The sequence below is a fragment of the Desulforamulus ruminis DSM 2154 genome (assembly GCF_000215085.1).
Classification (GTDB): Bacteria; Bacillota; Desulfotomaculia; order Desulfotomaculales; family Desulfotomaculaceae; genus Desulfotomaculum; species Desulfotomaculum ruminis.
The window spans coordinates 2,306,655-2,364,325 of record NC_015589.1 but is presented as its reverse complement, the minus strand read 5'-3'; the positions used below and the strand labels follow the sequence as shown (position 1 = coordinate 2,364,325).

Annotated in this window: 55 protein-coding genes (1 of these 55 only partly in view); 50 read left to right on the top strand and 5 right to left on the bottom strand. The window is 50.8% G+C overall.

Annotated features, from left to right (window positions below; all coding sequences use genetic code 11):
• The 7 genes from carB to DESRU_RS11785 form a co-directional block, all read left to right on the top strand.
• On the top strand, window positions 1-764 hold the end of the coding sequence (gene carB / locus DESRU_RS11815) for a carbamoyl-phosphate synthase large subunit (protein ID WP_013842337.1). 2,482 nt of this gene lie to the left of the window's left edge; the window shows 764 of its 3,246 coding nt (coding positions 2,483-3,246); its start codon lies beyond the left edge, outside the window; it ends in the stop codon at window positions 762-764.
• 66 nt (window positions 765-830) lie between these two features.
• On the top strand, window positions 831-1,619 hold the full coding sequence (locus tag DESRU_RS11810) for a dihydroorotate dehydrogenase electron transfer subunit (RefSeq protein WP_013842336.1): 789 nt from the start codon (window positions 831-833) through the stop codon (window positions 1,617-1,619).
• On the top strand, window positions 1,616-2,533 hold the full coding sequence (locus tag DESRU_RS11805) for a dihydroorotate dehydrogenase (RefSeq protein ID WP_013842335.1): 918 nt from the start codon (window positions 1,616-1,618) through the stop codon (window positions 2,531-2,533). The genes DESRU_RS11810 and DESRU_RS11805 overlap by 4 nt, the downstream gene beginning before the upstream one ends.
• Window positions 2,534-2,740: 207 nt before the next feature.
• Entirely contained in the window at window positions 2,741-3,478 is a 738-nt protein-coding gene (gene pyrF, locus DESRU_RS11800) for an orotidine-5'-phosphate decarboxylase (RefSeq protein WP_013842334.1), read from the top strand.
• On the top strand, window positions 3,479-3,925 hold the full coding sequence (gene lspA, locus DESRU_RS11795) for a signal peptidase II (RefSeq protein ID WP_013842333.1): 447 nt from the start codon (window positions 3,479-3,481) through the stop codon (window positions 3,923-3,925).
• 11 nt (window positions 3,926-3,936) lie between these two features.
• Window positions 3,937-4,509 (top strand): orotate phosphoribosyltransferase, encoded by a 573-nt coding sequence (pyrE, locus tag DESRU_RS11790; protein WP_013842332.1) that lies wholly within the window; start codon window positions 3,937-3,939, stop codon window positions 4,507-4,509.
• 61 nt (window positions 4,510-4,570) lie between these two features.
• The gene (locus DESRU_RS11785; protein WP_013842331.1) at window positions 4,571-6,058 is read left to right on the top strand and encodes an alkaline phosphatase family protein; all 1,488 of its coding nucleotides are present in this window, start codon (window positions 4,571-4,573) and stop codon (window positions 6,056-6,058) included.
• On the opposite strand, the gene DESRU_RS11780 is transcribed toward DESRU_RS11785, so the two are convergent.
• Window positions 6,042-7,820: an Rqc2 family fibronectin-binding protein gene (locus tag DESRU_RS11780; RefSeq protein WP_013842330.1), complete on the bottom strand. Its 1,779-nt coding sequence runs from the start codon at window positions 7,818-7,820 to the stop codon at window positions 6,042-6,044. The genes DESRU_RS11785 and DESRU_RS11780 overlap by 17 nt on opposite strands.
• Window positions 7,821-8,012: 192 nt before the next feature.
• On the opposite strand from DESRU_RS11780, the gene DESRU_RS11775 reads away from it, so the two are divergent.
• Window positions 8,013-10,769, top strand: coding sequence for a calcium-transporting P-type ATPase, PMR1-type (locus tag DESRU_RS11775; RefSeq protein ID WP_013842329.1), 2,757 nt, complete (start codon window positions 8,013-8,015; stop codon window positions 10,767-10,769).
• Window positions 10,770-10,975: 206 nt separating this feature from the next.
• Here the strand turns inward: DESRU_RS11775 and DESRU_RS11770 are convergent, their stop codons facing one another.
• Window positions 10,976-11,596: a DcrB/PsbP domain-containing protein gene (locus DESRU_RS11770; RefSeq protein ID WP_187290566.1), complete on the bottom strand. Its 621-nt coding sequence runs from the start codon at window positions 11,594-11,596 to the stop codon at window positions 10,976-10,978.
• A 443-nt stretch (window positions 11,597-12,039) separates the two neighbouring features.
• On the opposite strand from DESRU_RS11770, the gene DESRU_RS11765 reads away from it, so the two are divergent.
• The 3 genes from DESRU_RS11765 (at window position 12,040) to DESRU_RS20560 (ending at window position 15,308) form a co-directional block, all read left to right on the top strand.
• The gene (locus tag DESRU_RS11765; protein WP_013842327.1) at window positions 12,040-12,939 is read left to right on the top strand and encodes a putative RNA methyltransferase; all 900 of its coding nucleotides are present in this window, start codon (window positions 12,040-12,042) and stop codon (window positions 12,937-12,939) included.
• An 832-nt stretch (window positions 12,940-13,771) separates the two neighbouring features.
• Window positions 13,772-14,245 carry a hypothetical protein gene (locus DESRU_RS21280; protein WP_238446455.1) on the top strand — a complete coding sequence of 158 codons (474 nt, stop codon included), beginning with the start codon at window positions 13,772-13,774 and terminating at the stop codon, window positions 14,243-14,245.
• A gap of 835 nt (window positions 14,246-15,080) precedes the next feature.
• The gene (locus DESRU_RS20560; protein ID WP_187290565.1) at window positions 15,081-15,308 is read left to right on the top strand and encodes a hypothetical protein; all 228 of its coding nucleotides are present in this window, start codon (window positions 15,081-15,083) and stop codon (window positions 15,306-15,308) included.
• A gap of 79 nt (window positions 15,309-15,387) precedes the next feature.
• Here DESRU_RS20560 and DESRU_RS11740 read toward each other — a convergent pair whose 3' ends face one another.
• Window positions 15,388-16,143, bottom strand: coding sequence for a geranylgeranyl reductase family protein (locus tag DESRU_RS11740; RefSeq protein WP_238446282.1), 756 nt, complete (start codon window positions 16,141-16,143; stop codon window positions 15,388-15,390).
• Window positions 16,144-16,190: 47 nt separating this feature from the next.
• Window positions 16,191-16,472 (bottom strand): NAD(P)-binding protein, encoded by a 282-nt coding sequence (locus DESRU_RS21270; protein WP_238446281.1) that lies wholly within the window; start codon window positions 16,470-16,472, stop codon window positions 16,191-16,193.
• Window positions 16,473-16,729: 257 nt separating this feature from the next.
• On the opposite strand from DESRU_RS21270, the gene dapF reads away from it, so the two are divergent.
• The 24 genes from dapF (at window position 16,730) to DESRU_RS21645 (ending at window position 40,380) form a co-directional block, all read left to right on the top strand.
• Window positions 16,730-17,575, top strand: coding sequence for a diaminopimelate epimerase (dapF, locus tag DESRU_RS11735; RefSeq protein ID WP_013842325.1), 846 nt, complete (start codon window positions 16,730-16,732; stop codon window positions 17,573-17,575).
• A 70-nt stretch (window positions 17,576-17,645) separates the two neighbouring features.
• Window positions 17,646-18,824, top strand: a complete 1,179-nt coding sequence (locus DESRU_RS11730) for an LL-diaminopimelate aminotransferase (protein WP_013842324.1) — start codon at window positions 17,646-17,648, stop codon at window positions 18,822-18,824.
• A 53-nt stretch (window positions 18,825-18,877) separates the two neighbouring features.
• The gene (locus DESRU_RS11725; protein WP_013842323.1) at window positions 18,878-20,071 is read left to right on the top strand and encodes a pyridoxal phosphate-dependent aminotransferase; all 1,194 of its coding nucleotides are present in this window, start codon (window positions 18,878-18,880) and stop codon (window positions 20,069-20,071) included.
• A gap of 177 nt (window positions 20,072-20,248) precedes the next feature.
• Entirely contained in the window at window positions 20,249-20,974 is a 726-nt protein-coding gene (locus DESRU_RS11720) for a TraR/DksA C4-type zinc finger protein (protein WP_041275394.1), read from the top strand.
• Window positions 20,975-21,333: 359 nt separating this feature from the next.
• Window positions 21,334-22,215, top strand: a complete 882-nt coding sequence (locus tag DESRU_RS11715; protein WP_013842321.1) for a YicC/YloC family endoribonuclease — start codon at window positions 21,334-21,336, stop codon at window positions 22,213-22,215.
• A 24-nt stretch (window positions 22,216-22,239) separates the two neighbouring features.
• Complete coding sequence (gene remA / locus DESRU_RS11710) at window positions 22,240-22,512, top strand: extracellular matrix/biofilm regulator RemA (protein ID WP_013842320.1); 273 nt, start codon at window positions 22,240-22,242, stop codon at window positions 22,510-22,512.
• A gap of 12 nt (window positions 22,513-22,524) precedes the next feature.
• Window positions 22,525-23,127: a guanylate kinase gene (gene gmk / locus DESRU_RS11705; protein ID WP_013842319.1), complete on the top strand. Its 603-nt coding sequence runs from the start codon at window positions 22,525-22,527 to the stop codon at window positions 23,125-23,127.
• Between the two features lie 36 nt (window positions 23,128-23,163).
• On the top strand, window positions 23,164-23,370 hold the full coding sequence (rpoZ, locus tag DESRU_RS11700; RefSeq protein WP_013842318.1) for a DNA-directed RNA polymerase subunit omega: 207 nt from the start codon (window positions 23,164-23,166) through the stop codon (window positions 23,368-23,370).
• Window positions 23,371-23,384: 14 nt separating this feature from the next.
• Entirely contained in the window at window positions 23,385-24,593 is a 1,209-nt protein-coding gene (gene coaBC / locus DESRU_RS11695) for a bifunctional phosphopantothenoylcysteine decarboxylase/phosphopantothenate--cysteine ligase CoaBC (protein ID WP_041275746.1), read from the top strand.
• Between the two features lie 3 nt (window positions 24,594-24,596).
• Window positions 24,597-26,786, top strand: a complete 2,190-nt coding sequence (gene priA, locus DESRU_RS11690) for a replication restart helicase PriA (protein ID WP_013842316.1) — start codon at window positions 24,597-24,599, stop codon at window positions 26,784-26,786.
• Window positions 26,787-27,020: 234 nt separating this feature from the next.
• Window positions 27,021-27,479 carry a peptide deformylase gene (gene def, locus DESRU_RS11685; protein WP_013842315.1) on the top strand — a complete coding sequence of 153 codons (459 nt, stop codon included), beginning with the start codon at window positions 27,021-27,023 and terminating at the stop codon, window positions 27,477-27,479.
• Between the two features lie 17 nt (window positions 27,480-27,496).
• Entirely contained in the window at window positions 27,497-28,432 is a 936-nt protein-coding gene (gene fmt / locus DESRU_RS11680; protein ID WP_013842314.1) for a methionyl-tRNA formyltransferase, read from the top strand.
• A 17-nt stretch (window positions 28,433-28,449) separates the two neighbouring features.
• The gene (locus tag DESRU_RS11675; RefSeq protein WP_013842313.1) at window positions 28,450-29,259 is read left to right on the top strand and encodes a DUF116 domain-containing protein; all 810 of its coding nucleotides are present in this window, start codon (window positions 28,450-28,452) and stop codon (window positions 29,257-29,259) included.
• The gene (gene rsmB / locus DESRU_RS11670) at window positions 29,256-30,617 is read left to right on the top strand and encodes a 16S rRNA (cytosine(967)-C(5))-methyltransferase RsmB (RefSeq protein ID WP_013842312.1); all 1,362 of its coding nucleotides are present in this window, start codon (window positions 29,256-29,258) and stop codon (window positions 30,615-30,617) included. The genes DESRU_RS11675 and rsmB overlap by 4 nt, the downstream gene beginning before the upstream one ends.
• Window positions 30,618-30,619: 2 nt before the next feature.
• Window positions 30,620-31,702 carry a dual-specificity RNA methyltransferase RlmN gene (rlmN, locus tag DESRU_RS11665; protein ID WP_013842311.1) on the top strand — a complete coding sequence of 361 codons (1,083 nt, stop codon included), beginning with the start codon at window positions 30,620-30,622 and terminating at the stop codon, window positions 31,700-31,702.
• Window positions 31,703-31,764: 62 nt separating this feature from the next.
• A complete protein-coding gene (locus tag DESRU_RS11660) occupies window positions 31,765-32,544 on the top strand; it encodes an FhaA domain-containing protein (RefSeq protein WP_013842310.1) in 780 nt (259 codons plus the stop codon).
• Window position 32,545: 1 nt separating this feature from the next.
• A complete protein-coding gene (locus tag DESRU_RS11655; protein WP_013842309.1) occupies window positions 32,546-33,067 on the top strand; it encodes an FHA domain-containing protein in 522 nt (173 codons plus the stop codon).
• The gene (locus DESRU_RS11650) at window positions 33,018-33,737 is read left to right on the top strand and encodes a Stp1/IreP family PP2C-type Ser/Thr phosphatase (RefSeq protein WP_013842308.1); all 720 of its coding nucleotides are present in this window, start codon (window positions 33,018-33,020) and stop codon (window positions 33,735-33,737) included. The genes DESRU_RS11655 and DESRU_RS11650 overlap by 50 nt, the downstream gene beginning before the upstream one ends.
• 14 nt (window positions 33,738-33,751) lie before the next feature.
• A complete protein-coding gene (locus tag DESRU_RS11645; protein ID WP_013842307.1) occupies window positions 33,752-35,080 on the top strand; it encodes an FtsW/RodA/SpoVE family cell cycle protein in 1,329 nt (442 codons plus the stop codon).
• A complete protein-coding gene (locus DESRU_RS11640; protein ID WP_013842306.1) occupies window positions 35,064-36,488 on the top strand; it encodes a peptidoglycan D,D-transpeptidase FtsI family protein in 1,425 nt (474 codons plus the stop codon). The genes DESRU_RS11645 and DESRU_RS11640 overlap by 17 nt, the downstream gene beginning before the upstream one ends.
• Window positions 36,489-36,552: 64 nt before the next feature.
• A complete protein-coding gene (pknB, locus tag DESRU_RS11635) occupies window positions 36,553-38,424 on the top strand; it encodes a Stk1 family PASTA domain-containing Ser/Thr kinase (protein ID WP_013842305.1) in 1,872 nt (623 codons plus the stop codon).
• Window positions 38,425-38,452: 28 nt separating this feature from the next.
• Entirely contained in the window at window positions 38,453-39,331 is an 879-nt protein-coding gene (rsgA, locus tag DESRU_RS11630) for a ribosome small subunit-dependent GTPase A (protein WP_013842304.1), read from the top strand.
• A 5-nt stretch (window positions 39,332-39,336) separates the two neighbouring features.
• Window positions 39,337-39,996 carry a ribulose-phosphate 3-epimerase gene (gene rpe / locus DESRU_RS11625; protein WP_013842303.1) on the top strand — a complete coding sequence of 220 codons (660 nt, stop codon included), beginning with the start codon at window positions 39,337-39,339 and terminating at the stop codon, window positions 39,994-39,996.
• Between the two features lie 267 nt (window positions 39,997-40,263).
• Window positions 40,264-40,380, top strand: a complete 117-nt coding sequence (locus DESRU_RS21645; RefSeq protein WP_013842302.1) for an RCKP-type rubredoxin-like domain-containing protein — start codon at window positions 40,264-40,266, stop codon at window positions 40,378-40,380.
• 111 nt (window positions 40,381-40,491) lie between these two features.
• On the opposite strand, the gene DESRU_RS11620 is transcribed toward DESRU_RS21645, so the two are convergent.
• Window positions 40,492-40,731 carry a hypothetical protein gene (locus DESRU_RS11620; RefSeq protein ID WP_013842301.1) on the bottom strand — a complete coding sequence of 80 codons (240 nt, stop codon included), beginning with the start codon at window positions 40,729-40,731 and terminating at the stop codon, window positions 40,492-40,494.
• Window positions 40,732-40,929: 198 nt separating this feature from the next.
• On the opposite strand from DESRU_RS11620, the gene DESRU_RS11615 reads away from it, so the two are divergent.
• The 15 genes from DESRU_RS11615 (at window position 40,930) to DESRU_RS11540 (ending at window position 57,634) form a co-directional block, all read left to right on the top strand.
• Window positions 40,930-41,571: an adenylate kinase gene (locus DESRU_RS11615; protein ID WP_013842300.1), complete on the top strand. Its 642-nt coding sequence runs from the start codon at window positions 40,930-40,932 to the stop codon at window positions 41,569-41,571.
• A gap of 188 nt (window positions 41,572-41,759) precedes the next feature.
• Window positions 41,760-42,593 carry an MTAP family purine nucleoside phosphorylase gene (locus DESRU_RS11610; RefSeq protein WP_013842299.1) on the top strand — a complete coding sequence of 278 codons (834 nt, stop codon included), beginning with the start codon at window positions 41,760-41,762 and terminating at the stop codon, window positions 42,591-42,593.
• A 164-nt stretch (window positions 42,594-42,757) separates the two neighbouring features.
• Window positions 42,758-44,106 (top strand): IS3 family transposase gene (locus DESRU_RS20275; RefSeq protein ID WP_143758727.1). Its coding sequence is split into 2 segments (ribosomal slippage): window positions 42,758-43,211 and window positions 43,211-44,106, totalling 1,350 coding nucleotides; the frame shifts between segments, so codons are not numbered across the junction.
• A 312-nt stretch (window positions 44,107-44,418) separates the two neighbouring features.
• Window positions 44,419-45,609, top strand: a complete 1,191-nt coding sequence (locus tag DESRU_RS11595; protein ID WP_013842298.1) for an ABC transporter substrate-binding protein — start codon at window positions 44,419-44,421, stop codon at window positions 45,607-45,609.
• Between the two features lie 89 nt (window positions 45,610-45,698).
• Window positions 45,699-46,580, top strand: a complete 882-nt coding sequence (locus DESRU_RS11590) for a branched-chain amino acid ABC transporter permease (RefSeq protein ID WP_013842297.1) — start codon at window positions 45,699-45,701, stop codon at window positions 46,578-46,580.
• 3 nt (window positions 46,581-46,583) lie between these two features.
• Entirely contained in the window at window positions 46,584-47,564 is a 981-nt protein-coding gene (locus DESRU_RS11585; protein WP_013842296.1) for a branched-chain amino acid ABC transporter permease, read from the top strand.
• The gene (locus DESRU_RS11580) at window positions 47,542-48,309 is read left to right on the top strand and encodes an ABC transporter ATP-binding protein (RefSeq protein ID WP_013842295.1); all 768 of its coding nucleotides are present in this window, start codon (window positions 47,542-47,544) and stop codon (window positions 48,307-48,309) included. The genes DESRU_RS11585 and DESRU_RS11580 overlap by 23 nt, the downstream gene beginning before the upstream one ends.
• On the top strand, window positions 48,309-49,013 hold the full coding sequence (locus DESRU_RS11575) for an ABC transporter ATP-binding protein (protein WP_013842294.1): 705 nt from the start codon (window positions 48,309-48,311) through the stop codon (window positions 49,011-49,013). Before DESRU_RS11580 ends, DESRU_RS11575 begins: the two co-directional genes overlap by 1 nt.
• Before the next feature lie 228 nt (window positions 49,014-49,241).
• Window positions 49,242-50,990 (top strand): sigma-54-dependent Fis family transcriptional regulator, encoded by a 1,749-nt coding sequence (locus DESRU_RS11570; protein WP_013842293.1) that lies wholly within the window; start codon window positions 49,242-49,244, stop codon window positions 50,988-50,990.
• Window positions 50,991-51,080: 90 nt separating this feature from the next.
• A complete protein-coding gene (locus DESRU_RS11565) occupies window positions 51,081-52,277 on the top strand; it encodes an ABC transporter substrate-binding protein (RefSeq protein WP_013842292.1) in 1,197 nt (398 codons plus the stop codon).
• A gap of 96 nt (window positions 52,278-52,373) precedes the next feature.
• Window positions 52,374-53,246, top strand: coding sequence for a branched-chain amino acid ABC transporter permease (locus DESRU_RS11560; protein ID WP_013842291.1), 873 nt, complete (start codon window positions 52,374-52,376; stop codon window positions 53,244-53,246).
• 10 nt (window positions 53,247-53,256) lie between these two features.
• Window positions 53,257-54,165, top strand: a complete 909-nt coding sequence (locus DESRU_RS11555) for a branched-chain amino acid ABC transporter permease (RefSeq protein ID WP_049786798.1) — start codon at window positions 53,257-53,259, stop codon at window positions 54,163-54,165.
• A 4-nt stretch (window positions 54,166-54,169) separates the two neighbouring features.
• Complete coding sequence (locus DESRU_RS11550) at window positions 54,170-54,940, top strand: ABC transporter ATP-binding protein (protein ID WP_013842289.1); 771 nt, start codon at window positions 54,170-54,172, stop codon at window positions 54,938-54,940.
• A 3-nt stretch (window positions 54,941-54,943) separates the two neighbouring features.
• Window positions 54,944-55,651, top strand: a complete 708-nt coding sequence (locus DESRU_RS11545; protein WP_013842288.1) for an ABC transporter ATP-binding protein — start codon at window positions 54,944-54,946, stop codon at window positions 55,649-55,651.
• 255 nt (window positions 55,652-55,906) lie between these two features.
• Window positions 55,907-57,634: a sigma-54-dependent Fis family transcriptional regulator gene (locus tag DESRU_RS11540; RefSeq protein WP_041275393.1), complete on the top strand. Its 1,728-nt coding sequence runs from the start codon at window positions 55,907-55,909 to the stop codon at window positions 57,632-57,634.
• Window positions 57,635-57,671: the final 37 nt, after the last annotated feature.

Below are 57,671 nucleotides of genomic sequence, written 5' to 3'. Positions count from 1 at the left end.
ACGAAGGTCAGGTCTATGTCATCGAAGTAAACCCCCGGTCCAGCCGGACCGTGCCTTATTTGAGCAAAGTGACCGGCATTCCCATGGTCAACCTGGCCACCAAATGCATTCTGGGTAAAACCCTGGAGCAGATGGGCTACCGGGGCGGTCTTTATCCGGAAACCGGTTTGGTGGCGGTCAAGGCGCCGGTGTTCTCCTTCGGCAAACTGCTGGACGTGGATGTTTCCCTGGGACCGGAAATGAAATCCACCGGAGAAGTGCTGGGCGTAGATAAGGATCTGCCGGTGGCCCTGTTTAAGGCCCTGCTGGCCAGCGGCACGGAGTTTCCCAAACAGGGAACGGTATTGGCCACCATCGCCGACCGGGATAAAGAAGAGGCTTTGCCGGTGATTCAGGGCTTGGTGGAACTGGGCTACAAGGTTTGCGCCACCCGAGGCACCGCCGGATTTTTGCAGAGCCGGGGCATTGCAGTGGAAACAGTCAACAAGGTTAACGAGGGTGGAGAAACCATTGTGGACCTGATTAAAGCCAACCGGATAAACTTGGTCATCAATACCATCAGCCGGGGTAAAGATCCCTGGCGGGACGGTTTTAAAATCCGCCGTTCCGCCGTCGAGCACGGTATTCCCTGCCTGACTTCCATGGATACTGCCTGGGTCATGCTGGAGGTACTATACGGAATCCAGGAAGGGGAAGTGCCGGATTTAATTCCGCTGCAAAACTACCTGGACAACCGCCGGAAGAACTTGCCAAGGAGAGAATAAAAAAGGTAAACTAAGAAAACGGAAATTTACCCCAAGCCGAAAAAACCTCTGAACGGAGGAGAGATCATGTCAAAAGTAATGGACGCCAGGGTGCTGGCGGTTTACCCGGTGGCGCCGGAGACCTTTTATATGGAGCTGGAAGCTCCGGATATTGCCCGGCTGGCAGTGCCGGGCCAATTTGTGCATATCCGCTGCAGTGACAGCAAAGATCCTCTTTTACGGAGGCCCCTTTCCATTCACATGGTGAGCCGGCCCAAAGGAGTGCTGGCGCTGCTGTTCCGGGTGGCGGGCGCAGGTACCGCACTGTTGGCCCAAAAACAGCCCGGAGAAAGGGTCAATCTGATGGGCCCCCTGGGGCGCGGTTTTTCCATGCCATTGCCGGGTTCCCGGGTAGCGGTGGCCGCCGGGGGCATCGGAGCGGCTCCCCTGGTATTTTTAGTGCAGGAACTGGCGCATATGAAGTGCCAGGTAACCCTTTACCTGGGAGCCCGGGATAAAAAAAGCCTGCTTTGCGACGGGCAGTTTGAACAGATGGAAGCGGAAGTGGTGGTGGCCACCGACGACGGCTCCTTTGGCTTTAAGGGCACTGTGCCGGAGCTGATGCAAAAACATCCGGACTGGCGGCGCACCGCCATGACCTACATGTGCGGACCCAAAGGCATGATGAAAGAAATTGCCGCCCTGCTGCAGGAGGCCGACGTGCCCGGAGAAGCTTCCCTGGAGGAACATATGGGCTGTGGTGTGGGCGCCTGTCTTTCCTGTGCCGTGAAAATTTCCCACCATGGGGAAACAACCCATAAAAGGGTTTGTGCCGACGGTCCGGTCTTTCCCTCCTGGCAGGTGGTGTGGGAATGAAGCCCTGTTTAGCGGTGAATATTGGCGGCATTCAAATGAAAAATCCGGTGACCACCGCCTCGGGGACCTTTGGCTTCGGACCGGAATACTCCCCTTATGTGGACATCAACCGGCTGGGGGCCATAGTGGTAAAAGGCACCACCTTAGAGCCGCGGCAGGGCAACCCTACGCCCAGAATGGCCGAAACCCCGGCGGGAATTTTAAATTCCATCGGCCTGCAGAATCCCGGGGCGGATCAATTAATTCAAAAGACCGCCCCTTACTTTGCCGGCCTGGAAATCCCGGTCATTGTAAATATTGCCGGTAATACCGTGGAAGAATACGCCCAACTGGCGGGCAAATTGGACGGGGTGGCGGGCATTGCCGGCCTGGAGGTAAACATCTCCTGCCCCAATGTAAAAAAAGGGGGCATGGCCTTTGGGGGCGACCCCTTTACGGCGGCGGAAGTAACCCGGGCGGTCAAAGCGGCCACCCAACTGCCGGTGATGGTCAAGCTGTCCCCCAATGTGACCGATATTGGGGCTATCGCCAGGGCGGTGGAAGAAGCCGGGGCGGACGCCCTGTCCTTAATCAACACCCTGCTGGGGATGGCCATTGACGTGCGCAAAAGAAAGCCGGTTTTAGCCAATGTTATGGGCGGACTTTCGGGGCCGGCGGTAAAGCCGGTGGCCGTCAGGGCGGTGTGGCAGGTTTACCGGGCGGTTCAGCTCCCCATCATCGGCATGGGCGGGATCTGTTCTTGGGAAGACGCCCTGGAGTTTATCCTGGCCGGGGCCAGCGCCGTGGCGGTAGGCACCGCCAACTTCATCAATCCCCGGGCCACCCTGGATGTGCTGGAAGGGATCGAGCGATATTTGCTGGAGCAGCAGATCGAAGATATTAACGAACTGATCGGAGCGGCTCATTCGGCCTAGCTCGTGGGTATTTCTTGGGGGTCGGTTATTAGCCTTTGGGGTAGTCTTTTAGGGTCTAGTTGTTAGACTTTAAGGGTTAATGCTTGTGGGTCCAGTAGAGACGAAAACAGGTGCCATAAGAGACACAACAAGACCCCAAAGTAGTGCTAATAAGGCTAGCAACAGGACCTCAGAGAAAAACAGGATGAGTCTAAAACAGGAGGAATTATGACCGCTAAAGCAGAAGAAGCGAGGAAAAGACTGATTGTCGCCCTGGATGTGGATACGGCGGAACAGGCGGAGAGCCTGGCGCGGCAGTTGTCTCCCTGGGCGGGCATGTTTAAAGTGGGCATGCAGTTATTTTACAGTGCGGGGCCGGATGTGGTAAAGCGCCTCAAGGACCAGGGCCTGAAAGTCTTTTTAGACCTTAAACTGCATGATATTCCCAATACAGTGGCCCAGGCGGCCCGGGCTCTGACCGGCCTGGGGGCGGATATTCTGAATGTCCATGCCGCCGGAGGGCTGTCCATGATGAGGGCGGCCGGCCAGGCGGTGGCGGAGCGGGCGGCCCAATTGCGGATACCGGCGCCCATGGTCATTGCCGTAACGGTGTTGACCAGCATTGATCAGACGGTTTTTAACCGGGAAATGGGTCAGCCCGGAGAGGTCCAGGAAAGAGTAATGGCCTGGGCCCGGCTGACCCAAGAAGCGGGTTTAGCCGGAGTGGTGGCCTCTCCCCGGGAAACCGGGCTGATCCGGGAAGCCTGCGGCCCCGACTTTGCGGTGGTGACACCGGGCATCCGACCGGCCTGGTCGCTCTCCGGAGACCAGCGGAGGGTCTTAAGTCCGGCGGAAGCCCTTGCTTTGGGCTCCAGCTATCTGGTGGTGGGGCGCCCCATTACCGCGGCGGCGAATCCGGAGGAGGCCGCCCGGAAAGTACTAGCTGAAATGACCGGGGGATGTTAAATGATTCGATTTATACTGGTAATGCTGTTTACCCTGGCCCTGGACAGGTACTCCAAATTCATTATTATGAATAAAATGACTGAGGGCCAGTCCATTCCTGTCTGGAACAAGGTATTTCATCTTACCTACATTCAAAATCCCGGGGCGGCCTTTGGCTTACTGGCAGGGAAAACCTGGTTTTTTATTATGATTACCACCTTGGTTTTGCTGGCCATGGTGCTGGGCTGGCGCTGGATCCAAAAGGCGGGGCCTTTATACCACTGGGCCCTGGGGTTGGTAGCCGGGGGGGCCCTGGGTAATCTCATTGACCGGCTGCTTTATACCCGGGTGATTGATTTCCTGGATTTCCGGATTTGGCCGGTGTTTAACCTGGCGGATACCGCCATCTGTATCGGGGTGGGCTTGATCCTGCTGGATGCCTTTAAGGATTTGAGAAGAGTCAGATAGGAGTGGACGAGGTGACCAGAGAAGAAATTACCGATATCTTTATTAAAACCGGAGCCATGCTGACCGGACATTTCCGGCTGACCTCCGGCAAGCACAGCAACCGTTATTTTCAATGCGCCCAGGTGCTGCAGCATCCCCACTACACCGGGATGCTCTGCGCCGAACTGGCCCGAAGATTTGCGGGAAAGGGCGTGGAGACCGTCGTTGGCCCGGCCATGGGAGGGATTTTAGTTTCCTACGAAGTGGCCCGGGCTTTGGGAGTGCGCAGCCTGTTTGCCGAGCGGGAACAGGGTAAAATGGCCCTGCGGAGAAATTTTAACATCACCCCGGGCGAAAAGGTGCTGGTGGTGGAGGATGTAATTACCACCGGGGGATCGGTGGCCGAAGTCATTGAAGTAGTACGCAGCCTCGGCGGCGAAGTGGTGGGAGTAGGCGTCCTGGTTGACCGGAGCAACGGCCAGGCCGACCTGGGTGTGCCCGCCGAAGCGCTTTTGACCGTAACGGTGGAAACCTTTGAGGCGGAAAACTGTCCCCTCTGCGCGGCCGGCACGCCGGCCGTTAAACCGGGCAGCCGTCAGACCTAGAAAATAATTCTTCCCTTGTTGGCGCAAGCTAACAGGGGATTTTTTATTGATGGAGGATACAATGGCGCAGCTACCTAAAAAAGTCATCTATATTATGATCGACTCCTTTCATCCCCGGGCTTTAAAAAGCTGCCTGGCCCAAGGCAAGCTTCCGGCCCTGTCCTTTTTAGTGGAGCGGGGCTGTCTGGAGGAGTGCGTATCGGCTTTTCCCACCGTAACACCGGTCTGCATGGCCACCCTGGCCACCGGAGCCTCCCCGGCGCAGCACGGTATTCCGGGTTTTGTCTGGTATCACCGGGGAGAAAGAAGAATCATTGATTACGGAACCAGTTGGCTCAATATCTTAAAAAACCGGGTGCTGCCTACGGCCCGGGATCTTTTGTTTCATTTGAACCAAAAACAGTTGAACTGGGAAGTTCGGACCCTCTATGAGGAACTGGAAAGCAAGGGACTGTATACTGCTGCGGTAAACCCCTATATTTACCGGGGCAATGAAGAATACCAGGCCCACATTCCTTTTACCGTTAAACTGCTCACGCTTTTTCAATTGACCGGCGGCCGGATCTACGGACCCAGGGGTTTTTGTCTGGGGCAAATTTACCAACCACCGGGAGAATTAAGAGAAACCATTAAAAAAATCGGATTCTGGTCCAAGTTTGGCGTCAATGACCGCCTTTCTGTTGCCGGCGTCCGGTGGTTTCTGGAAAAGAAACGGCGTCCGGATTTTTTAGCGGTTTATTTCCCGGATACCGACAGCAAGGCCCATGCCAAGGATCCGGACTGTTGTGTGCCCTGCTTAACCGGGGTGGACCAAAAAATCAAAAGTATTCTGGATTGCTTTTTAACCTGGGAGAAAGCCCTGGAGGAATACTGCTTTGTCCTGGTGGGAGACCACGCCCAGTCCACCGTAGAAAAGGGGGGGAAGACCCTGGTTAAACTGCCGCATTTGCTGAGGGAATATTCCCGGGCCAAAACCGGCGGGGAAGAACCGGTGGAGGACAGAGACATCGCCATCTGTTCCAATGAACGTTCGGCCTATATTTATATTTTGCGCTACCGGCCGGGCATGCGGCAGGCCATGGCCGGCCGGATATTGAAGGACCGGGGCGTGGATCAGGTAATGTGGAAAGACGGCGCCGGGTACCGGGTGAAAGGAAATCAAGGAGGGACTTTGTTCTTCCGGCGAGGAGGCCCATACCGGGACCCCTACGGAAATCAGTGGAATCTGGAAGGGGATGCGGCCGTACTGGACCTGCATCTGGAAGAGTCCTGGATTCATTACGGCGCTTATCCCAATGCCCTGGAACGCATTGCGGATTGCTTGGACAATCCCAATGCCGGAGAACTGGTGGTGACAGCCCGGCCGGGTTACCTGCTGGGCGGGGAGGGAGCGCCGTCCACCAGGATCAAGGGCAGCCACGGCTCGTTATACCGGGAGGAAAGCCTGGTACCCCTGATTATCAGCGGGACTCCCGCCCGTATACGGGAGCCCCGCTTGACCGACGTAGTGCCTTTTTTACGGTCTTTGGCCATCAATCCGCAGGCATGAGCCTTTCTACCAATTCCTCATTGGGGGCCGCCATTAAAGTTCGCTGGTTATCGTAGATGACCATGCCGGGCTTCGCCCCTTTGGGTTTACGAACATGCCGCCGCCGGGTATAATCCACCGGCACTTTACCGCTCTGCCGGGCTTTGCTGAACCAGGCCGCCAAGGAGGCCGCCTCCAACAGGGTTTGTTCAGGAACCTCCGGATGCCGGTCCAGCCGGATAATGACATGGGAACCGGGAATGTCTTTAGTATGCAGCCAGATATCTTCGTCACCGGCCAGTTTTAAAGTAAGGTAATCGTTTTGTTTATTATTTTTGCCCACCAGAATGGTCAGCCCCTCAGAAGAGACAAAGGAAAGGGGGGTGGAGCGGCCCTGCTCTTTTTTCGATTTTTTTTGTCCCTGCTGGGTCCGTGCTTTTAAGTAGGCCTGTTCCTCCAACTCCGTCCGTATCTCCTGGAGGTCTTCCGGGTCCAGGGCCTGGCTGACGGCAATTTCCACCGCCTCCAGGTAAGAGACTTCCGCCTGAGCCAGTTCCAGATGGGCCAGCACGGCCTCCCGGGTATTTTTGGCTTTAAGATATTTTTTAAAGTAAGCCTGGGCATTTTCCCCGGGGGTCAAGGTTGGGTCCAGGGGCACCAGAAGCTCCTGATTTTCCGGATGGTAAAAATTTTCCACCCTGGCTTCGCTGCCCTGCTCCAGGCGATATAGATTGGCGGTTAGAAGTTCTCCAAAAAGGCGATAATCGTCTCCTTTTTCCGCTGCAGCCAAACTTTTTTGATACAGGGCCAGTTTTTTCTTAAACCGGGCGATCTCCCGCCGGGTAATCTGCAGCAAGGATTGGCGCCGGGACTCCATCACCCGGCGCTGTTTTAAGTTCCCATAATACCGGTCCAAAAGCCGGTTCATCTCTCCGGACTCCCGCCGAAAGGCCGGCAGATGGGATAAATCCAGGGCGGCAAAATCAAGGGGCTGTCCTCTGCGGTCCAGCAGCAGAGTTGGCGCAAAGGTTCCCTGCTCGAGGGTTTGCCGCAGTTTTTGCAATTGCGCCCAAAGCTGGTTTAATTCGTACTCTCCACAGTATTCCAGTTGATAATCCTGAGGCAGACCGGCCCGGACCACCAATTCCCGGCAGGTTTGAGGGCCGATGCCGGCAATGTTTTGCAGTAAAACCTCCGTTAAGGTGGAGCCCAGATCGCTGTTCAAAATGACCGAGCGGAACTGTTCTTCGGACAATTGCCTGGGGTCCTTTTTTCCCTGTTCCGGAGGAGGCAGGTAGGGGCGGTTGGGCAGCACTTCCCGGTAACGGGACACCGAGTGGGAATAGCGGTGGATGCCGTCCACAATGGTGTTGCTGCCGGGATCTACCAGCAGGACGTTGCTGTGTTTGCCCATCACTTCGCAGAATAGAAGCTTGCTGCCCGGCCGGCCCAGTTCGTCCCTGGAATCAAAAGATAGTTTTAAAACCCGCTCCAAGCCCACTTGCTCCACCGAGCGAATGCGGCCGCCTTCCAAATGCTTGCGTAAAACCATGCAAAAAACCGGTGGGGCCAGGGGATTGACATAGGCGCCATCGGTAAGGTGAACCCGGGCGTCCCGGGCCTCGGCAGATATCAAAAGCCTTTGCTTGCCCCAATCCCTGGTATGGATCACCAGTACCAGTTCACTGGGTCCAGGCTGGTGGATCTTTTCCAACCGGCCGCCAACAATTTTACCGGCCAGTTCACTGGCTACGGCAGCCATAACCAGTCCATCAAAAGCCATATCATCTTCTCCTCTCTTACATCCCTTTATTTTATCGAAAAAAACAAACGCCGCCAATGGCTTTACAGGATAAAAATAGGGCCAGGCCAAAACGGATCAAGACAAGCCCAACAAAGTGGGTCTTTTTTTGGGACAGGCTGAATAAAATCTTTAATAAATCCTTTTGGACAATCCTTTTGGAGGGGTGACACCATGACCACACGTTGGTTTGAAATGAGCAGGCAGGAAGTCTTGGACAAACTTGGCACCAGTGCCGAAAAGGGGCTGCAGGAACATCAGGCCAAGGAAAGACTGGAGCAATTTGGCTTGAATAAGTTGTGCGACAGCAAGCGGATTCAGCCCTGGAAGATGCTGCTGGACCAGTTCAAGGATTTAATGGTTTTAATTCTGCTGGCCGCCACGGTTGTTTCCGGGCTGCTGGGTGAGTGGGCGGACGCCGTCACCATTATTGTCATTGTCCTGGTCAATGCTGCTCTTGGTTTTATGCAGGAATTCCGGGCGGAAAAGTCTCTGGAGGCTTTAAAGGCTTTAACCGCTCCGGAGGCCAAGGTCATCCGGAACGGCTTGGAAAGAAAAATTCCTGCTGCCGAACTGGTACCGGGAGATATTGTTCTGTTGGATACCGGGGACCGGGTACCCTCGGACCTCCGTCTGCTTTCGGTGGCTAATCTGGAAGTGGAGGAATCGGCCCTTACCGGAGAATCAAACCCTGTAAAAAAACGGGTTGCCAATATGGCCGGAGTGGAAGAAGTTTCTTTGGGAGACACCCGGAACATGGCCTACATGGGCACCGTGGTGGTCCGGGGCCGGGGCCGGGGGGTGGTAACCGCCACCGGCATGCAGACCGAGATGGGCCATATCACCAAAATGATCCAGGAGGCGGAAGAGGACCAGACGCCTTTACAAAGACGCCTGGAACAACTGGGGAAGACCCTGGTGTTATTTTGCCTGGTGGTCTGCGGCTTGGTGGTTGTGTTGGGAGTACTCCGAGGCGAAGCTCTTTACCATATGTTTTTAGCAGGAGTAAGCTTGGCCGTGGCGGCCATCCCCGAAGGACTGCCGGCCATCGTAACCATTGCCCTGGCTGTGGGAGTTCAGCGGATGATCCGCCGCAATGCCATTATTCGGCGGCTGCCCGCCGTAGAGACCCTGGGTTGTGCAACCGTTATCTGCAGTGATAAAACCGGTACTTTAACGGAAAACCAGATGACCGTCCGCCAGATGTTCACCGGCGGCAGGATGGTGCGGGTCACCGGGGAGGGGTATGACCCCAAAGGATCCTTTTCCTTCGAGGGAAATGAAAATGAGACCCGGGAATTCGGGCTGCTGTTGAAATGTGCCGCCCTTTGCAATAACGCCCAGTTGACCAAAGGGGAAGTGACGGTCGGAGAGATTTTCCGCAACCTAAAGGGAAGAAAAGGGACCCGGACCTGGGGCATCAGCGGGGACCCCACCGAAGGCGCCCTGATGGTGATGGCTGCCAAGAAAAATATCTGGCGCAATCAGTTGGAGAAAACAGAGGAACGGGTAACGGAGTTGTCCTTTGACAGCGAACGGAAAAGAATGTCCGTGGTTTGCCGCAGCCGGGAGGGCCGGCTTACCGCCTATGTTAAGGGCGCGCCGGACGGAATTCTGGAATTGTGTACCCAGATAATGAAGAACGGCAGGGTCATTCCCCTGACAGAACAAGCCAAACAGGAAATTCTAAAAGTAAATTCGGAAATGGCGGACCAAGCCCTACGGGTATTGGCGCTGGCTTACCGGGAACTGCCCGACCATCCATCCGGGGAAGGGCTGGATGAGGAGATTGTGGAACAGCGTCTGACCTTCCTGGGACTGGCGGGCATGATTGATCCTCCGCGGCAGTCGGCCATTCAGGCCATTCAAAGCTGCCGGAGGGCCGGTATCCGAACGGTGATGATTACCGGCGATCACCAGTTTACGGCCCGGGCGGTGGGTAAGGAACTGGGATTGCTGACCGGACAAAGCAAAGTGCTTACCGGAGCCCAAATTGATAAAATGTCCGACGACGAGCTTCAGGAGGAAGCCGAAGGAGCGGCGGTTTATGCCCGGGTTACGCCAAAACATAAACTGCGCATTGTCCGGGCTTTAAAACGAAACGGCCATGTGGTGGCCATGACCGGTGACGGTGTCAACGACGCGCCGGCGGTTAAAGAGGCGGACATCGGCATTGCCATGGGCAAGGCGGGAACCGATGTGACCAAAGAAGCCTCCGCCATGGTGCTGGCCGACGATAACTTCACCACCATTACGGCAGCCATCGAAGAGGGAAGAGCGATCTATGAAAATATTCGTAAATTTATCCGCTATCTGCTTTCCTGCAATGTGGGGGAAGTATTAACCATGTTTTTGGCGGTGCTGATGGGGATGCCGCTGCCCCTGCTGCCCATTCAGATTTTGTGGATGAATCTGGTGACCGACGGACTGCCGGCCATGGCCCTGGGGGTTGATCCCACCGAAAGGGATATTATGTACCGGCGTCCGCGCAATCCCCAGGAAAGCGTCTTTTCCGGCGGACTGGGCTGGCGGATTGCCGGTACCGGAACCCTCTTTGCCTTTGGCACCCTGCTGGCCTTTGCCATTGGTTTGGTGATGGGTCCGGTGGAACTGGCCAGAACCATGGCCTTCAACACCCTGGTTTTTTTCCAATTGTTCTTTGTTTTCTCCTGCCGTTCGGAACGGCATTCCATTGCGGAAATCGGTTTCTTCGGCAATCCCCATTTAATTTTGGCCGTGTCGGTATCCGCCCTGCTGCAGTTGTCCGTGAATTACATTGGCTTCTTGCAGCCCATTTTCCACACCCAGCCCCTGGAGCTTAAGCACTGGGCCGTGGTGCTGGCTATTGCCGTGGTGCCTCAGATGATGGGAACCCTGTGGAAAGCCGTTAAAGACCGGGCCATGGAAAGAATTATGTATATCCGGGTGTAGTTTGCCTAAAAGGATGTTCAATTAAAATACAAGGACCCACCGGCCTGCCGGTTGGGTCCTTTGCATCTGTATGGTCTTTCCGAACAATGTAAAATATTGTGCGTTGTCAAATCATAGCATATTATTCATTACGGCAGTTACAATTACATCATTTTAAACAGTGACTAAATGTTATACTTTTGTGGCCGCTAACAGTATCTTAATGTTTATTCGGTAAATTCAAAAGACTTTATCGCTTCTTCAATGTCTGGAAGATTTGTATCGTATTGGTCTGGAATGGCCATGTACAAAACAACATAAGCTTTTTTATTCTTTATTGTGTTGATGATCATGCATTTCATATCCTCATCTTCCATTTTTCCAGTAAAGACGAACTTACTAGCCGGAGCTTTGCCAAGTTCTATTTTATCTTCTTTTACTTGTGTAAACCCAGGCATTGATTTATAGCCTTCTACAAGTGCTGCGGTAGAATCCTCCAAAGTCAGGCCATCCGGCGCTTCGGCGGCTGTAATGGCTAGGCTGAATGATGACGGATCGCCAAAGGCTACGCCATTCGTTCCATTTTCGTGATTCTCTTCTTTTTGCCAATCTTCCGGAATACTGATTTTAAATTGAAGATCTTTGTTTTCATAGGGAACATATTTTTTTTCCGTAGAGCAACCCGTTAGAACAACTGCAGATAAACAGACTAATGCAAAAATGGTTACTAGGATTTTATTTGCTTTCATTTCTTCTTCTCGTGCCTCCTGAAAATAATTTTTACAATTCATTACAAAAGATCTATTGATAAGATTAACTAGTCCATTAAATAACTTGTTAGCGGCCACAAAAGATAAACACTTAGCCACTCCCTGAAACGTCACTTAGGTAATTTCAGGCCTCAGGAAACATCAGGCTAATCTTTTAAAAGATTCGTTGTCTATGCTTAAATCTGCTACAGGTGTCAGGTGTTTAGATGAGTTCACCTCCGTTGAGACATCCTTTGCTAATGCCTTCTGTGGAATGGGATAAAGACGTAACTTCTCCAACCTTCCGAAGTAAATGTGGATACCGGTAATTAAAAAGAGATCCTTGTTCTGTAGCTTCAGATGATATTTGTGTTATACTATTCGGAAGATAAGGTCTATTTCTTTAATGAGGAGAAGCTGTAATTATGAGCACCCATTTTATGCGTTTACGGTAATGTGAGGTACAGATCAATAGGCTCGGCCGTTTGTTGATGAGGCCGGGTTTATTTGCTGTACCTTTTTTCATTACGTAAAACGAATGAATGGGGTGCTTTTTTATGTCCAAAAATAAGAGAGAAAGAGGCCATGCCAGCCTCCTTGGGAAAAATGAAGATGTTTTCAGGTGTCCACTTTGTTTTAGTCCAATGAAGTTGGTTCATGTAAAGAGTTTGATCTGTAAAAATCATCATTGCTACGATCTGTCCAGACAGGGTTATGTAAACATGCTGCCCCATGGCCTGCAGACAAAATATCACCGGCGGATGTTTGAAGCCCGAAGAATGATTAGCAGAAAGGGTTTTTTTGAACCTTTAATGGCAAAAATCAGTGAATTAATCCTAGATCAAAGCAAATTCCAAGAAGGAAGGATAAAAATATTAGATGCCGGCTGCGGCGAAGGTTCCCTGTTATCAGGGATACAAAAGAAAATAACTCAAAACTCGGCCCTCGACCCTTTGGGCGTAGGTCTGGATATTTCTAAAGAGGGTATTTATATGGCGGCCAAGGAATACACCAGCTCCCTTTGGTGCGTTGGGGATCTGGCCAAGGCTCCCTTGGCCAGTGAACAATTCCATTTTATTCTCAACGTTTTAACCCCGGCCAATTATGCGGAGTTTGGCAGAATGCTTGTTCCCCATGGCAGAGTGGTTAAGGTGCTTCCCGAAAAGAACCATTTATGGGAATTAAGGGATATTTTTTATGAACAGGCACATAAACAAAGGGATTCCAACCGCAATACCATGGATATTTTTAAAAATAAGTTTAAGCTTTTGGACCTGGAACGGTTACGCTACAGAGTCACTTCGGACGAACCATGGATGGAATCCCTAATCCAGATGACTCCTTTGTCCTGGGGAACAACGGAAGAACGCCGGTTCAAAGCTCTAGAAATGGATTTAAGAGAGGTTACCATTGATTTAACCATCCTGGTAGGAGGAAATTAGCATAAAAACACAGAGGAGAAGAAAAATCGGCATAGCATAATGCATGCTGATTTTTTTACATCAAAGCCTCTTGTTGACGGAGTAATACTTTTTATGCAGCAGTACATATTTTTCATTCGATCCTTAATGTCACGATACACTGTATGTCAAGATAATATGCTGGAATCCGAAAATTTTCCTATTGCCGTTTTTGTGGGTAAAGATGTGGAGGAACCATTGCTCCGTGCTTAATAAGTGTTTTGGCAAAGAACCGTCTTTTTAAGTCAATGCGGAATGACTAGTCGTTTAAGGTGCAGGCGCAAGCAGCTTAGCACTAAGCGATGCGTTTGTTCATCTGCCAGGGCTACCGCTGCTTGGTGGCTATAAAGAAAGTCAGTTATGGCAAAGCAATATCTCTATAAATCCAATTGATCCACAATGCGACCCTCGACGCGTTACTGGAGGCAAAAACGCTATATTCACACAATGACCATAGTAGCGTATCCGGATTTCTTTGGCGGAGCCATGACTTCTGGAAATCGTTTGATTGGGTGTATATATACTGATCAGCAAAATAATTTCCTGTAAGCAAATAGTTATTCGCTATTTGCCCCTCGGCAATGGCGTCATAGTAAGTGAAGCGTCTCAAATCCATCAAAACTGTCGTACCGGAAGTAGCCGGGTGAATTGTTAGCTGTAAAGTCACAGGATTATAATACGAGAATACGAAAGTGATGCTGCCAACATCTACGCTGTAGGTACTGCCAGGAGCAGAAAGATTAAAGTTATATACTTCTACTGGTGTACCTGCTGGTCCGGTTGGCCCCTGCGGGCCAGGTTCTCCCTGAATCCCTTGCGCACCAGCCGGACCCTGCAGCCCAGGCTCGCCCTGTATACCCTGTGGTCCTTGCTGGCCGGGTTCACCCTGAACGCCCTGTGGCCCTGTTGGCCCTTGTATGCCGGCTTCACCCTGAACACCTTGTGGTCCGGCCGGTCCCTGCGGACCAGGTACGCCCTGTATGCCCTGAATGCCTTGCACGCCAGGTTCGCCTTGTATCCCTTGCGGCCCTGTCGGTCCTTGAATACCGGGCTCACCCTGAATTCCTTGAGGCCCCTGCTGGCCCTGTGGGCCAGCTTCTCCTTGCATGCCCTGAGGTCCTTGCTGGCCGGGTTCCCCTTGTATGCCCTGTGGTCCAGCGATTACCCCTACATTAATCCATTGGCCGCTTTCCTGGTCCCACACGTAGAGATAAGGATTAATGAAATAGAAGTCTCCCGGGGACCCGACAGGATAGGCTGCCTCAAGTTCTTCCAATGTGTTGAATGAGCCTTTGATTGTTCCTACCGTACCGGCCACACCTTGGATTCCCTGGGGTCCCTGTGGGCCGGGTTCGCCCTGTATGCCCTGCAGTCCTTGCGGGCCAGGTTCGCCCTGAATACCTTGCGGCCCGATCTCACCCTGAATGCCCTGTAGCCCTTGCGGACCGGGCTCACCCTGAATGCCCTGCGGGCCTGACTCACCTTGAACCCCCTGTGGGCCAGTAGCTCCCTGAGGACCGGGTTCGCCCTGAACACCCTGCAGCCCTGTTGGCCCTTGTGGACCAACTGGCCCAGTGGGCCCGGTAGCACCGTCAGTTCCGGTGGGTCCGGTGGCACCGGTAGATCCAACGGCTCCGACAGGTCCGGTAGCACCAGTAACGCCTATAGCGCCGGTGGCCCCGGTAGGTCCAACAGCTCCGGTAGCTCCAGTGGGTCCAGTAGGCCCGGTGGGGCCGGTAGGTCTAGGACAGCAAAGGCGAGTATTCGCTACCAGCCTGGTTTTGATAGACAATCTAATCACCTTCAATAAAATGAATTTTATAAAATACTTTCTCTTTATATAGATCAAGCTTAAGACGAAAAGAAAGCCAGTTCTATACCCTATATTTATGAAAAATTTTGTTTAATGGCTACAAGAATATATTTAGGCTTTTTAATTTTTTGATATCGTTGGCATAGTAATTCTTCATTGCAACAAAAAGTTCGGAGGGCAAGAAGGGAGAATCACTGTACCATTTTTAAAATTAAGAAGGGTTTTTAAAAAGGAGTTGAGAGGGAAAAGAGACAAAGAAAAGCACCGGAATTATTAAGGGATATTTTTTTGTGAATAGACTCACAAACAGATGGATTCCCACCGCAATACCTTCGATATTTTTAAAAGTAAGTTTAAACTCTCGAACCTGGAACGGTTACGCTACAGAGTCACTTTGGAAGAACCATGGATGGAATCCCTGATCCAGATGACTCCTTTGTCCTGGGGAACAACGGAAGAACGCCTGTTAAAGGCTCTGGAAATGGATTTAAGAGAGGTCACTACCGATTTAACCATCCTGGTAGGGGAATTAGCATAAACAGCGAAGAGAAAAAATGTTATGCATATCGCTTTAGGGTGACTTTGTGACAAAAAAGAATGGTTGTTATTGAAATGACCTAATCGACAACCCGTTTTAATGCACTGCCCAGGATGTCCATAAAACTAACCGGTGAGTTATACAAAGGGAATTTAATCAAAGGGTTGCTGCTTAGCTTAACCATTTTGTCTAAGCCCTCGTTATTCAGTTTTTCATATATTTTTCTGAAGGATGAAATGTTTTCAATATGTTCTTGTAGAGGTTTGACCAAATCGGCATAGGATTTTTCTTTAATCATCGCTTCCGCTGCCAGAAACCCGCTGGATAATGCGGCGACGCACCCTGTTCCGGTGAGTCTTTCGGTTAATCCTGCCGCTCTGCCAACCAAAAAGATATTGTCCACTTGAAATTTTTTAATTTTACCCGTTGAGAAGGGCGGCAAAATCATTCTAAAGGTCATTTGTAAATCGGATAAGCCCTCAGTTTCAAGAAACTGTTGAAATTTTTTGTCCATTTCCCATGGATCCATTCCTATACCGTAAAGGTCTACCACCGCTTGATAGTTACTAATGGGTGTTAATCTCCCATACCCTTGTTTGGCATAGGCTGTATTAAAATAAACACTTTGGGTACGGATATCAAATTCCCCGGCAGCTAAGCCGCTGTGAATATAGACAGTCCCATACTCTTGCCAAACCCCTAGGTTTTTGGCCACTGCTTCATTGCCGGTGGCTACCACCACATAATCATATTTTTTTGACAGTTCCCGATAGTCTGCCGGCCGATTTAAATGGATTGCCGTGGTTTTTAATAAGCGTCGCAATTGGTTTTCCAAAGAATTTTCATGCTTTCCTCGGGGATAGAAATAACCGAGGTTCCCCTTTATGACGGCTTTCTCATGGGGGACTTAAGAATTAATTTATCAATGTTGGAGAGAGGTTGCAGATCCAGTTTAAAATTATCTCTTAAATAATCCCGGATGTCTCCCCCCATGGGTACTTCAAAAACATTTAACAGGAGGATCACCGAGGGCCAATTCCAACCAACACCGCTATCACTGTCAAAAAGGTCCGTAATAACGCCAAGTTTTTCACACTGCAGAGCACAGGCCAAACCTGCCGGACCGGCCCCGATAATAGCGATCTTCATATATTTTTTGTCCATAGGAATACCCCCTGCTGCATTTAAGTTAAGTAAATTCTCTCATTTCTACACCATGAATTTATGGCAGACGGGTGCTGCCATTCTAACAGGAAGCTGTGGGATATTTGCCTTGGACGGTTAAAGATATACAATGTACAATGCCCGGCAGTGCAGGAAAACAAGAGGATTCGTAGAAATTTACCGGGCAGGGGACATACTACAGTTAAATGTTTCAAAGCATAGGATGATTACCAACAGGATTTCAAGGGGGGCTCATTTTGTTCTTTACCAAAGTACATGGCTTGGGTAATGACTTTATTGTGGTCAATGCCGGCACCGGGGAAGGCTTTCCCGATGATTACGCCTCACTGGCAGTAGAAATGTGCGACCGGAAGTTTGGCATCGGAGCCGATGGTTTGGTTTTGTTGTTGGATTCCGGTGTGGCCGATGTCCGCATGAGAATTATTAATTCCGACGGCAGTGAAGCGGAAATGTGCGGCAATGCCATTCGCTGTGTGGCCAAGTATCTTTACGAGCATAATATTGTTCGGAAAGAGGAGATAAAGGTAGAAACCCTGGCGGGAATTATTGCCCCGCAGGTTCTGCACCAGGACGGTAAAGTACAGGCCGTTAAAGTGGATATGGGTTATCCCAGGCTGGAGCGGACGGAAATTCCCATGCTGGGTCCCGCCGGACAGGTGGTGGGAGAAAATTTGGAAGTAGACGGGGAGAATTACCGGATTACCACCGTTTCCATGGGCAATCCCCATTGCATTATTTTTGTTCCGGATGTTGCTGCGGTCGCCCTTACGGAAATTGGACCCCGGATTGAAACACACCCGGCCTTTCCACGGAAAACCAACGTGGAATTTGTCCAAATGCTCAGCCCCCGGGAAGTGAAAATGATTGTCTGGGAGCGCGGAGCCGGTCCCACCCTGGCCTGCGGCACCGGAGCCTGCGCGGTGGCTGTGGCCGGAGTGCTGAACGGCCTGACGGAAAGAAAGGTTACCGTTCACCTGCCCGGCGGCCCGCTGGAGATTGAGTGGGCGGAAAACGGCAAACTGTATATGACAGGTCCGGCAACGGAAGTGTTCCACGGGGAATATACAGTATACAAACCCTGAGCCTGTTGATCTTTCTTTCAGTAAATTGTTATACTTTGCACGACTGTAATGCATAAAGGAGGAGAAAAATTTGCGCTTTGAAGAAGCCCAGCGGATTAAAAATCTGCCCCCTTACCTTTTTGCCCGTATTGAAAAGGTCATTGCCGAGAAAAAGGAGGCAGGAATTGACGTCATTAGCCTCGGTATCGGGGATCCCGATATACCCACACCGCAGCACATCATCACGGAGCTGCAAAAACAGGCGCTGGTTCCGGAGAATCACCAGTATCCTTCTTCTGTGGGCATGCTGTCCTATCGTCAGGCGGTGGCCGATTTTTACAACCGGCGTTTTCAGGTTCAACTGGACCCCAAAAGCGAAGTGGTGGCTTTAATTGGCTCCAAAGAAGGCATTGCCCATATTTCCTGGTGCTATCTAAATCCCGGCGACCTTGTGCTGGTGCCGGATCCGGGCTATCCCGTTTACAGCGGCGGCGCCATTTTAGCCGGAGCCGAACCTTACTATATGCCCTTAACGGCTGCCCGGGGCTTTCTGCCGGATTTTTCGGCCATTCCTGAAGACGCGGCCCGCAAGGCGAAAATGATGTTCCTGAATTACCCCAACAATCCCACCGGGGCGGTGGCAGACGAGAAATTTTATCGGGAGGCCATTGCCTTTGCCCAAAAATACGAAATTTTAATTTGTCACGATAATGCTTATTCCGAGGTTTCTTTTGACGGCTACAGCCCCCTTTCCTTTATGCAAATACCCGGAGCCAAAGAAGTGGGCATTGAATTTAGCTCGGTTTCCAAAGCCTACAATATGACCGGCTGGCGCATTGGATGGGCGGTGGGAAATGCCGAGGTCATTGAAGCCCTGGGACGTTTTAAGAGCAATATTGACTCGGGTCAGTTCCAGGCCGTTCAATATGCCGCTATGGCCGGACTGTCCGGGCCCCAGGATGCGGTAACCGCCAATAATGAAATTTACCGGGAGCGCCGGGATATTGTGGTTGACGGGTTGAACGCCATGGGCTGGAACCTGGAAAAACCCAAGGCCACCTTTTATATTTGGGCGCCGGTGCCCAAAGGTTTTACCTCGGCTTCCTTTGCCGAATTTGTCATCGACAAGGCCGGCGTGGTCATTACTCCGGGCAACGGTTATGGCGAACAGGGAGAGGGGTATTTCCGCATCTCCATTACCATGCCCAAGGAACGGATTGTTGAAGCCCTGGAGAGAATGAAGAAGAATATCGGCCAAGTTGAATTTTAGTTGCACACCAGAGAAATGATCCCTGGAATTTACCGATGTGAGGAGATATAACCGTGAGATTAGCAGAACGGGCTATGGGAATCAGCCCTTCACCGACCCTTTCCATTGATGCCAAAGCCAAACAATTAAAGGCTTCCGGTGTTAAAGTCATTAGTTTCGGAGTGGGGGAGCCGGATTTTGACACTCCCGAGCATATTAAAGAAGCGGCCATTGCGGCCATTAAGGCCGGGGATACCCGCTATACACCGGTGGGAGGCACCTTAAAGCTAAAAGAGGCCATTATCGACAAACTGCGCCGGGAAAACGGCCTGGAATATCAACCCAATCAAATTGTGGTTTCCACAGGCGCCAAGCAGTCCCTGTACAACGCCTTTCAGGTTCTCTGCCAGCCCGGTGACCAGGTGATTCTGCCGGCCCCTTACTGGGTCACTCATCTGGAGCAGATTAAACTGGCCGGGGCTGAACCGGTGATTGTGCAAACCCGCCAGGAAAACGGTTTTAAATTAACGGCGGAGGAATTGCAGGCGGCCATCACGCCCAAAACCCGGGTGTTTCTGTTAAACAGTCCCAGCAACCCTACCGGCGGGGTTTATCAAAAGGATGAATTGGCAGCTCTGGGCCGGGTGCTGCTGGAGAACAATATTGCCGTTATTTCCGATGAGATCTATGAAAAATTAATGTATGACGGACTGGAGCATGTCAGCATTGCTTCCATCAGCCCGGAACTCAAAGAAAACACCGTAGTCATCAACGGGGTTTCCAAAGCTTATGCCATGACCGGCTGGCGCATTGGCTATGCCGCCGCACCGGCGCCGGTGGCCAAGGCCATGACCGACCTGCAGTCTCATGCCACCTCCAACCCCACCTCCATTTCCCAGGCTGCCAGCGTGGCCGCCCTGAACGGTCCCCAGGAACCGGTGCAGGCCATGGTGCTGGAATTCCTCAAGCGCCGGGATTATATGCTGGAGCGGCTCAACGCCATTCCCGGGGTTGTCTGCCCCAGACCTAACGGAGCTTTCTACCTGTATCCCAATGTAAGCAGTTATTTTGGCAAAACCCACCGGGGCCAGGCTGTGAACAACGCCACGGATATGGCCAACCTGCTGCTGGAGATAGCCGAAGTGGCTGTGGTGCCGGGCATTGCCTTTGGCGGAGACGATTTTATCCGCCTTTCTTACGCCACTTCCCTGGAAAATATCAAGGAAGGCCTGGACCGCATTGAGAAATTTCTGGCCGAGTTAAGCTAAATAGAGCCGGACAGCGGCAAAATGGCCATAAAGAATCCCTAAGATAAATAGTCATAATCAAAGGACGCCTGGGCACATTATAGGTAATGCTGCCCGGGTGTTTTTATTTAAAGGGCAGCGGCATTCGCCCGCACCCCAAGATTGCGAAACCGGTGCTGGCATCTTGGTGAAGGAGGTATGATTTTGTTAAGCAAAGAGCAGCAAGAGGATTTTAAGCGGCAGCTTTTAGCCATGAGAGGCCATATGCTGGATCGCATCGAAGGAATGAATGAGGGGGGACTGGGGGAATCCATGACCGATTCCTTTGGCGAGCTTTCCACCTACGATAACCACCCCGGAGATGTGGGAACCGAGATGTTTGAACGAGGCAAGGATTTTGCTCTTCGAGAAGAAGCCATGACCACCCTGGGGGCCATTGATGACGCCCTGGATAAGATGGAAAAGGGGCGGTATGGTCAATGCGAAGTGTGCGGCAGGGAAATTGCCGTGGACCGGCTGGAAGCGGTGCCCTATACAACGCAGTGTGTGGATTGTAAAGCCAAGGATGAACATTTGCTCCAACCGGACCAGAGAACAGCGGAGGAAGATATGCTGGAGACTCCCTTTGCCCGCTCCTGGAAAGATCACGAAAATTACGTCGGTTTTGACGGTGAGGACACCTGGGAGACGCTGGCTGTCTGGAACGAGCATGCGGCCAGCTCCCGGGCCGGTTCCTATTATGGTGATGAGGAAATGATGGAAGAGAAAGGCCGGGACCCTTACCGCAATGTCGATAACATTCCCTACGAAGTGGGCGATGACGGTGATTTTTATCAAGACTTCCGGGGAACCGATGACGAACGAGCGCCCTATGAAAAAATTGACCTGGGTTACCGGCATCAAGAACCCGGCGAGAAGCAATAGCAAAGTGGAAAACGGCAATACAAAATGATCGTGGGCCAAACAAAGGAAAAAGAAAAACAGCAGAACGCGGATTTGCGCGGATTTAACAGATTTACACGGATTTTTTTGCTTCTTTTATATAATGACCTCGTTCGTCCATTCCATTTTATATTTAAAAAATCCGTGTAAATCCGGATAATCCGTTAAACGGTTTTGATTTAAATTCTATTTTGAGGCCAGGACGGGCATAACTATGAAATAAAGAGTTATGCAGCGGTGCTGGCCTTTAACTTTTAAATTTCGTTATTTTTAGGACAATTATAAAAGGAATATCTAAATTTAGGTAGAAGTCATAAGAAAAACATTCAGGTGGTGAGCATTTGATTAAAAGCATGACCGGCTTTGGCCGAGGCGAAGCCTGCGCCGAGGGACGCAGGTTTACCGTGGAACTGAAATCCGTGAACAATCGCTACTGCGAGGTGATTTTACGGCAGCCCAGGTCTTTATCCCAAGTGGAAGATAAAATAAAAAGACAAATTCAGGACCGTGTGGCCAGAGGGCGGGTGGACGGCTATATTTCCATTGAGGAGACCGGCGAGGTAACGCCGGCGGTAAAAGTTGACAAAGCATTGGCTGTGGCGTATCATAAGTCAATGGAAGAGCTTAAGGAATCTCTTTCAATTCCTGGCGATATCTCCCTAAAGGACCTTATTTCTTTACCTAACGTCATTTCCCTGGAGCAACCGGAAGAAAATGTGGAGCAATGGTTTCCAGCCATTGAACAAGCCTGCACTGAGGCCCTGACAGGGCTGATAAACATGCGCCAGAATGAAGGAGCCCGCTTAAAGGCGGATATTTTACAGCATGCCGCCCAGATTAAGGAGCTTATATTAGAACAAGTGGCGGAAAGAGCTCCCCTGGTAGTTCAGGAGCACCGGGCCAAGCTGACTCAGAAGCTGGCCGAATGGTTGGAAGAGGGGGCCCTGGATGAAAACAGGCTGGCGGCGGAGGTAGCCATTTTTACCGACCGGGCGGATATTTCCGAGGAGATTGTCCGGTTAAACAGTCATGTGAAGCAACTGGAGCAAATCCTCTCCGAGGGTGGAGCGGTGGGAAGAAAGTTAGATTTTTTAGTCCAGGAAATGAATCGTGAAATTAATACCATCGGTTCCAAGGCAAATGATTTAATGATTACCAACGCAGTGGTAAATGCTAAAAGTGAACTTGAAAAAATAAGGGAACAGGTTCAAAATATTGAATAATGACAATGGAGGGAACTGAAGTATATGGATATTAAGCTTATCAACATTGGTTTTGGAAACATTGTCTCAGCGAACCGGATTATTGCCATTGTTAGCCCGGAATCCGCTCCCATCAAAAGAATTATAACTGAAGCCCGTGACCGGGGAATGCTGATTGACGCCACCTATGGCCGTCGGACCCGTGCAGTGATCATCACCGACAGCGACCATGTGATCCTTTCAGCCGTGCAGCCAGAGACCGTGGCTAACCGTCTGGTCAGCAAAGAAGCGGCCCAGGTTGACGACCCCACAGACTAGGTGACCCGCATAATGTCGAAACAAGGACTTCTCATTGTCGTATCCGGTCCCTCCGGCGCCGGTAAGGGTACTCTATGCCAGGAACTGCTGAAAAGGAATGAAAATCTTTGTTTATCGGTTTCCTGCACCACCCGTGCACCCAGACCCGGTGAGCAGCATAAGGTAAATTATTTTTTTGTAGATAAGGAGGCATTCCGGCAGATGATAGAGGATGATCAACTGCTGGAATACGCCCAGGTTTATGACCATTTTTACGGCACGCCCAGAAATTATGTCATGGATAAGCTGGAACAAGGGCAGGATGTAATCCTGGAGATTGACATTCAAGGTGCCATGCAAATCAAACAAAAACATCCTCGTGGAATTTTAATCTTTGTGGTACCTCCCTGCCTGTCCGTTTTAAAAGACAGGCTGTTTAAGCGAGGAACCGATTCTGCGGAAACCATTGAAAAGCGTTTAAGGTGTGTTTGCGATGAACTGTCGAAAACCGGAAATTATGATTACCTGGTTGTCAATGATACGGTAGAGCATGTGGTGGAACAGGTGGATGCCATTATTAAAGCGGAAAAATGCCGTCCCCTGTGTTTTGACATGCAAAAATTTCTGGATTGCTAATGACAGACTAAAAAATTCGGTGGGGGTTCCTTTGCCATGATGAATAAACCTTCTTTAGATGAATTAATGAACAAGGTGGATAGCCGGTACACCCTGGTGGTGGCTGCCGCCAAGCGGGCCCGTTTACTTACAGAGGATGAAATGAAAACCAACCAGCCTTTACGCATAAAACCCGTAACCCTGGCCTTGGAAGAAATTTCAGACGGATATGTTAGCTACCGTCGAATTAAAACAGGGAGGTAACGGAGGTGCTGGGGGTGCTTGCGGGAAAAACCATTACCCTGGGGATTACCGGGGGAATCGCGGCCTATAAGGCGGCTGAGCTTGCCAGTTCCCTGGTTAAATCCGGAGCCGATGTGCATGTGGCTATGACTTCCTCGGCCTGTGAATTTATAACCCCGTTGACTTTTGAGACCTTGACCGGAAATCCTGTACACAAGGGGCTTTTCCAGGCCGGACCCGAGGGAGGGGTTTTACACATTGATCTGGCTCAGCGGGCCGATCTTTTGGTGATTGCCCCGGCAACCGCCAATATTATCGGTAAGACAGCCAACGGGATCGCCGATGATCTGGTGTCCACTTTGGCTGTAGCCGCCTCCTGCCCGGTGCTTTTCTGCCCAGCCATGAATGTGGTGATGTATGAAAACCCGCTGGTGCAAAGAAACATTGCCACTTTAATGGAAAATGGCTATCATTTTGTTGAGCCTGCCGAAGGCCGTTTGGCCTGTGGAGCGGTTGGCAAGGGCAGGTTAGCCGAGCTTGATGTGATATTGCATAGCATTACCAAACAGTTAACCCCCCAGGATCTGGCGGGGTTAATGGTTCTTGTGACAGCGGGACCTACCCGGGAGCCTCTGGATCCGGTTCGCTATTTAACCAACCGCAGTTCCGGTAAAATGGGTTACGCCCTAGCCAGGGCCGCGGCCCAGAGGGGCGCCAGGGTGGTTTTGGTCAGCGGGCCTACAGGCCTCACGCCGCCCCCGGAAGTACAACTTGTGCCGGTGGAAACCGCCCAAGAGATGTATGAACAGGTGCTTCAATATGGTTCCGGTGCGGCGGTGGTGATTAAAGCGGCGGCCGTGGCTGATTACCGTCCGCTTCAGCTCAGTGATCAAAAAATAAAGAAAAAAGATACGCAGCTAACAGTACAGTTGACCCAAAATCCCGATATTCTGGCAGAACTGGGACGCCGTAAAGCCCAGGGGCAAATCCTGGTGGGGTTTGCCGCGGAGACCTGTAACCTGCAGAAAAATGCCCTGGACAAACTTCACCGGAAAAACCTGGATCTGCTGGTAGCCAATGACGTAACCCTTCCCGGGGCCGGTTTCGATGGCGATACCAACCAGGTGCGCATTTTTGGAAGCCAAGGCCAAGAAGAATCCTTGCCCTTGATGAATAAGCATAAGGTAGCCCATGGTATCCTGGACCGAGTAAGCAGGCTTTATCACAGCCGGGTAGGAGGCTAATTTATGGCCTATGCAGAAGTGGCGGTGTCTCTTCCGGTGGGACTGGAGCAAACCTTTCATTACCGGGTACCGGAATCCCTAACCGGGGAGGCTGTCCAGTACAGCCGGGTGGAGGTGCCTTTTTCCGGAAGAACGGTTCAGGGATTTATTCTGGGATTTAGTACTCCTCCCCAATTAAAGCATTTGAAAGAAATAAAAAGAGTACTGGAAAAAGAACCTTTTTTAAATCATCATTTGTATGAACTGGCCCAGTGGATGGTGCAAAGATACCTTTGCAGTCTGGGAGATGCCCTGCAGTGTATTGCAGGATCACCGGTGGGACAGCAGAAGGCCGAAAGGAGCCGGGGACTGGTGGCTGCGGAGGAGGGATCCTGGGTGGGTTTGGCCAGAGCTCCCAAACAGAAACAAGCTCTGGAGGTGGCTCTGGCGAGGCCCGGACTCCGGAAATCCCAACTGGCCAAAACGGCCGGAGTATCCGTCGCGGTGATTGAGGCTTTGCTGGCCAAGGGCTTACTCCGGGAGGGACAAAGACCGGAGCCCGTTGCTTGGGAGCGGTTGGACCGGGAGTCATGGCCGGAACTTACCGCTGAACAGTCTTTGGCAGTGCATGAACTGACGGAAGCTTTACAAAATCCCGTACCTTCGGCCTGGTTGTTACATGGAGTTACCGGCAGCGGCAAAACCGAGGTTTATCTAAGAGCCATTGCTGAAACCCTTTCCATGGGGCGACAGGCCATTGTTCTGGTCCCGGAAATTTCTCTGACCCCCCAGATGGTGGAACGCTTCCAGTCCCGCTTCGGCAGTGCGGTGGCTGTGCTACATAGCGCCCTGTCCCAAGGGGAAAAATATGCTGAAAAGGCACGGATAAGAAATGGTCAGGCCACGGTGGTTTTAGGGGCCCGTTCGGCTGTTTTTGCCCCGGTGGCCAATTTGGGATTAATTATCATTGATGAAGAGCATGAATCTTCTTATAAACAGGAGGAAACGCCCAAGTATCATACCCGGGAAGTGGCTCTGCAGAGAGTGGCCCTAGCCAAAGGGGTTGTGCTTCTGGGAAGCGCCACCCCGGCCCTGGAAAGCTACTGCCGGGCCCGGCCCGGAGGCCCCTACCGGTTGCTGACCCTCAGCCGCAGGGTCGACCGGAAAACTCTTCCCCAGGTACAAATTATCGATTTAAAAAAGGAAATGGCCGAGGGAAACTTCAGCATTTTCAGCAGGCCGCTGGTAAGGGCCTTGGCCCGGCGTTTGGAACGGAATGAGAAAAGTATTCTTTTTCTAAACCGGCGGGGATTTGCCACTTTTGTGGTTTGCCGTCATTGCGGCCAGGTGATGCGCTGTCCCCACTGTGAAATTTCCCTGACCCTGCACAGTAACGGCCGGCTGCGCTGCCACTACTGCGGTTTTGGGGTTCGTTCCCCGGGTGTCTGCCCGGCATGCGGCAGCAAGACCATCCGGAGTTTCGGCGTAGGAACCCAGCGGGTGGAAGAGGAACTGCAGAAACTCTTTCCCGGCTGTGAGAGCATTCGTATGGATGCCGATACCACCTCCCGCAAGGGGTCGCACAAGAAACTGCTGGATCAATTCAGACAGGGTGGGGCTAAGGTACTGATCGGTACCCAGATGATTGCCAAAGGATTGGATATTCCCCAGGTAACCCTGGTGGGGGTGGTCAGTGCCGATTTATCCCTGCATATGCCGGATTTTCGTTCTGCTGAACGGACCTTTCAACTGTTAACGCAGGTGGCCGGACGTGCCGGAAGGGGAGAGATCGCCGGGGAAGTGATGATCCAAACCTACGACCCGGAGCATTACAGTATTACCACGGCGCAAAACCACGATTTTTTGACCTTTTATGCCAAGGAGATGACGGTTCGTCAAGCCCTGCGTTATCCTCCTTACAGTCATTTAATTCGCATTTTGTTTACCGGCCTGAATGAGGCCGATGTCATCGGCGCCGGCCAGTGGTGGCGGGACCGGCTGGTGAATGAAAATGGTGCGGCCAATTATCAGGGCATTGAAATACTGGGTCCTGCTCCGGCAGGCATTCCTAAAATAAAGGATCGCTACCGGTGGCAATTGATGATTAAAGGATCTGTCAGCAAAGAAATCCGTCAGATTACCCGGAGCGTTTTGGAACAGGCGGGCATACGATTTAAACAGGTGTCCGTAAGCATCGACGTAGACCCGGTCTAGTATAGATTGCATTCCTTTTTTAGCCTTATCCTGCATTTCTTTAGGGTCCTGTTGCTAGACTTATCCGGTCTTTCTCTCAGGTCCTGTATATCTTCTACAGGACCCACAAGTAATACCCATAAGTCTAACAACAAGACCCAGAAGGAATGCGTTTAAGGCTGGACCCCAAACAATGCTTGTAAGTCTAGCAACGAGACCTAAAAAAACTACCCCAAAGCTAGGAGGATTTTTCCATTGGCTGTTTATCAAGTTGTGGCGATTGGCGATGAGGTGCTAAGAGAGAAAGCGAAACCCGTTAAGGAGATAACGCCCAATATTCTGAAACTGCTGGATAATATGGCGGACACCCTGTATGCCGCCAAAGGGGTTGGCCTGGCCGCGCCCCAAATCGGGGTTTCCAAAAGGGTGATTGTGGTGGACATCGGCGAGGGCTTGATTGAATTGATCAATCCTCAAATCCTAGAGGCTGCCGGAAAAGCGGTGGATACCGAGGGCTGCCTCTCGGTACCCGGTATGGTGGGTGAAGTGGCCAGGGCCGAGCGGATTGTCCTGAAGGGGTTAAACCGTAAAGGGAAAGAGGTTACTTACCGCGTCCGGGGTTTACTGGCCAGGGTATTCCAGCATGAGCTGGATCACCTGGAAGGGATCGTTTTTGTTGATAAGGCTCAAAATTTACGTAAAGTGGAACAATAGGGTAAGGTGATCCAATCATGCGCATTGTATATATGGGAACCCCGGATTTTGCGGTGCCCTGCCTGAAGGCCATTGTCCAAGCCGGTCATCAGGTGGTGGGGGTTATTACCCAGCCGGACAAACCCAGGGGCAGGGGCAAACAGGTTCAGCCAACCCCTGTAAAGGCTGCCGCCCAAAGGATGAATTTGCCTCTTTGGCAGCCTCCCAGCATAAAAACAGAAGACTTTTTGCAAAAGATGCAGGAATTGGCCCCCCAGTGTATTGTGGTGGTGGCTTACGGTAAAATTTTGCCTCCTTCCTTGCTAAAATTACCCCCTCTTGGCTGCATCAATGTTCATGCTTCCTTATTGCCCCGTTATCGGGGGGCGGCCCCCATCCACTGGTCGGTGATCAACGGGGAAGTGGAAACCGGTGTGACCACCATGTTTATGGATGAGGGAATGGACACCGGCGACATGATTTTAAAGCGCAGGATCGCCATCGCCCCCGAAGACACCGTGGGTCTGATCCATGATCAACTGGCTCAAACGGGCGCCGCATTGCTGGTGGAGACCCTGGAGCAACTGGAACGAAACCAGGCGCCGAGAGTATCCCAGGACCCTGCTTTGGCTACCTACGCTCCCATGCTGCACAAGGAGCATGAGTTCATCCATTGGAACCGGACCGCCCGGGAAGTTCATAATCACGTCCGGGGCATGAACCCCTGGCCGGGGGCCTATACCACCTGGGAAGGCCGGGTATTAAAAATTTGGCGCACAGTGGTGGCGGAAGCGGCGGGAAAGAAGGAAAGTCCCGGCACGGTGTTAGCTTCCGGGTCCGAGGGAATACTGGTACAAACCGGGGACGGAGTGGTACTGATCAAAGAGCTGCAGCTTCAGGGAAGCAAGAAAATGGAGGCCCAGGCCTTTTTAAGAGGGAAACCCATTTTACCGGGTACTGTTTTTGGAAGTTAAGAAGGGATTGAAGGTCGTTGATTTCTCCGACACAAGCACAAACTCCCCAGGTTCGTAAAAGATTGTTTCTGGGTTTACTGGCAGCCAGTCTGGTTATTGTAGGGCTGCTGGTCTTTACGGTATGGTATCTGATCTACCACCCCATCACCCTGTTTCATCAGGTGGTGCTCATCGGTGTGGTTTCCTTGATTATCCTGGCCATCCTGCTGGTGGGCTTTGGCCTGGGCGGCATTGTGCTAACCATCTGGTTGGCCCAAACCATCAAACCCCTGCAGCCTCTGATGAGGGTGGCCATCGCCACCCTGTTTCCCTTTGCCATCGGTCTGGGCAGGATTTTTAAGATTGATGTGGATAAAATTAAATACTCCTTTATTGAAGTCAATAACGAACTGGTTCGCACCAGTCCCATTCATCTTCGACCGGAGCAGATTTTATTATTGGCTCCCCACTGCCTTCAGGAAACCAGTTGTTCTCATAAAGTGACCCATGATATTAATAACTGCCGGCGCTGCGGAAAATGTGCCATTAGCAGCCTGCTGGAACTCCGGGACCGCTATGGCGTCCGGGTGGGAGTAGCCACCGGCGGGACCCTGGCCCGGAAGCATGTCAAAGAGTACCGCCCCAAAGCCATTGTGGCCATTGCCTGTGAGCGAGATTTGGCCAGCGGCATCCAGGATTGCAGCCCCATTCCGGTCCTGGGAGTGTTAAATGAACGTCCTTTCGGCCCTTGTTTTAATACCCGGGTATCGGCGGATGGGGTGGGCAAAGCCATTGAGTTTTTTCTCCAGGGTAAAAGTGACGGGAAAGGAGAAGGGGAGTCAAGTTGAAAAATATTACCGCCAGGGAATTGGCCTTACAAATATTAAAAGCCGTTGAAGAAGAAGGGGCTTATGCCAATCTGGCTCTGAACAAATGGATGGAGCGGTATCAGCCCGGCAAATTGGATCGTGCTTTTGCTACGGAAATAACCTATGGCGTGCTGCGTAATTTAAACACCATTGACTGGGTCTTGGCTCATTTTTTAAAGCAGCCCCTGGCGGCCCAGACCGCCTGGATACGTAACATTTTAAGGATGGGCACCTACCAGATCCTGTTTATGCCCAGGGTCCCGGACTCCGCTGCCTGCAATGAATCCGTAGAACTGGCCAAGAAATACGGTCATGCCGGTGCGGCCAAATTTGTTAACGGGGTATTGCGCAATATCGCCCGGCAGCAGAACGATTTAGACTACCCGGACCCCGAGACCGACCCGGTGAATTATATCGCCCTGAAGCATTCTCACCCTACTTGGCTGGTGGAAAGATGGCTAAAGGAATTCGGCTTTGAACAAACCGTAGCCCTTTGTCAGGCCAATAACCGGCCGGCCTTGAATACCATACGGACCAACACGTTGAAAATAACCCGGCCGGATCTGATCCGCCGCCTGGCAGAGGAAGGGGTGGAGGCCCGGGAATCGCAATATGTGCCCGAGGGTTTGCATATCAACGGATTTTTATCCTATCGTTCTTTAGATTCCTTTAAGGAAGGGCTGTTTCAGGTTCAGGACGAGAGTTCCATGCTGGTGGCCCACGCCTTAAATCCCGCTTCCGGGGCCAAGGTGCTGGATGTGGCCTCCGCTCCCGGGGGGAAAACCACCCATGTGGCTCAACTCATGGGCGACTCCGGAGAAATTATCGCGGTGGACATTCATTCCCACAAGCTGGAACTGATTAAAGAAAACTGCGTCCGGCTGGGGATTACCTCCATTCATGGCCTGGTGGCGGATGCCAGAGATTTGCCGCAAAAATATTCCGGTTGGGCCGATTACGTACTGGTGGATGCCCCCTGCTCCGGCCTGGGAGTGCTGCGCCGCAGGCCGGATTCCCGCTGGCGAAGGGACCCCTGCCAATTGCCCGGGGTGGTCCGGCTGCAGAAGGATATTCTGCAGGCAGCGGGCAGGTGCCTGCGGCCCGGCGGGGTGTTGATTTACAGCACTTGCACCATCACCCGGGAAGAGAACCTGGGGGTGGTGGAGGACTTCCTGGCCGGCAACCCTGAATTTATTATGGGTGACCTGCGACAGGTGCTGCCCCCCGGGCTGGACCAAGAACCAACGGCGGAGAAGGGTTACCTGCAACTGCTGCCGCATATTCATGGGACGGACGGGTTTTTTATCGCTCGCCTGCGAAAAAAAGGATTTGAGTAAAAATGTGTAGAAGTAGCAACCTTAAAATAAACCTGAGAGACCTAACGCTGGCAGAGATGAAGGAATTGCTGCAGGGATTGGGGGAAAAGCCTTTTCGGGCGGAGCAGGTGTGCCGGTGGGTTTTGGCCGGTGGAGCCCGTTCCTTTGCTGAAATGACCAACCTTTCCAAGGAACTGCGGGCCAAACTGGCCGAAGTGGCGGTCATCAGCGGGACAACCGGCCTAGCCCGTCAGGTCTCTCGCCGGGGAGATACCGTTAAATATCTATTCGGCCTGGAAGACGGTCATGCGGTGGAAAGCGTGTTAATGAAACACTCCTATGGGCATTCAGCCTGTGTTTCCACCCAGGTGGGTTGCCGGATGGGCTGTCAGTTTTGTGCTTCCACCCTGGAGGGATTGGTACGGAACCTTTCCCCGGGTGAGATCTACGATCAGGTTTTGGGCATTCAACAGGACTCCGGGGAACGGGTCAGCCATATTGTGATCATGGGGGCCGGGGAGCCTTTGGATAACTTTGCCGCGGTGCTGAAATTTTTGGAGAACGTCCATGCTCCTTACGGTTTAAATATCGGTTATCGCCATATTACCCTGTCCACCTGCGGACTGGTGCCGCAGTTAAGGGAACTGGCCCGGAAAAAATTGCCCATCACCCTGGCGATATCCCTCCATGCCCCTACGGATGAACTTCGCAACCGTCTGGTGCCCATGAACCGCCGCTATCCCATCCAAGAATTGCTGACGGCCTGCCGGGAGTATATCGGCATGACCGGCAGACGGATTACCTTTGAATACGCCTTGCTGGCCGGCGTAAACGACGGGCCGGAACAGGCGCGGCAACTGTTGAAGCTGCTGCAGGGAATGTTGTGCCATGTGAATGTGATTCCTGCCAATCCCGTAGAAGGCCGGGGATTTACAAGAACACCGGCGGAAAAGGTGGAGGCCTTTCGCTCTATTTTGGAACGGGGTGGACTGAATGTGACGGTTCGCCGGGAATTAGGAGCCGATATTGATGCCGCCTGCGGACAACTGAGACGCAGATTTGAGAGTCGAGAAGTGAGACGTGAGAGGTTGGAAGAAAAAAGTTAATTTTACCCCTTCATCCTACCTCTAACTTCTCACCTCTCCCAGTCCATGTGGAGGTGATTTCCGTGCGATTATTTTCCGGCTTGGAAGACAGCTTAGAAAAGTACATTGAGGGTTTTTTCAAGGACAAGGTTAGTTCCGATGCCAAAGTGCAGCCTACGGACATTGCGAAAAAACTGGCACGGGCTATGCGGGACAAACGCAGGGTAAGTGTTTCCAACATCTATGTGCCAAACCGGTACACCGTTTCCCTGCATCCCTCGGACTATAAAATCATTGTTCCCATGGCTCCCTTGTTAGCCAGTGAAATGTCCGACTATCTGGTGCAAAAAGCGGAGGAAAAGAAGTTCACCCCGGTTGGACGGCCGCAAATTCATTTTGCCGAGGGGGAAGGCCTGGAACCGGGGGATATCTCCATTGAAAGTGACTTCAGCGTATCGGAAATGGAAGAAATGGGAATACCACAGGGGACAGAGGCAGAGGATGATTTTCAGGATACCAAAAATTATCAACCTCTGCGGGACACCGCGCCCATTCCCAAGCTAACCGCCGGTACTTCCGCTTCTCTTTATGTGGAGGAAGGGAATGACACAGGTGTGGAATTTCCCCTGGGCGACTTCCGCAATATTCTGGGGCGCAGGGATACCTGTGACATCGTATTATCCGACAACAGTATTTCCCGGCGCCACGCCCAGATTGAAAAAAACGCGGGACGTTATTGGATCAGCGATTTGAACAGCACCAACGGCACTTTTGTTAACGGATTGCCCATTGAGAAGCATGAACTTACCTCCGGGGATGCGATAACCATGGGCAATACCGTATTGATCTTTAAGGAGTTTTGATGTGTTAGCCCTGGGCATTACCATTTTAAGATATCTTTTTTTAATATTACTTTACCTGTTTATATTCCGGCTGACCGCCAGTATGATTCAAGAACTGAGGCAGGGGGCCTTGCGGGAACCCCAGAGGCCGTCCGTCCTGCCGCCTTCGCCGCCTGTTTTAAGCGGGGGTGACGGGGCTCAGTTAAAGGTGGTGGCTTCCGGAGAGGAAATGATCCGGACCGGTGAAGCCTTTCCCCTGGGTAATGTGACCCGGCTGGGACGGGGGCCGGGAAATCATATTGTTTTTACGGGAAGCTATGCCTCCCAGGACCATGCCCATATTCTTTTCCGGCAGGGACAATATTGGCTGGAAGATTTGGGAAGTTTAAACGATACCTGGCTGAATGAAGTTCAGGTAAAGCGTCCAACAGTGCTGGCCAATGGAGACAGAATTCGTATTGGCGATGTAATCTTTCGGTTTGTGAGGTGGGCCTATGAAATGGAGTCAGATGACGGATGTGGGACGAGTAAGGGCTACCAATGAGGATAGTCTGTGCGCCTGCCCGGAAATTGGTCTTTTTGCCGTTGCCGATGGCATGGGAGGCCACCAGGCCGGGGAGGTTGCCAGCATCACCGCGCTGAATTACTTTCAGGAAATTTTAAAAGAAAACCTTCATCAATGGAACGATGTGGCCGAGGGCTTGTTAAGAAGTCTGGCAGAAGTAAATTTAAGAGTATACCGTTTAGCTTTGGAAAACGAAGCGTATAAGGGAATGGGGACAACTCTGACCGCAGGTTTGTTTTTCGATCACGAAATGATCGTTGCCCATATTGGCGATTCCCGAGCTTACCTGATTCGCAATCAGGTTATGGAACAAATTACCGACGATCACTCCCTGGTGGGTGAAATGCTCCGGCGGGGGGGAATTACCCGGGACCAGGCCCAAAATCACCCCCAGCGCAATATTTTGACCCGGGCCCTGGGCACGGCGCCCCTGGCGGAATTTGACCTGTACCGGGTAAAGCTGCTGCCGGGAGATCTGATTCTTTTTTGTACAGACGGCCTGAGCAACCACTTGACGCCCGATGAAATAAAAGACCTCATTCTGGGGCAGCGGGACCTGGATCAGGCTCTGAACCGTCTGATGCAGGAAGCCCTGGGGCGCGGAGGCTTGGACAATATATCCATGGTGCTGGTCCGGGTGGACGATTAACGGAGGTGCTGCGGTTGAACGCAAACTTGCGCAAGGAAGAGCGAAAGCTGCTGTACTATGTTGCGGCCTATCTGGCTGTTGGGGTGCTGGCCCTTTACCTGGGCGATCCGGAACTGAACAGCGGCACCTATGAACTGGCTTTGAACAGCGGAGCCTCCTTGCCCTTCTGGTGGTTTGTGATTTTACTGAGCCTGGGCACCATGGTGGCTTTTTGGTTGATCAGCCTTTTCTGGCGTCTGGCAGGCTTTCAATGCGATCCTTTCCTGATGCCCATCACTGCGGCTTTGACCGCTTCCGGACTGGTCTTTTTGTTCCGGTTGCGGCCGCAATATGCCGAGCGGCAATTTGCCTGGCTGTTAATCGGATTGTTGGCGCTGCTGCTGGTCACCACCGTATTCAGGAAATTAGACGAGTTGGCTGACTACAAATATATTTATGTGGCCGCCGGCGTGGTTTTACTGATCCTACCCATTTTTTTCGGCAACGAACAGTACGGGGCCAGAAGCTGGTTAGACCTGGGGGCCTTTCAAATGCAGCCCTCGGAATTTGTTAAAGTACTGCTGGTACTTTTTTTGGCCAGTTTCCTGGCAGAAAACCGAAGAATGCTCACCACCGGCAGCCATCAACTGCTGGGGATTAATCTTCCGGGTATTCGCGAATTGGGACCTTTGGTGGCCATGTGGGGGGTTTCCCTGCTGATTCTGGTCTTTCAGAAGGATTTGGGCACCGCGCTGATTTATTTTTGCACCTTTCTGGCCATGATTTATGCGGCCACCGCAAGAATATTTTATGTACTGGTGGGTTTACTGCTGTTCTTTCTGGGAGGAACGGCGGCCTATCATATTTTTGATCACGTGCAGGCCCGGGTGGATATCTGGCTGAATCCCTGGCCCCTGATGGGCGGCAAGGGCTACCAAATTGTACAATCCTTATTTGCCTTAGGTTCCGGGGGGATTTTTGGCAGCGGTCTGGGGCAGGGGCTGCCCCAGTTGATTCCCGCCGTACACACGGATTTTATTTTTTCCGCCATTGGGGAGGAATTGGGGCTGCTGGGAGCCTGCGGGATTGTGATCCTTTACATGTGCCTGGTGTTCCGGGGTTTAATGATTGCCCTCTGGGCCGGCAATGATTTTTCCGCGCTGCTGGCTGCCGGATTTACCGCTTTAATGGGACTGCAAACCTTTATTATTATTGCCGGGGTAATTAAATTACTGCCCATGACCGGAGTAACCCTGCCCTTTATCAGCTACGGTGGAAGTTCTCTGGTGGCCAATCTGGTGGTGCTGGGGTTGCTGCTGAACATTTCCCACGAGGTAAACCAAGGAAATGAAAAACAATATTAAACAATTGGGATATTTTTTAGTATCCATCTTTGTGATCTTAATTTTATATTTATCCTATGTGGTGGTACAGCAGGGAGAAGCCTTGGCCACGCATCCCCAAAACCGCCGTTTGGCCGCGCGGGAGGCAGCCATCATCCGGGGAACCATTTTTGACCGGCAGGGAACCGTTCTGGCGGAAACCCAGTGGGACGGTCATCAGGGCAAGCGGGTATATCGCATGGAAGGAACGGTTTCCCCCTTTGCCCAGGTGATTGGCTATGTTTCAGACCGCTACGGGTCTGCCGGCCTGGAGGCCAGCTATGGCAAGGAATTGCTGGGTCTTACCGATGCCGATGCCATTGAAAATTTATTGGATAAAATTCTGAACCGCACCCCCCGGGGGAATGATCTGGTGTTAACCCTGGACGCCACCCTGCAAAAGGTGGCCCTGGAAGCCTTAAAGGGAAGAAAAGGGGCGGTGGTGGCTCTGGACCCCAGAGACGGGTCCATTCTGGCCATGGTCAGTTCCCCTGCTTATAATACCAACGCCATTGGCGACGCCAAGGTCTGGGATCAGCTAAACGGGGACGAACTTAACGCTCCTTTGTTAAACCGGGCCGCCCAGGGGGCTTATGCGCCGGGGTCGGTGATTAAGCTGGTGACCGGAGCGGGTTTGCTGGAGCAGCAGAAGATACAGCCCCAGGATACCATCCAGTGCCCCGGCTATACCATTGTGGATGGTTATAAAATGGTGGATAACCGGGCCCACGGTACGGTGGATTTTAATAAAGCCCTGGCCCTTTCCTGCAACACCTATTTTGCTCAGGGAGGAATGAAACTGGGGTGGAAGGGTTTTCTGGAACAGGCGGACCGCTTTGGGCTTACTGCTGCGCCGGAGATTGGCCTTCCGGTGCGGGCGGGAACGCTGGCGGCTGCAAAGCGGCAGACGCAAAGTCAGTTGGCGGAGACCTCCTTCGGGCAGGGCGATACCCTGATCAGCCCCCTGCACATGGCCATGGTGGGTTCAGCCATTGCCCATCAGGGGATGATCATGAAGCCCTATCTGGTCCAAGCGGTTCGAAAACCCGATGGAACGCCGGTCCGGTCTATGGAACCGGCCCAGTGGTTAAGGGCCACCACGCCGGAAGTGGCCGCACAGATTACCCAGGGTATGATTTCCTCTGTGGAGTGGGGTACCGCTACGGCTGCCGCTATCCCGGGAGTTAAAGTGGCAGGGAAGACCGGTACGGCGGAGACCAAATCCGAGAAGGATCCCAACAGCCTGCCCCATGCCTGGTTTGTTGGTTTTGCTCCCGCAGACCAGCCAAGCATTGCCCTGGCCGTGGTGGTTGAAAAAGCAGGTTCCGGTGCTGTGGTGGCGGCTCCTATTGCCAGGGAAGTCATGGCCGCGGCCCTGAAGTCAAGATAGTATATCCCATAATCGTTGAAACCTGAGAGGCTTTTAAGGCAGTAGTAAGAGGAGTGAGACAGAGATGATTGGCAAACTACTGGGCAACCGTTATGAAATACTGGAACAATTGGGTGGCGGAGGGATGGCCCTGGTTTGGAAGGGGAAGGATACCTTTCTGAACAGGCTGGTCACCATTAAGGTATTGAGGCCCGAATATGCCAGTGACGAGGACTTTGTTCGCCGGTTTCGCCGAGAAGCCCAGGCGGTGGCCAGCTTGTCCCACCCCAATATCGTCAGCATATACGATGTCGGACAAGAAAACGGCGCCCATTACCTGGTAATGGAGTATGTGGATGGGGAGAGCTTAAAGGACCTGATCCGGCGGGAAGCCCCCTTGTCGCCCGCCAGGGCGGCGCAACTGGGGCGTCAGATTGCCGAAGCCCTGGAACATGCCCATGAGAACAGCATTATTCACCGGGATGTAAAGCCTCATAATATATTGATCACCCGGAGCGGCCGGGCCAAACTGACCGATTTCGGCATTGCCCAGGCCAGCGCGGCCACGGTCACCCATACGGATGCCATTGTCGGTTCTGTCCATTACATCTCACCGGAACAGGCCAAGGGAGAGCCGGCCGGCCCTAAATCGGATATTTACTCCCTGGGAGTGGCCCTTTTCGAGATGCTTACCGGCCAAGTGCCCTATCAGGGAGACGGCGCCATTGGCGTGGCCATGAAGCATATCCAGGAGCAGCCTCCTTCTCTGCGGGAGATTAATCCCGAAATTCCGGAAGATTTAGAGAAGGTTGTTCTGCGGGCCATGGATAAAATTCCCGAAAGACGGCATAAAAGTGCCAGGGCCCTGGGAGACGACTTAATCTCCATCAGCGAGGAAACCAGATCTCTGAAACCTTTTTTTCAAGCAGAAGACGAAATGACCAGGATATTACCCCTTCCCACTGCCATAAAAGAGGAGAAACCTGCACGGCCTGCGGAAGCCGCCGCAGGGAGCCGACGAAAGATGACGCCCGCAGCCAAAGGGCTGCTGGCCCTGCTGGTGCTGGTCCTGATCCTGGGTTTGGCCTTTGCTTTTAATTCCTATTTAAATGTAGGAGAGGTTAAGGTTCCTCCGGTAGCGGGCATGGACGTTGACGATGCCCAGGAAACCTTGAAGCAGGCCGGTTTGACCAACATTGTGGTGACCAAGCAGGCCCACAATACCGTTGAAAAAGATATGGTTATCTCCCAGGACCCCGGCGCCAACCAGATTGTCAAGAAGAGCCGCCAGGTGTCGCTGTTGGTCAGCACCGGTCCGGAATTGACGGTGGTTCCGGATGTTCTCGGCTTTCCCTTAGATCAGGCCAAGATCACCTTGGAAAATGAACAGTTTGAAGTGGTTGAGCTGGAAGCAGTTTACAGTGAGACGGTGGAAGCGGGGAATGTCGCTGTTCAGGAACCCAAGGGCAAAAGCAAGGCAGGACGCGGCAGCACCGTGGAGCTGCGTCTCAGTAAAGGGCCTAAGCCCGAAGTGAAAAAAGTACCTGATTTGACCGGCCTGACCCAGGAAGCGGCCAGGGCGAAGCTGGCCGAACAGGGATTGGAGCTGCATGAAGAGATTGGTCAGGTCCCAAGCAATGATTACCTGACCGGTCATGTTGTTTCCCAGGATCCCGTCCCGGAAGCCGAGGTGGAGCAGGGCAGCAAGGTCAAAGTGACTTTAAGTGCCGGTCCGGGGCCGGCCGCCAGGGATGTTGACATAGAGGTGAAGGTGCCTGATGACGGCCGCAGCCATCAGGTTAAAATTCAAATTGAAGACGCTCAGGGCGTCAACGATGTGTATGTTAAAACCCATTCGCCCGGGGACTATGTGTCCGAGAAATTTCGCTATTATGGCAAGGGCTATGTAAGAGTATATATTGACGGCACCCTTGTGAAAAACCAAGCCATTCAATAAAGTTCCGTCCGTCCGAGGAGAGGATAATGTGTTTGAAGGGGTCTTGATCAAGGCCTACGGAGGATTTTACTATGTGAAAAAAGGCGAGGAAATCTGGGAATGTTCCCTGAGGGGCAAGTTTCGCCTGGGAAAAAACGCGGCAGCCCTGGTGGGAGACCGGGTCAAAGTAACTCCTGTACGGGAAAAAACCGGACGTATTGATGAAGTTCTGCCCAGAGCCACCGAGCTGTTTCGTCCGGCGGTGGCCAATGTGGAGCAGGCGGTCCTGGTTTTTGCGGTGCAGAATCCCGAGCCCAACCTTACTCTGTTGGACCGTTTCCTGGTGCTGGCCGAAAGCGCCGGCATCCAACCGCTGATTTGTTTAAACAAGATCGACTTGCTCAGCGGGCGGAGGGAACACCACTGGTTAAAGCTGTACCGCAGGATTGGCTATCCCACCGTAACCGCCAGCAGCAAAACCGGGGAAGGCGTTGAAGCCCTGCGTCAACTGCTCACGGGCAGCACTTCGGTTTTTGCCGGTCCTTCGGGAGTGGGCAAATCCAGCCTGCTGAATGCGGTGCAGCCGGGATGGCAGTTAAAAACCGGGGAGATTAGCCATAAGTTAAAAAGAGGCAAGCATACAACCCGGCATGTGGAGCTGCTGGTTCTGCCCTCAGGGGGTTACGTGGTAGACAGCCCGGGTTTTTCCAGTCTTGATCTGCCTGAAATGGAACGGGAGGAGCTCAGCCGCTATTTTCCCGAGATGGAGAATTTTACGGAGGATTGTAAATTTAAAGGATGTTTGCATAACCAGGAGCCCCAGTGCGGGGTAAAAAAGGCGGTGGAACAGGGAGCAATCCATAAAGAACGGTACCAAAATTACCTATCCTTCTTACAAGAGGTTATGCAGCAAGAGAGGAGATACTAAATTTTATGGTTAAAATTGCCCCATCAATTCTTTCAGCAGATTTTGCCAATTTGGCACGGTCGGTGGCAATGGTGGAACGGGCCGGTGCGGACTATCTGCATATTGATGTGATGGACGGACATTTTGTACCCAATATTACCATCGGGCCATTGGTTGTCCGGGCCCTGCGCCCCCATAGCAAAATGTTTTTTGACGTGCATCTAATGATTGAAAATCCGGATCGTTACCTTGCGGATTTTGTTCAGGCCGGTGCGGATCTGATTTGCGTACATGCCGAGGCCTGTACCCACCTGCACCGCTGCGTAAGTCAGATAAAGGAAATGGGAATCAAGGCGGGGGTTTCTTTAAATCCCCATACCCCCTTAGAAGCTTTAGAATATGTTTTACCTATGCTGGACCTGGTTCTAATCATGACGGTGAATCCCGGATTTGGCGGACAAAAGTTTATTCCGGAAGTGGTTCCCAAGATTGAAAGCCTGTCCCGGATGATTCAAGAACGGGGCTTGTCTGTGGAAATCGAGGTGGACGGCGGCATCAATAAGGAAACCGCCGGACAGGTAGCCCGGGCCGGAGCCGGCGTTCTGGTAGCGGGGTCCGCCATCTTCAGAGCGGATGATCCGGCTCAAGCGATGGAGGATATTCGCAGGGCGGCGGAGCGGGGCTAGGCTTGGGGGATTCCTTGGGGGTCTAGCCTTTGGGGTATTCCTCGAGGGTCCCGTTGTTCGCCTCAAGGGTGTTTCTTAAGGGTCCCGTCGTTCGTATCGGGGCACTGCTCCAAAGCACAACCCACAAAGATTGCGGAGTACTGCGTGAAAACAAATAACGGGACCCCGGGGAATGCCTTTAAGGCGAACAACAGGACCTCAAAGGAATACCCGATAGGCGAAAGAGCCCCAAAGAATATCGTCATAGGTTAAAAGGAGGTGACCGAGATGGCCCTTTGGAAATGCCAAAAATGCGGTTCAACCAAAGAGGGACGCTGTCGTCCGCAGAAATGTGCCTGTGGGGCGACCAAAGAAGATTTTGTGAAGGACGAAGCAAAGGCTTAAGGTTATTTGGTGAAGTCCGGCTGTCAGTCATCGGCTTTGGGTTTTAAGGGATTGACAGTATTTTTGTATTAAAAAATCCGATAGCCGATGAACCGACAGCCAATAGCAAACCTAATGACTTTCTTCCGCAGCTTTATTCAGCATATCGGCGGTTAGGCGCAGGGTGGCTACAGTGTTTGTGATCAATATTTCATAAAGCATGATGGGCAGCACGTCCTGAAGGGTGGCGCCCACTTCACCGGATCGTACTTTTTGGGCTACAATATCGCCGGCCCGGTTTAAGCTGTGGTTTACCAGCGTCATGATTTCATCCTGATGCTCCTGAATAAATTTGTCCACGTCAACGGTCATCTGTAACACGTCCTTTCGTCTTGCTTTCTAACTGTTAAAGGATAAATCTTGATAAAGTTTTCTTTATTATAACCCCTGGCTGAAAGTTATTCCAGGAGAAACATTTTTTAGATTTGCTTATACACCGTCTGAAAAGTTTGTGATATAATATACAATTATTAAGGGACGAGCCCACTATAAAATGCAGGAGGGATAGTTGTGAATCTACTAATTATGGGACCCCCTGGTGCAGGTAAAGGGACCCAGGCTGAAGTTCTGGTAAAGGAATTAAGCATTACCCATATTTCCACCGGCGATATGTTCCGTGCCGCCATTAAAGAAGGCACCGAAATGGGCAAAAAAGCAAAAGAATACATGGACAAGGGCGCTCTGGTTCCCGATGAAGTGGTCATCGGTATGGTGAAAGATCGTTTGTCCCAGCCCGACTGTCAGAAAGGTTTTCTGCTGGATGGTTTTCCCCGTACTGTAGAGCAGGCTGCCGCTTTGGATGCAACCCTGCAGGACATGGGTATCAAGCTGGATAGCGTCATTAATATTGAAGTTCCCCTGGACAAGCTGATGGCCCGTTTAACCGGCCGCCGGGTTTGCAAAGCCTGTGGCGCTTCCTACCACGTGCTGTTTAATCCCCCTCAGGCAGAAGGCAAGTGTAACTCCTGCCCGGGCGAATTATACCAGCGTACCGACGACAACGAGGAATCCGTTGGCACCCGTCTGAACGCCTACATTGAAAAGACCCAGCCCCTGATTGATTACTATGCCGCGAAAGGGATTCTAAAGAGCATCGACGGCGATCAGGAGATCAATAAAGTACTGGCTGATATTATGGCGGCTGTAAAATAAATCCTAAAGGGCTGATGCAAAAAGAACCCCAAAAGGTTCGGGATGCGCAGCCCTTTACTTTCTAAAAAATAATAGAACACCGATTGAACGGATGACACGGATTTACGCGGATTTTATTTAAAGATTTAAAAATCCGTGTTTTATTCTTTTACAGGATTAATTTTAAACATGAAAGCAGAGAGGAAAATATGACTGATAAAACCATACCCTATGCGGATTATGCCATTATTGGCGGATCGTCCACCTTTTCCATTTCCTTTCCCGAGGATTTAAGCCACCCGGATGTGGAGGTTCTGGGACAGGAGTTGGTCTTTGCCACCCCTTACGGACCCAGTCCCGCATTTAAACTGTTTTTGCTGGGTGAAAAAAGAGTATTGACTCTGAAGATGCACGGATGGCGTGAAGGATTCAGCCGTGCGGATGCTTCCAGACAGATTTTTTGGGTTTTTCGGGAAGCCGGGGTAAAAAAAATCATGGCCGAGGGCGGGGTTGGCTCCATCAATCATCTGCTAAAACCCAGAGACCTGCTGGTGCCCAGCGACTATTTGGATTTTTCCTTACGTAAGGATGTTTCCCTGGGCAGTCCTTATCTCTTGACCATGCGTCGCCCGGTATGCCCGGACATGGTCTCGGAATTGGTCACCGCAGCGGAAGAAACGGCCTTGGGCCGGGTTTTTGACCGGGGGATTTATGCGGTTACAGACGGGCGTCACTTTGAAAGCCCGGCGGAAGTCGCCATGCTGTCCAGGGCAGGGGCGGATATTGTAGGACAGAGCATGTGTCCAGAGGTGTATCTGTCCAGGGAGATTGGGGCCTGCTATGCCCGCATCGATATGGTGGTCAATTATGCCGAGGGAGTGGTAAAAGATTGGGAACACCGGGAACTGGCCGAGATTTTTTATGGTGAATCCCAGAGAATCGGCAATATCCTTTTGAGCGCTCTGGCCAGGATCGGCATCCGGGAGGAGTGTCCCTGTGCCCAGCTCCGGAAACCAACCCTGCTAAAACAGAAAGAGGATTAGTGTGTAAAATATTGACAGGACCGCCTTTGTAATCCTGAAACGAGACAAGGATGGCTTAATTTGTTGGGTTAAAGCAAGAAGCGAATCAATAAAAAAACCCCAAGACCTGAAGTGCACCCCAAATGTTGGAGAAAAAAACTAACACTTGGAGGTGCACTTTTCTAATGACAAAATACAGCGATGAGTTTCAGCTTAGGCTTGTAATGGAAGTCGAATCAGGACAATCCATAACTGTTGTAGCAAGAGCACATGGTATTCCCAAAAAGAACTTACAGCGATGGGTTTCAATTTATGAACATGGTGGTATTGAACAACTGTTATTAAAAAAACAGCATTACTCACAAGAATTTAAGATCTCCGCTATTGAATATCGCTGGCAGCATCACTTATCCTATAGACAAGCAGCTGCCGAATTAGAAATTCCTAACGAAGGTACTCTGTATCAATGGGAAAAGCGATATTTAGAAATGGGTTCGGCAGGTCTGCAAGCCACCAAGAAAGGCAGGCCCCCTAAAATGCCAAAGAAATCTGAGAAACTTAAGCGGAATCTGACTAGAGAGCAAGAGCTGGAAGCTGAAAATGCTCAGTTACGCATGGAGAATGCTTACCTAAAAAAATTAAATGCCTTAGTTCAGGAAAGAATCGCCCGCGAAAGTGGGAAAAAGCGGCTGCCATCAACGAACTAAGGCAGGAATTTAACCTGATGGCATTACTCAAGTTTGCCAGCCTGCCCCGGAGTACCTTCTACTACTATCTAAAAGCTATGGACAGGCCTGATAAATACGAAGAAATCAAAGCTGTAATCCAAGAAATATACCACGCTCATAAAGGCAGATACGGCTACCGGAGAATCACCCTTGAACTGCATAATAGAGGGTACCGTATTAACCATAAGACGGTCTTAAAGCTGATGGGGCAATGCAACATCAAGTGCCAGGTGCGAATACGCAAGTATCGCGCCTATAAAAAAAAGTTGGGTAAAGTAGCCCCCAATATTCTGCAACGTGATTTCAAGGCAGATAAACCGAATCAGAAATGGGTTACTGACATTACTGAGTTCTCCCTATTTGGAACAAAGCTGTACCTCTCTCCGATCCTTGATTTATTTAACGGAGAAATCATCAGCTACAACATATCAGACAGGCCGACCTTCCATCAGATAATAGATATGCTGGATAAGGCATTCTCAAAGATTCCTGACAACACAAACCTTATCTTCCATTCAGATCAGGGCTGGCAGTACCAGATGAGAAACTATCAAAATAGGCTTAACAAAAAAGGAATTATCCAGAGCATGTCACGCAAGGGTAACTGCTTAGATAATTCAGTAATGGAGAACTTTTTTGGTCTTTTAAAATCAGAATTACTCTATCTTCAAGACTTCGATTCAGTAGAACATTTCCGAAAGGAGCTCGAAGATTACATAGATTACTATAATAATCAAAGGATTAAGTGCAAACTGAAAGGACTGAGTCCTGTTCAATACAGGATCCAGTCCTCCAGAGTTGCTTAATTATCTGTCCAACATTTCGGGTTCAGTTCAACCTTTAGAAATGGGTCTTGGGGTTTTTTATTTGCGGACAAAAGTTCGCATGCAGAGAACATTGTCAATAAATTGAACAATGAAATGAAAAATAAATTATTATAAAAAACTAACATTTTATTTTGGCAGGGAAGGATTTTTCGGCGGATTGTGGAATATGTTGTTTCGTAGAAATTTTTAATCAACTTTACATTAAACAATCGTTGGGAGGTGGTCAAAGGACTGACAGGTGGGAAGGAAGGGAACTATTATTTTTTTCATGAGAAAATGAGGAGGATGACAATGAAAAAGAACGTCCGTCTTGTTGCCTTGCTGGCAGCGCTGGTTCTGTTGGTTGGCCTGGTCTCCGGTTGTGGCGGTAGCGGAGGCGGGGAAGAAAACAAAGCCGCGAACGCCAATGAGATTGTTGTTGGCGGTAATTTTGAATTAAGCGGTAACGTGGCCACCTTTGGTACGGCTGCTGTTAACGGCGCCAAACTGTATTTTGATGAAGTAAACGCCGCCGGCGGCGTATTGAACAAGCAGATCAAATTTGTTGACTATGATAATAAATCCGATGCCACCGAGGCTGCCAACGTGGCTACCCGTATGATCACCCAGGACAAAGTCGTGGCCATCCTTGGCGCCACCACTTCCGGCAATACTTTGGGCTACATCCAAGTGGCTACCGACAATAAAATCCCTGTAATAAGCAGTTCCGCCACCAACCCGGATGTTACGGTAGACCCTAATACCCAAAAGGTTCGCGATTATATATTCCGCGCCTGCTTTATCGACCCTTTCCAGGGTACGGTTATGGCAAACTTTTCCATTAAAGACCTGCAAGCTAAAAAAGCAGTTATTTATGTAGATAATAATTCCCCTTATTCCAAGGGTCTGGCTGCCTTCTTTAAAGAGTCCTTCACCAAACAAGGCGGGCAAATCGTTGGGGAAGAAGCTTATGTTCCTGAAGATCAAGATTTTAAAGCCACTTTGACCAAGATTAAAGGGATGAATCCCGATGTGATTTATCTGCCCGGTTACTACGAGCAGGTTGGTAAAATCGTTAAGCAGGGCCGTGAGTTAGGTATCACCGTACCCTTCCTGGGCGGCGACGGCTGGGATTCCCCCAAACTGGCTGAAATTGCCGGCGGCGAAGCCCTGAACGGCACCTATTTCAGCAACCACTACTCTTCCGAACAGGACGATCCCAATGTGAAAGCTTTTGTAGAAAAATATAAGAGCAAATATAATCAAGTTCCCGATTCCATGGCCGCTCTTGGCTACGACGCCGCTGTTCTGCTGGTAGACGCCATTAAGCGTTCCGAAGACGGTACTCCTGAGAAAATCAAGGAAGCTCTGGCTGCCTCCAAGGATGTTCAGACCGTAACCGGCAAACTGACCCTGGATGCATCCCACAACCCGGTGAAGGGTGCTGCCATCCTGGAAATGAAAGATGGCAAGCAAGTCTACAAAACCTATGTGAATCCCTAATAGATCGTTTTATAACCAACGGGTACTGCATGAGGGTGAAGGATCTCCCTCATGCAGTATTTCACAACAACTGATTGGGGTGGCATTCTTTGGAAGTTTTTCTACAACAATTAATTAACGGCATTTCCCTGGGCAGCATTTATGCTTTGATCGCCCTGGGTTATACCATGGTTTACGGGATTGTTAAATTAATCAACTTTGCCCATGGCGACGTATACATGGTGGGCGCTTATCTGGGCTTCTTTGCCACGTCCATCCTGGGCTGGGGATTTCTGCCGGCGCTGATTATGTCCATGCTGGTTTGCGCCATCCTGGGCGTAGTCATTGAAAAACTGGCTTACAAACCCCTGCGTGGCGCGCCTAGAATTGCGGCGCTGATTACGGCCATTGGCGTGTCTTTATTTTTAGAATATGGAACCATGATTATCGTTTCACCTCAGGTCCGTACTTTTCCCCAGGTTTTAACCGAGGTGCACTGGAAATTATTCGGCAATCTTACCATTACCAACCGCCAGGTCATCATTTTGGCTGTAACCATTATTTTAATGCTGCTGCTGCAGTATATTGTCCATAAAACCATGACCGGAAAGGCCATGCGGGCGGTGTCCCACGACCAACAGGCAGCCCGGTTGATGGGAATTAATGTGGATACAACCATTTCAGCAACCTTTGCCATTGGTTCGGCACTGGCTGCCGCTGCCGGCGTGCTGGTCGGCATTTATTACAACGCCATTAACCCGTTGATGGGTCTCATGCCCGGTCTTAAAGCTTTTGTTGCTGCGGTTCTGGGCGGTATTGGCATCATCCCCGGCGCTATGACTGGTGGATTTTTGCTGGGCATCGTGGAAGCAATGGTCAGTGGATATGGTAAATCATTGTACCGCGATCCGGTAGCTTTTATAATCCTGATTATTATCCTCATCGTCAAGCCGGCCGGGCTGTTTGGTAAAAACGTCCGGGAGAAAGTGTAGGTGATGTCAATGTTTGCGCGCAATTTTAAAAAAGACTTTGCTATTTTGCTGGTTTTGGTCGCTGTCTGGGGTCTGGTTCAGTTCTTACTTACAGCCGGTTTTCTAAATCCCTTTTATGAACTGAACTTAATATTGATTGGCATCAATATTATACTGGCCGTCAGCTTAAACCTGATTAACGGATTTAACGGGCAGTTTTCCATCGGCCACGCCGGGTTTATGGCGGTGGGTGCTTATGGCGCGGCCATGATAACGATTAAATCCGGACTGCCTTTTCCTGTGGCTCTGCTGTTTGGCGCCCTGCTGGCGGGTATTTGCGGAATTCTGGTGGGCCTTCCCACCCTGCGCCTGAGGGGGGATTATCTGGCCATTGCAACCCTTGGTTTTGGTGAGATCATTCGTGGCTTAATTGTGAACATCGACTATATCGGAGGTGCCTATGGCCTTTCCGGCATTCCCAAATTGGCCAACTGGACATGGATTTTTTGGTTAACTGTCTTGACAGTAATCATTATTACAAATTTTGTTAATTCAACCCACGGCAGGGCAACCGTATCCATCAGAGAAAATGAAATTGCCGCCGAGGCCATGGGCATTAATACCACCAAGTATAAAGTAATGGCCTTTACCATCGGTTCTCTTTTTGCCGGTCTGGCAGGTGGCCTGCATGCCCATTATTTTTACACCATCCAGCCCAATACCTTTAACTTTTTAAAGTCCTTTGATATCCTGGTCATGGTGGTGCTGGGCGGACAGGGAAGTATTACCGGATCCATTATTGCGGCCATTGGCCTGACCATTATCTCAGCCTTGCTGCAGAAATTGGCAGCCCTGCGCCTGGTTATTTATGCGTTAATCTTAATCATTGTCATGATTTTTAGACCTCAAGGACTGATGGGAACTAAGGAGTTTAGCTTAAAGATTTTCAGCAAGAAATCGAAAGATAAGGAGGGTAAACCACATGGCACTGCTGTCGGTCAATAATTTATCCATATCTTTCGGTGGTCTGAAGGCGGTTTCAGATATGAACCTGGAACTCAACAAAAACGATCTGGGCGGCTTAATTGGTCCTAACGGAGCCGGTAAAACAACGGCTTTTAATATGCTCACCGGGGTCTATCTGCCTACTTCCGGGGATATTACCCTGGAGGGCAAAAGTTTGGTTGGATTAAAGCCCTATCAAATCAACCACCAGGGTGTGGCCAGAACCTTCCAAAACATTCGTTTGTTTGGAGATTTAACAGTGATTGATAACCTGAAAATTGCCTATCACAGCCATGCCAAATACGGTTTGCTGAGCGCCATCTGCCGTCTGCCGGTTTTTTTTGCCGGCGAAAGGGAAATGTATGAAAAATCCATGGACCTGCTGAAAATTTTTAATCTGGATAGCAAACACGATGAACTGGCTAAAAACCTTCCTTATGGTGAGCAGCGCCGTTTGGAGATTGCCCGGGCCATGGCCACGCAGCCCCGTCTGCTGCTGCTGGATGAACCGGCTGCCGGCATGAACCCCCAGGAAACCCATGAACTGATGGAGTTGATTCGCTGGATTCGTAATGAGTTTGACTTAACCATTTTGCTGATCGAACATGATATGTCCCTGGTAATGGGAGTCTGCGAAAAAATTCATGTGCTGGATTATGGTCAAATCATTGCGGTGGGAACTCCCGATGAGATTAAAAATAACCGGCGGGTGATTGAAGCCTATCTGGGAGAGGAGGCCTCCTAATGCTAAAAGTAGAAGACATACAGGTTTATTATGGTGCAATTCATGCCCTGAAAGGCATTTCCCTGGAGGTGCCTCAAGGCCAAATCGTCACCCTGATTGGCGCCAACGGAGCGGGAAAAACCAGTACGCTGAATACCATTTGCGGGTTAATTAAGCCGAAAAGCGGCAAAGTCATTTTCGAGGGCAAAGACATTACCGCAGTGGCTACCCAAGAGATCGTAAAAAGAGGCCTGACCCAGGTACCGGAAGGACGTAGGATTTTTGCCAATATGCCCATCTATGAGAATTTGGAGCTGGGGGCTTTTTTGAATAAAAACAAAAAAGAAGTGGCGGAATCCATGGAAAAGGTTTATGCCCGGTTCCCCAGACTGCTGGAGAGAAAAAATCAATTGGCAGGCAGTCTTTCCGGCGGCGAGCAGCAAATGCTGGCCATGGGACGCGCCCTGATGTCTAAGCCCAGGCTGCTTTTGCTGGATGAGCCCTCCATGGGCCTGTCCCCGATTTTGGTAAAGGAAATTTTCTCTATTATTAAAGAACTGAACGAACAAGGAACCACCATTTTGCTGGTTGAGCAAAATGCCAAAATGGCCTTGTCCATTGCCCACAAGGGCTATGTGGTTGAAACCGGGCGTATTGTTTTGGCCGGGGATGCGAAGGAACTTTTGGAATCACCGGAAGTGAAAAAAGCATATCTCGGGGGCTAATCAAAAAGACCGGCCTATGGTAAAATTAAATGGTTCATTGTCCTCCCGATACAAACATATAGGTTTTTGGGAGGCATTTTTTTAACTACCCCATCAGACGTGGTCTGTCAAAAAATTAAACATTTTAAGGCTTTTACTTTTTAAAACATTCAAAAATAAAGGAATTTTGGGGTTAAATGTTGAAATAAACCGAAGAATGAATAAATATTAACTGGGAAGTGATCAGGTATGGGCGGGTTTCACCGGTTCTACCCGAATGCCTGTGATTTGCGCAGCCTGCCTGTTCAAGAAGTTGACGAGTCGGTTTCTGTTCAGGAAGGACAAAGACTGCTGCAATCGGGGCTGCTGGGCGGAATCTTATTACGCGTAGACGATGTATACCAGGTTATTTTGTCTTCTGATTTAGCCGGTGAAGAGGGAAATCAGCCTCTTAAAACCAAGGCCTGGAGACCGGCTTTGTTTATTCATGCCAGGATGCCGGTAGCTGAACTTTTAGAGCAGTGGATGAAGACGCCCGATGCCGTACCTGTGGTAGCCGACGAGCACGGGGTGCCCCAGGGTGTCATTGATCCCTTGACCTCCGCCGGTGTGCTGCATCATGAATTTACCCGCATTCGCTCTTACCTGGATAGCATTCTGGCCCAGGTCAATGAATGTATCTGTGGCATTGATGACCGCCACAAGGTGGTTATCTGGAATTCCAAGGCGGAAGAGCTTTATGGATATAAGGCCGAAGAGGTCCTGTCTAAACGAATTGAAAACTTTTTTTCCAATCTGCGCATTACCAACTGCATGCATGAAAACAAGGAATTAAAAGGCCACTACCATCAACCCACCGAGGGAACCCACGTTTTAATTAGTGCCGCTCCGGTCACCCATGGGTCTGCGGTGATCGGCGGAATCTCTGTGGAAAAAGACATAACCGAAGTGGTTCAACTGAACCAGGAATTGACCCGGGCCAGTTCCCAGGTAAAACTATTGGAACAGGAAATTAAAAAGATGTCCGGACAAGAGTGCGCCTTTCGCCATTTAACCGGACGCAGTGCAGTGATGCAAGAGCTGATCCGTTTCGGCAAAAAGGTTAGTACAACCGATGCCACCGTTCTGCTGCGGGGAGAAAGCGGCACCGGCAAAGAATTATTTGCCCGAGCCATCCATCAGAACAGCAACCGCTACATGCATCCTTTCATTGTAGTCAACTGCGGAGCCATTCCCAACAACTTATTTGAGAGCGAATTATTTGGTTATGAAGGCGGGGCATTTACCGGTGCCGACAGGAAAGGAAAACCGGGAATGTTTGAACTGGCTAACGAGGGAACGCTTTTTCTGGATGAAGTGGGAGAAATGCCGGTGGAAATGCAGGTCAAGCTGCTCCGGGTTCTTCAGGAGGGAAGTTTCTACCGGGTAGGCGGTTCGGAGCCGGTGCAGGTCAATGTAAGAGTGCTGGCCGCCACGCACCGGGATCTGGAGGCCATGATCAGCCGTCGCCAGTTTCGGGAGGACCTGTATTACCGGCTGAATGTGGTGTCTCTGGAAATTGCCCCTTTGCGGGAGCGGCGGGAAGACATTCCGGAACTGGTTCACCTGTTCGTACAGGAGTTCTGCCAGAAATACGGCAAATCCATTACCAAGATTGAGCCTGCTGTAATGACCTCTTTTCTGGACTACTCCTGGCCGGGCAATGTGAGGGAACTAAAAAATGCCGTGGAAAGACTGGTGGTCTTAACCGAAGGAGAGACCATCACGGAGCAGTCCCTGCCTGAAAATCTCCGCAGAAATACCTATATTTCTCTGGTAACTACGCCCGCTGCCCAGGGAAACCTCATGAATGTGGCGGTGGAGGCGGAGAAACAATTAATTTTAAAAACCCTGCAGCAGGTGAAAGGAAATCGGTCCGAAGCTGCCAGGGTACTGGGAATTCCTCGCAGCACTTTATACTACAAACTTCGTCAACTGGGAATTCCGGCCAAAGGATAATGAATATTTATTTAATTTAGGGAGGTGAGAGGGACTTTTTAGTCGAATACTAATTAAATATATAATTGTATAGGAGGAAGAGAGAAACATATGAAAAAAGGGAAGCTTTGGTTATTAGTAACCCTATTGGCTCTGGCTGCCATGCTGGTAACCGGCTGTGGCGGTGGCGGAGAAGAAAACAAGGCGGCAGATGGCGACAAGGCTGCTGCTGGTGGAGACACCATTAAAATTGGTTTCCTTGGGGCTAAGACCGGCGGCCACGCTGCCTATGGTGTTGAAACCTTAAAAGGGATGAAAATGGCTGCCGAAGATATTAACAAAGCCGGCGGCATTAACGGTAAAAAGATTGAAATTGTTGAAGAAGATCACGGAAGCAAGTCCTCCGAAGGAGCCACTGTTACTCAAAAGCTGATTACCCGTGAACACGTGGTTGCTATCGTGGGCGACCCCACTACCGGCATCACTAAGCTGGCCGCTCCCATTGCCCAGCAAAATAAAGTGGTATTGCTTTCCGCCGGGGCGGTGGGTACCGGTGTGGTTGAAATCGGTGACTACATCTTCCGGGATACCCTGCTGGATGCGGTTGCCGCACCTTCGGTAACCAAATATCTGAAAGAAACCCTTGGCTGGAAAAAAGTAGCGGTTATCACCTCCATGAATAACGATTATAGTGTTGGTTTGACCAAACTCTTTGAAGAAGCCATTGCTGCCAACGGTATTGAAGTAGTGGCCAAACAAAGCATTCAAGACGGTGACCAGAATTTCAGCGCTCAAGTAACCGCCATCAAGGATAAGAATCCCGACGGGATTGTCTTTACCGGATACTATACCGAGGGCGGACTGTTTATGAAAGAAGCCCGCAAGCAGGGTATGACAGCCCTGATGGTAGGTGGCGACGGCCTGCTGTCGGATGTATTGATGGAAATGGGCGGCGAAGCGGTTGAAGGAGCCATGGTTTATTGTGGTTTTGCTGCGGATGAAAACAAAGCTGTGGATAAAACCAAGGCCTTCATTGAGGCTTACAAGGCTGCCAATGAAAACAAACTTCCCGACATGTTCTCGGCCCAGGGTTATGACGCCGTGATGTTGATTGCCGATGCCATTAAGGCTGCCGGCAGTGACGTTCCCGAACAATTCCGTGCCGAGTTGGCCAAGACCAAAGATTGGTCCGGTGTTTCCGGGACCATTACTTTCCGTGAAAACCGTGAGCCCATTAAGAGTCCGGTCTACCTGCTGGAAGTGAAGGACGGTAAATTTGCTGTAAAGGATACAGTTGAAGTTAAGTAATGAATGTTATAAACTAGTATCCATGGGTCGCAGCCATTGCGATAAACGTAATGGCTGCAATCCATGTCTATAATCCCCGTAGGAAGGATGATACTCATGCTATCGCAGCAGTTGCTAAACGGAATCACGCTTGGTGCTACGTATGCGCTGATAGCTCTGGGTTATACCATGGTCTATGGTATTATTCAACTGATTAACTTTGCCCACGGAGAAATTTACATGATTGGGGCCTTCGTCGGGGTTTTCATGGTTGCCATATTAAAACAGGGTTTACTTGTATCCTTGTGTGCCGCTATGATTACCTGTATGGTTTTAGGTGTGACCATTGAACGAATTGCCTACCGGCCCTTACGCCGGTCTACGCGCCTGGCGCCCCTGATTTCAGCCATTGGGGTTTCAATTTTTATCCAGACCTTAATGACCAAGATAAAGGGACCACAACCGGTGGGATTTCCCCATGTCATTGAAGACGCTCTTTATAAGCTTGGGCCCATTGAAGTGACCAAGGTACAGGTACTTATTCTGGTGGTAGCCAGCTTGTTAATGCTGGGACTTCATTTCATTGTTAAATATGTTAAAATTGGCAAGGCCATGAGAGCAGCCTCGGAAGATTACGATACCGCTTCCTTAATGGGAATTAACGTAAACCGGGTCATCTCCTTTACCTTTGCCATTGGCTCAGCCCTGGCGGGTGCCGGCGGCGTGCTGGTGGGTATTTATTTTAACTCGGTCTCTCCCTTTATGGGCGTCTCCGCCGGTTTAAAGGCTTTTTGTGCTGCTGTTTTAGGAGGCATTGGGAGTATTCCGGGCGCCATGCTGGGCGGACTCTTCCTGGGTGTGGCTGAAACCCTGGGAATTGCCGGAGGGTTTGACCTGTATAAGGATGCCATTGCCTTTACCCTCTTAATTATTGTATTGCTTTTCAGACCCACCGGATTGCTGGGGCGTCCAATCCAGAGGAAAGTGTAGGTTGATCACCATGGATAGTATTTTCAGCATGTTTTTAAACGATTACTATATCCAGGTATTAACCATGTTGGGTATTTACCTGGTGGCTGCCCTGGGATTGCACATTATTACCGGTGTTACCGGACAATTGTCCTTTGGCCACGCCGCTTTTTTAAGTATTGGAGCTTATACCGCCGCTATTTTCAGTCTAAGGCTGAACGCACCCTTTGTACTGGCCCTGCTGGCCGGTGGTCTGATGGCCTCCCTCTGGGGCGTTCTGCTGGGTTATCCGACATTAAGACTAACGGGTGATTATTTAGGGATTGCCACACTGGGATTTGGCGAGATTGTACGGGTTGTTTTTCTTAATATGAGTATTACCGGAGGGGCCCTGGGGCTGGCCGGTATTCCCCGTTCCACCACCCTTACCGTGGTGATTGTGGTGGTGGCAATTTCCATCTGGGCCATGGTTCGATTAGAAAATTCCCGCTTTGGCCGCTCGCTGATTGCGATCCGGGAGGATGAGATTGCAGCGGAGGCCATGGGCGTTAATATTACTGCAAGTAAAATCGCGGCCTTTGCCATTGGCACCTTTTTAGCCGGAGTGAGTGGCGGGCTTTACGCACACCTGTTGCAATATTTGAATCCTTCGGACTTTAGTTTTAGCCGCTCCTTTGAATTTTTAACCTTTATCGTTTTAGGCGGGCTGGGAAGCATTCCCGGGGTGCTGTTAGGCACCACGGTACTGACCCTGGCGCCGGAGTTCTTACGGACTATCGCCGATTATCGGATGATGGTTTACGGTTTACTGATGGTGGTCATGATGATTGTACGGCCCAGGGGTTTGCTGGGGGGCGTAAAGATAAGCCGCCTGTTGTCCAGAAAAAAGGGACAGGATAAGGATCCCGACGTACCTAGCAAGGCGAACGAGTGGAGGTGAGCAAATGCCTGAAGCAATCTTGGAATTAGACAATGTTACCATCCGTTTCGGCGGCCTCACTGCGGTGGACAGCGTCAATATGCGAATTGAGCCGGGAACCATCCGGGCCCTGATTGGTCCCAACGGAGCAGGGAAAAGCACCATTTTTAATTTAATTACAGGTATTTATCCGCCGACCTCCGGGAACATCCTCTTTATGGGCAATAAAATCAGTGCTTTAAAACCTCATAGCATTACCAAGATGGGTATTGCCAGAACCTTTCAAAACATCCGCCTATTTGGAGAAATGACCGTGCTGGATAATGTAAAAATTGGACAGCACTGTAGAACCTGTACCGGATTTATGGGGGCGCTGATACGGGGGGGTAAAGCGAAAGCCGAAGAAAAGGCCATTTTGGAGGCCTCTTTAAAGGCCCTTCAATTAATGGAATTGGAACATAAAAAAGACGAATTGGCTATGAATCTGCCTTACGGCGAACAGCGGCGTCTGGAAATTGCCAGAGCCCTGGCCACCGATCCAAAGCTGATCTTATTGGATGAACCCGCCGCCGGTATGAATCCCCAGGAAAAACAGACTTTAATGAGCATGATCCGTAAAATTCAGGAGATGGGCTTAACGATTTTCCTGGTTGAGCACGACATGAAATTTGTGATGAATTTGTCCGATCGCATTGCGGTGCTGGATTATGGTAAAAAAATTGCCGCCGGTTCTCCAGCGGAGATCCAAAAAGACCCGGCCGTAATTGCAGCTTATCTGGGAAAGGAAGTGTGCTGACCCGTGTTGCTTGAAATTAAAGACCTGCATGTTTCCTACGGAGCCATTCGAGCCTTAAAAGGGGTTTCCGTCCAGGTTGGCGAAGGTGAAATTGTGGCCTTGATTGGTGCCAATGGCGCCGGGAAAACCACTACGCTGCGGACCGCTTCAGGACTGATTCGCCCCCAATCTGGGGATATTACCTATAAAGGGAAATCTCTGATTAAAATGCCCCCGCACCAAATTGTCAGTATGGGCATTTCCCAGATTCCCGAGGGACGCAAGGTCTTTACCAGGATGACTGTTCTGGAAAACCTGGAGATGGGGGCGTATATCCGCAAAGACAAGGACAACGTGAAAGCCGATATCCGCAACATATTTCAGCGGTTTCCCCGGTTGGAAGAACGCAAGCATCAATTATCCGGAACATTATCCGGCGGAGAACAGCAGATGCTGGCCATGGGCAGAGCGCTGATGTCGCAACCCAACCTGTTGCTGATGGATGAGCCCTCCATGGGTCTGGCTCCCATGCTGGTTCAAGAAATATTTACGATTATTAAGGAAATCAATCAGACCGGGACAACCATTTTGCTGGTGGAGCAAAATGCCCATATGGCCCTTTCCATTGCCAACCGGGCGTATGTGCTGGAAACCGGCGAAGTGGTTTTGGCGGGGCCGGCTCAGGAATTGGCCAACGACCCGCAGGTTCAAAAGGCCTATCTTGGAGAATAAACCAATCCGCCTTAGAGAAAAGCGATTGTCATTCAATAAAAACCAATAGAACACGGATTTTACGGATTTCCACGGATTTTTTGCTCTTTATTTTCCCATCCGTGTAAATCCGTATAATCCGTTAAATCCATGCTTTATTTTTATCCGCGGTTGTTCGTTGTGATATTGGTTGCTCTTTTGGCACGTTGTTTTTTACAAGGCACTAATACTGTTGTTCATGAAGTTAACACCGTGTTGGTAGACTGGGGTGAGGGTATGCACAAGGGATTTTTAAACGTAAAGGAAATGTTGTACCAGGATCTTATGCCGGTGACCCCGGAGTGGACCATTGGGGAAGTTCGGGAAAAGGGAATCCCCAACCGCCCTGTGGTATTGGTTTATGAGAAAGATCGCTTGGTGGGGGTTTTACTTTGGAAGGATGTTATAAATCGTAATCTTGCGTCCGATGAGCTGGTCAATAAAGTGATGAAAAGAGATTTTTCCGTCCTGGATGAAGAGGATCTGGACCGGGAGATACTGGCTTTTTTGCCTGAATTGCGTTATCACGCCCTGGTCTGCCGAAATGGAGAGGGTGAAGTTTTAGGGGTCTTATCTTACGATCAGGTATTTCATGATCTAGCCCTCCGGGTCTGTGAAACCGAGGCCCGTATTAATGCGGTGGTGGAAACCGTGGAAGAAGCCATCTGTATTGTGGATGCATCCGACAAAGTCCTCACCTGGAACAGCCGGGCTGAAGCCTTATACGGCATTAAGGCCAAAGAGATCCTGGGCAAACCCATTAAAGATTTTTTCTCCAACCTGATTGTGACCAGGGTTAATAAGAAATGGGAAGAAATTCGTTCCCAGCACCACGAAGCGGTGGAAGGGACCCATGTTTTAATTAATGCCACCCCTGTGCGGCTGGGACCGCAAATTATTGGCTCCGTCTCTGCTGAAAGGGACATAACGGAAGTTGTGCAGTTGAATCAAAAATTAAATCAAGCCAGTTGCCAGGTGCAGCGGTTGGAAAAAGAAATTGTACAAATCGCTACCGGCCGCAACCCTTTTTCCATGATCAAAGGGCATCATAAACGCCTGGTGGAGCTGATCCATGTGGCTCGCAAAGTGGCCGACACCCAGGCTGTGGTGCTTCTGCGGGGTGAAAGCGGCACCGGGAAGGAACTGGTGGCCAAAGCCATTCATGAAGCCAGTGGCCGGGCCAAGGAAAGTTTTATCGTCATTAATTGTGCGGCCATTCCTCCCAGTCTTTTTGAAAGTGAAATGTTTGGTTACGAAAGTGGGGCTTTCACCGGAGCGGACAAGAAGGGAAAGGCCGGAGTTTTTGAAATGGCCGACGGAGGCACCCTTTTTCTGGATGAGGTGGGAGAGCTGCCCCTGGATATGCAGGTAAAGATGCTGCGGGTTCTGCAAGACGGCATCTTTTTCAGAGTGGGCGGGTCAATCCCGGTGAAGGTGGATGTGCGGATTATTGCCGCAACCAACCGGGATCTGGAAAAAATGATGGAAGAGGGGACCTTCCGGGAAGATTTATATTACAGACTGAATGTGGTTGCCTTAGAAGTACCTCCCTTGCGGGAACGGCGGGAAGACATTCCCGAACTGGTTTACCTGTTTCTGCAGGAATTTGGTCAATTGTACAATAAAAACATTACCCGGCTGGAACCGGGCGTGATGGCAACCTTTTTAGCCTATTCCTGGCCGGGGAATATTCGCCAGCTTAAAAACGTCATTGAACGGATGGTCATCCTGACGGAAAAGGATGTAGTTCTGGAGAGTTCCATACCGGAGGGGCTGCGTATCAGTTCCCAGCAAGATCAGGCAACCGCTGCGGTGGGGCTGGCATCGGTTACGGAACAAACCGAAAGGGAATTAATCATCAGAACCCTGAAGCAGGTGAACGGTAACCGTTCGGAGGCTGCGCGCATGCTGGGAATTCCCAGGAGCACTCTTTATTACAAAATGCATCAGTTAGGCATTATGTAAAAAATAGAGAAGTGTTTAAAAACACGACACGTTGTAC

Excerpts from the sequence above, each read along its gene's own strand:
- DESRU_RS11810 (WP_013842336.1), top strand. The coding sequence starts at position 831 with ATGTCAAAAGTAATGGACGCCAGGGTGCTGGCGGTTTACCCGGTGGCG.
- DESRU_RS11805 (WP_013842335.1), top strand. The coding sequence starts at position 1,616 with ATGAAGCCCTGTTTAGCGGTGAATATTGGCGGCATTCAAATGAAAAAT.
- pyrF (WP_013842334.1), top strand. The coding sequence starts at position 2,741 with ATGACCGCTAAAGCAGAAGAAGCGAGGAAAAGACTGATTGTCGCCCTG.
- lspA (WP_013842333.1), top strand. The coding sequence starts at position 3,479 with ATGATTCGATTTATACTGGTAATGCTGTTTACCCTGGCCCTGGACAGG.
- DESRU_RS11785 (WP_013842331.1), top strand. The coding sequence starts at position 4,571 with ATGGCGCAGCTACCTAAAAAAGTCATCTATATTATGATCGACTCCTTT.
- DESRU_RS11780 (WP_013842330.1), bottom strand. The coding sequence starts at position 7,820 with ATGGCTTTTGATGGACTGGTTATGGCTGCCGTAGCCAGTGAACTGGCC.
- DESRU_RS11775 (WP_013842329.1), top strand. The coding sequence starts at position 8,013 with ATGACCACACGTTGGTTTGAAATGAGCAGGCAGGAAGTCTTGGACAAA.
- DESRU_RS11765 (WP_013842327.1), top strand. The coding sequence starts at position 12,040 with ATGGGGTGCTTTTTTATGTCCAAAAATAAGAGAGAAAGAGGCCATGCC.
- DESRU_RS20560 (WP_187290565.1), top strand. The coding sequence starts at position 15,081 with ATGGATTCCCACCGCAATACCTTCGATATTTTTAAAAGTAAGTTTAAA.
- DESRU_RS21270 (WP_238446281.1), bottom strand. The coding sequence starts at position 16,472 with ATGGACAAAAAATATATGAAGATCGCTATTATCGGGGCCGGTCCGGCA.
- DESRU_RS11720 (WP_041275394.1), top strand. The coding sequence starts at position 20,249 with ATGATTTTGTTAAGCAAAGAGCAGCAAGAGGATTTTAAGCGGCAGCTT.
- remA (WP_013842320.1), top strand. The coding sequence starts at position 22,240 with ATGGATATTAAGCTTATCAACATTGGTTTTGGAAACATTGTCTCAGCG.
- gmk (WP_013842319.1), top strand. The coding sequence starts at position 22,525 with ATGTCGAAACAAGGACTTCTCATTGTCGTATCCGGTCCCTCCGGCGCC.
- rpoZ (WP_013842318.1), top strand. The coding sequence starts at position 23,164 with ATGATGAATAAACCTTCTTTAGATGAATTAATGAACAAGGTGGATAGC.
- priA (WP_013842316.1), top strand. The coding sequence starts at position 24,597 with ATGGCCTATGCAGAAGTGGCGGTGTCTCTTCCGGTGGGACTGGAGCAA.
- fmt (WP_013842314.1), top strand. The coding sequence starts at position 27,497 with ATGCGCATTGTATATATGGGAACCCCGGATTTTGCGGTGCCCTGCCTG.
- rlmN (WP_013842311.1), top strand. The coding sequence starts at position 30,620 with ATGTGTAGAAGTAGCAACCTTAAAATAAACCTGAGAGACCTAACGCTG.
- DESRU_RS11650 (WP_013842308.1), top strand. The coding sequence starts at position 33,018 with ATGAAATGGAGTCAGATGACGGATGTGGGACGAGTAAGGGCTACCAAT.
- DESRU_RS11640 (WP_013842306.1), top strand. The coding sequence starts at position 35,064 with ATGAAAAACAATATTAAACAATTGGGATATTTTTTAGTATCCATCTTT.
- pknB (WP_013842305.1), top strand. The coding sequence starts at position 36,553 with ATGATTGGCAAACTACTGGGCAACCGTTATGAAATACTGGAACAATTG.
- rpe (WP_013842303.1), top strand. The coding sequence starts at position 39,337 with ATGGTTAAAATTGCCCCATCAATTCTTTCAGCAGATTTTGCCAATTTG.
- DESRU_RS21645 (WP_013842302.1), top strand. The coding sequence starts at position 40,264 with ATGGCCCTTTGGAAATGCCAAAAATGCGGTTCAACCAAAGAGGGACGC.
- DESRU_RS11620 (WP_013842301.1), bottom strand. The coding sequence starts at position 40,731 with ATGACCGTTGACGTGGACAAATTTATTCAGGAGCATCAGGATGAAATC.
- DESRU_RS11610 (WP_013842299.1), top strand. The coding sequence starts at position 41,760 with ATGACTGATAAAACCATACCCTATGCGGATTATGCCATTATTGGCGGA.
- DESRU_RS11595 (WP_013842298.1), top strand. The coding sequence starts at position 44,419 with ATGAAAAAGAACGTCCGTCTTGTTGCCTTGCTGGCAGCGCTGGTTCTG.
- DESRU_RS11585 (WP_013842296.1), top strand. The coding sequence starts at position 46,584 with ATGTCAATGTTTGCGCGCAATTTTAAAAAAGACTTTGCTATTTTGCTG.
- DESRU_RS11580 (WP_013842295.1), top strand. The coding sequence starts at position 47,542 with ATGGCACTGCTGTCGGTCAATAATTTATCCATATCTTTCGGTGGTCTG.
- DESRU_RS11575 (WP_013842294.1), top strand. The coding sequence starts at position 48,309 with ATGCTAAAAGTAGAAGACATACAGGTTTATTATGGTGCAATTCATGCC.
- DESRU_RS11570 (WP_013842293.1), top strand. The coding sequence starts at position 49,242 with ATGGGCGGGTTTCACCGGTTCTACCCGAATGCCTGTGATTTGCGCAGC.
- DESRU_RS11565 (WP_013842292.1), top strand. The coding sequence starts at position 51,081 with ATGAAAAAAGGGAAGCTTTGGTTATTAGTAACCCTATTGGCTCTGGCT.
- DESRU_RS11560 (WP_013842291.1), top strand. The coding sequence starts at position 52,374 with ATGCTATCGCAGCAGTTGCTAAACGGAATCACGCTTGGTGCTACGTAT.
- DESRU_RS11555 (WP_049786798.1), top strand. The coding sequence starts at position 53,257 with ATGGATAGTATTTTCAGCATGTTTTTAAACGATTACTATATCCAGGTA.
- DESRU_RS11550 (WP_013842289.1), top strand. The coding sequence starts at position 54,170 with ATGCCTGAAGCAATCTTGGAATTAGACAATGTTACCATCCGTTTCGGC.
- DESRU_RS11540 (WP_041275393.1), top strand. The coding sequence starts at position 55,907 with ATGCACAAGGGATTTTTAAACGTAAAGGAAATGTTGTACCAGGATCTT.